Source organism: Bacillus sp. 01N45, assembly GCF_056399205.1.
Genome location: NZ_JBFTQW010000021.1, coordinates 1 through 48,563 on the forward strand (window position 1 = coordinate 1; position 48,563 = coordinate 48,563).

Consider the following 48,563-nt stretch of genomic DNA (forward strand, 5'->3'; position numbering starts at 1 on the left):
AGTTTTGAAGGAATATGCCTTCATAGTTTGGTGATGATGGCAGAGAGGTCACACCCGTTCCCATACCGAACACGGAAGTTAAGCTCTCTAGCGCCGATGGTAGTTGGGACCTTGTCCCTGTGAGAGTAGGACGTCGCCAAGCAACTAAAAACACAAGTCTTTTGACTTGTGTTTTTTTCTGTTTTCAAACAGTACGAAAAAAGAAGTAATGGTAATACAAACACGTTGCCCAAGGGTTAATCATATTATATAAGAGATGGATGTATATTTTTCTGTAAATTGTTAAGGAATAGAAGTATAAAATATGTCCATTTAAATAGGGAGGGAAGGTTATGAAAGCACAAAATGAAGTTTGTATTGTTTGTGAGACAGAAAGAAAAGAAGGGATATATGTTTATAATAATTTAATATGTTATGAATGTGAAAAGGATATGGTGAATACGGAGACAAATGATCCGAAGTATATATATTATTTAAAACAGCTTCGGAAATTAGAAGTATCATATTTTTAAATAGGCATATGCCTATTATTTTTTTTGTTCTGTATAATAGAGGAAGAATGAACTAATAAGGAAGAGATATAAATGAATCAAAATCGCATACCTTTATATGAGGCATTAACAGGGTTTAAAGAAAGAGAGCCGTTATCCTTTCATGTTCCAGGTCATAAAAATGGTTTAAACTTCCCTCAGGAAGCTGTAGGGGAGTTTAAAGATATACTATCTATCGATGTAACTGAGTTGTCAGGGTTAGATGATTTACATAGTCCGTTTGAATGTATAGATGAGGCACAACAGTTATTAGCTGATGTATATGGAGTGAACAAAAGTTATTTTTTAATTAATGGTTCAACGGTAGGGAACCTAGCAATGATTTTGTCTTGTTGTGGAGAACATGATATTGTTCTTGTACAAAGAAATTGTCATAAATCAATTATTAATGGTTTAAAATTAGCGGGCGCAAATCCAATTTTTTTAGATCCATGGATTGATGAAGCTTATAATGTACCAGTGGGAATTCATGATGAAATTATTAAGGAAGCAATTGAAAAATATCCAAATGCTAAAGCACTCATTTTAACGCATCCTAATTATTATGGTATGGGGATGGATCTAGAGGCAAGCATCGCTTATGCACATGCACATAAAATCCCTGTTTTAGTAGATGAAGCACATGGAGCCCATTTTTGTTTAGGGGGAGCATTTCCAAAGTCAGCATTAGCATATGGTGCAGATATTGTAGTTCATTCTGCACATAAAACATTACCCGCGATGACAATGGGGTCCTATTTACATATAAATAGTCGCTTAGTGAAAGAAGAAAAAGTTTCTACCTATTTAAGTATGCTACAATCTAGTAGTCCATCGTATCCAATTATGACTTCTCTTGATATTGCACGCTTTACAATAGCACGTATAAAAGAAAAGGGACATGATGAAATTGTCGAGTTTTTACGGGGATTTAAAGACGAATTGTGTTCTATTCCACAAATAGCTATTTTACAATATCCATTACAAGACGAGTTAAAGGTTACTGTACAGACACGTTGTCAGTTATCAGGATACGAATTACAGTCTGTATTTGAAAAGGTCGGTATATATACAGAAATGGCGGATCCATATAATGTCCTATTTATTTTGCCCTTGCAAGTAAATAAGGGGTATATGAAGGCTATAGAGATGATCCGAGAGGCATTGCAATATTATGAGGTGAAAGACAAGAAGGAATCTATTCGTTATACTTATAAAGGAGAATTTTCTCCTTTACCGTATACATATAAACAACTGGAAGGATATGAAACAAAAGTAGTATCTGTAGAAGAAGCAGTTGGGATGATAGCGGCAGAAATGGTAATTCCGTACCCACCTGGAATTCCATTGATTATGTATGGAGAAAGAATTACTTCAGAACATAAAGAGCAAATTATGTATTTAGAGCAATCAGGCGCTCGTTTTCAAGGTAGCACGAAATATATGAAAGTGTATGATATAGAAAGTAGGTTTTAGAATGAAGGGATTATTTGTAACAATTGAAGGTCCAGAAGGTTCGGGTAAAACAACGTTAATTAAAAGTTTATTGCCGTACTTTGAACAAAAAGAACAAAAGGTAATGGCGACGAGAGAACCAGGTGGCATTGCAATTTCAGAGGATATTAGAACAATTTTACATAAACAAGAATATACGATGATGGAGGCACGTACAGAGGCGCTTCTGTATGCTGCTGCACGTAGACAACATTTGGTGGAAAAGGTTATGCCGGCACTTAACGAGGACTACCTTGTATTATGTGATCGTTTTATAGATAGCTCTTTAGCGTATCAAGGATATGCAAGAGGATTAGGTATGGATAAAGTATTTGAAATAAATCGTTTCGCAACAGAGGACTGTATGCCTAGTTTAACGATTTACCTAGACATTGAACCAGAGATTGGTTTAGCTCGCATTGAAAAAGATGCAGGACGTGAAGTGAATCGATTAGATATGGAAGATATCTCTTTCCATAAACGTGTCCGTGAAGGATATTTACAAGTTGTAGAACGTTTCTCAGATCGTATTGTATTGGTAAATGCTGATCAACCAATGGAAAAACTTATAGAAGAAGTTGTTCAGATTATAGAAGATAAATTGTTATAATAGAAGGAAAGAATGAAATAAGTGAGGTATGCATTATGACGAAGACGTGGGAGCAGCTTTCTGCTATACAACCCATCGGTGTAAAAATGTTGATGAATAGCATTGCAAAAGAGCGTATATCCCACGCTTACTTGTTAGAGGGAGGGAAAGGGACTGGAAAGTTTGCAACGGCAATTCAAATGGCAAAGAGTTTCCTCTGTTCTGGGCGGAATGGGGTAGAGCCTTGTCACATATGTACAAATTGTAAGCGAATTGATTCAGGTAACCACCCTAACTTACATATTGTAAAACCAGACGGATTATCTATTAAGAAGCAGCAAATTCATGATTTACAAGAAGAGTTTTCAAAAACAGGATTAGAAGCAAATAAAAAAGTATATATTATTGAGCACGCAGATCGTATGACAGCAAATGCAGCGAATACACTTTTAAAATTTTTAGAAGAACCAAGTAGTGATACAACAGCTATTTTACTTACTGAACAAAGTCATCAAATTTTAAATACGATTTTATCTCGCTGTCAAGTTGTTACATTTAGACCGTTACCTACGGAATCTTTAATTAGAAGATTACAGGATGAAGGTATTACGGCATCTTTATCGACACTTGCTGCGCAACTCACGAATAGTTTTGATGAAGCTTTAGCTTTATGTAGTGATGAATGGTTTGCACAAGCACGAGCTTTAGTGATAAAATTATGTGAAGCGCTCGAAAAGGATAAAGCCTCTATTTTTTTTGTACAAGAAAAATGGGGGAAACACTTTAGAGAGAAAGAACAATTACAGCAAGGTTTAGATATGTTGCTCCTTATTTATAAGGATTTATTATATGTTCAACTTGGAGAAGAAGATCGTCTTGTTTTTCATGAGCAGAAAGAGATGTTTGAATCTTTCTCCTATGCTCAGAAGCGCATTGTATCAGCTCTCTTTAATATATTAGAGGCAAAAAATAGAATCAACGCTAATGTAAATGCGCAGCTTGTGTTCGAACAGTTAGTGTTGCGGTTGCAGGAGGGATGACCGTTTTGTATGATGTAGTAGGTGTTCGCTTTAAGAAGGCCGGAAAGGTGTATTACTTCGATCCGAATCAGTTCGATATCTCTGAAAATGAGTTTGTAATTGTAGAAACAGTAAGAGGTATTGAGTACGGAAAAGTAGTTATTACCAAAAAGCAAGTTGATGAAAACGACGTTGTATTACCGCTAAAAAAGGTTATTCGTATTGCAAATGAAAATGATCGTACCATTGTTGAAGAGAACAAACATGCTGCGAAAGAAGCATATCAAGTTTGTCAGCAAAAGGTAGTAGAGCATAATCTTGATATGAAACTTGTAGATGTAGAGTATACGTTCGATCGCAATAAGATTATTTTCTACTTTACTGCGGATGGTCGGATTGATTTCCGCGAACTAGTGAAGGACTTAGCGGCAATTTTTAGGACAAGAATTGAACTAAGACAAATTGGTGTTCGTGATGAAGCGAAGATGCTTGGTGGTATTGGTCCATGTGGTCGTATGCTTTGTTGTTCTACTTTTTTAGGAGATTTTGAACCTGTATCCATTAAGATGGCAAAGGATCAAAATTTATCATTAAATCCTGCAAAAATCTCTGGTTTATGTGGTCGCTTAATGTGTTGCTTAAAATATGAGAATGATGAATATGAGGCAGCAAAGGAACAACTTCCTGATTTAGATCAACGTATACAAACCCCGCATGGTACTGGCCGTGTTATCGGATTAAATATTTTAGAAAGATTAATTCAAGTGGAACTAGTAGACAAGGAACGGATAGTAGAATATACGTTAGATGAGTTAGTGAATAAAGGGGTCGTTTCGAGTCAAACCACAGATTAATGAGGTGGGTGCTTGTGGAGAAAAAAGATATTTTTGCATCGGTTTCTAGTATGGAAGAGCAAATTGGACATTTATACAAACAGTTGGGAGAATTAAAACAACATCTTGCAGAGTTGTTGGAAGAGAACCAACATATAAAAATGGAAAATGAAAATTTGCGACACCGCTTTGAAGAAGTGCAGATTAAGGAAAAACAAAAAACTCAAAAACGTAAAGAAGTGAAGCCGAAGACAACTGATATTGGCGAAGGCTACGATAATTTAGCAAGGCTATATCAAGAAGGTTTTCATATTTGTAATCTGCATTATGGAAGTGTACGTAAAGAGGGAGATTGTTTATTCTGCCTGTCATTTTTAAATAAAAAGTGAAATTACCTTTCCAATGATAATTGGAAAGGTAATTTTTTATACATGAGAGTAGAATGAAATATGTTTTTTTATTAGTAGAAGAAGAAATAGGGTAGGTTAAGTGTAAGAAAAGGAGTAACATATGAATTTATATGAAGATGAACGTTTAGATTACTTATTAGCGCAAGATATGAAGATTGTACAAAGCCCATCAGTATTCAATTTCTCGTTAGATGCTGTTTTACTTGCAGACTTTGCTTGGGTGCCGATTCAAAAAGGTAATGTACTTGATCTGTGTACAGGTAACGCAGTTGTCCCCCTTTTATTAAGTACAAGAACAAAGGGAAACATTACAGGTGTAGAAATTCAAGAACGTTTATATGATATGGGAATCAGAAGCGTTCAATACAATAAGTTAGAAGAAAGAATTCACTTAATACATGGGGATTTGAAAGATATGCCGGAGAAACTTGGACGTCATCAATATGATGTAGTTACATGTAATCCCCCTTATTTTCAAACACCTGCAACTTCTGAGAAAAATATGAATGAACATTTAGCGATAGCTCGTCATGAAATTATGTGTACATTAGAGGATGTTGTATCTGCAAGTAGTCAATTAGTAAAGCAAGGTGGGAAAGTAGCATTTGTACATCGTCCAGGTCGTTTGCTAGATATTGTTACATTAATGCGTAAATACAAAATTGAACCAAAGCGTGTACGATTTGTTTATCCTAAGGCAGGGAAAGAAGCGAATACATTGTTAATTGAAGGGATTAAGGATGGAAACGCAGATTTGAAAATATTGCCACCCCTTTTTGTATATGAAGAAAATAATGAATATACAAAGGAGATTCGTTCAATTTTATATGGAGAAGAATAAGCATTGTTTTTATGTAGTAGAGTGCTCTGACGGAAGTTATTATGCAGGATATACAAATCATATAGAGAAGCGGATTCAGACCCATAATAGTGGAAAAGGGGCTAGGTATACGCGTGCTAGACTTCCTGTTGTTTTAAAATACATAGAATTTCATGAAGATAAGCGTACAGCTATGCAAGCAGAGTATTATTTTAAGCAGTTAAATAGAAAACAAAAAGAAGAATATATGCAAAAAGGAGAACGCTATGTGGCAACAAAAAAGCTTTCAACAAAATGAAAAGGGAGTTTTATATTTAGTACCAACTCCTATTGGAAATTTAGAAGATATGACATTTCGTGCAATCCGAATTTTAAAAGAAGCTGATTTAATTGCTGCTGAAGATACGAGACAAACGAAAAAACTTTGTAATTATTTCGAAATTGAAACCCCCGTTATGAGTTACCATGAGCATAATAAGGAAGTAAGTGGTAAGAAAATATTAGGGAAGTTAGACGAAGGAAAGACTATAGCACTTGTTAGTGATGCTGGTATGCCTTGTATTTCCGATCCAGGTTACGATATTGTTGTAGAGGCTGTAGCAGAACAGTATCATGTAATCCCGCTTCCTGGGGCAAATGCAGCCCTTACAGCATTAATTGCATCAGGTCTTGAAACAAAACAATTTTATTTCTATGGATTTTTACAAAGAAATAAAAAAGAAAGAAAAATGGAGTTAGAGAAGCTTCGTTATGTACAAACTACAATGATGTTTTATGAAGCACCCCATCGTTTAGATGATACTTTAATCTCGATGCAAGAAGTGTTGGGAAATAGAGAAATTGTATTATGTCGAGAGTTAACGAAAAAATTTGAGGAATTTATTCGTGGAACAGTTGAGGAAGCAATTGAGTGGACGAAACAAAATGAAGTTCGTGGCGAGTTTTGTATTTTAGTAGCTGGTTCAACGGAAGAACCTACCCCAGAAGAACAATGGTGGGAATCTATTTCTGTATATGATCATATTGAACATTATATAAACGAAAAAGGTATGAATTCAAAAGAGGCAATAAAAACAGTCGCTAAAGATCGAGATTTGTCGAAACGCGATGTATATCAAATCTATCATGTCGATAAAAAATAAGCTTCTCATAATTGAGAAGCTTATTTTGCTGTTTCGATATAATCTTGAAGTTCGTTTAAGATTCGCTCAGCGCCTTCTTTGCTTAAGATAATTTTACCTTCAGCTAGAGATAGGTTACCATCAGATACTTCACCAGTTACTTGGCAAGTCATGTTTGGCTTATATTTTTTTAAGATGATTTTCTCGTCATCAACGTAGATTTCAAGAGCATCCTTTTCTGCAATACCTAAAGTACGGCGTAATTCGATTGGAATTACTACACGACCTAATTCATCAACTTTACGAACGATACCAGTAGATTTCATAATTCTTTTCCTCCTAAAGAAATAGTTTATAAGTTTCGAGTCTATTTTCTAGATTCGTCATTTTTCGACAAAATACCCTATGGACATATGATACCAATCATTTACATTTCCGTCAATTCTTTAATTCTATATTTTTTAAAAAGATTTATAGATTTCTTACTTCTTATATATAATAGAATGAGAGTAATTTCTACTATTATTTAACTTTATTTTCAGAAAAATTTATAGATTGTAAGTAAGGACTGTATATTTTCTTGAAATATGAGCAATAGATGATAAAGATATTAAGTATTAACTCATTTTTATCCCACTATTTGCCAAGCAGTAAGATTCTAAATTTAAAATTTGGGTGGAGCAAAGAAGTTAAGTTGGAGTCGGATTGCTCGTAAAAGCCTGATTGGTGCGGGCTAATAATCCGCAGGAGTGAACACCCCCACACAGATTAAAGTTTCACTTTATATATAAGTTTTTGATATACTATTTATAAATACATATGAGGTTATCCGGGAGGTCCAAAACAATGACAGAGGAAAATAAGTCCTTTTATATTACTACCCCAATTTATTATCCAAGTGGAAAATTACACATTGGACATGCTTATACAACAGTCGCAGGAGATGCGATGGCACGATATAAGCGTATGCAAGGATACAATGTTCATTATTTAACAGGAACTGATGAGCATGGACAGAAGATCCAAAAGAAAGCAGAAGAATTAAATGTTACACCACAAGCATATGTGGATAACATTGTTGCAGGAATTAAAGAACTTTGGGAGAAAATGGATATATCTTATGATGATTTTATTCGTACAACTGAAGATCGTCATAAAGATGTTGTTGAAAAAATCTTCAAGCAACTAGTAGATCAAGGTGATATTTATCTTGATGAATATGAAGGTTGGTATTCTGTACAAGATGAGACATTCTATACAGAGCATCAATTAGTAGATCCAATTATGGAAGGTGAAAAAGTAGTTGGAGGAAAAAGCCCAGATAGTGGTCATGATGTAGAACTTGTTCGTGAAGAATCGTATTTCTTTAGAATGGGTAAATATGTCGACAGACTATTAAAATTCTATGAAGATAATCCACATTTCATTCAGCCTGAGTCTCGTAAGAATGAGATGATTAATAACTTCATTAAACCAGGCCTAGAAGATTTAGCTGTTTCTCGTACTTCATTTGACTGGGGAGTTCGTGTTCCAGGTAACCCGAAACACGTTATTTACGTATGGGTTGACGCATTATCTAACTACATTACAGCATTAGGTTATGGAACAGAAAATGAAGAGATGTATAAGAAATTCTGGCCAGCTGATGTACATTTAGTTGGAAAAGAAATCGTTCGTTTCCATACAATTTATTGGCCAATCATTTTAATGGCATTAGATTTACCTCTTCCGAAAAAAATCTTTGCTCATGGTTGGATTTTAATGAAGGATGGAAAGATGAGTAAGTCAAAAGGAAACGTAGTAGATCCAGTTACTTTAATCGATCGTTACGGATTAGATGCATTACGTTATTACTTACTTCGTGAAGTTCCATTCGGATCTGATGGCGTATTCACACCAGAAGGATTTGTGGAGCGCATTAATTTCGATTTAGCAAATGACTTAGGTAACTTATTAAATCGTACAGTAGCTATGATTGATAAGTACTTCAACGGAGAAATCCCTGCATTTAAAGAAAATGTAACGGAATTCGATGAAACGTTAGTAACGTTTGCAAAAGATACATTGAAAAAAGTAGAAGAGGCAATGGAGAATATGGAATTCTCTGTAGCGCTAAGCTCAATTTGGCAATTGGTTAGCCGTGCAAATAAATATATTGATGAAACACAACCGTGGGTATTAGCGAAAGATGAGAATGATCGTGAAAAATTAGCTTCTGTAATGGCTCACTTAGCAGAGGTGCTTCGTCAAACAGGTATTATGCTTATGCCGTTCCTAACAGTAGCACCAAGTAAGATGTTTGCTCAGCTTGGACTTACTGAAGAGGCACATAAATCTTGGGAAAGCCTATCTACAATTGGCTGTATTCCAGCTGGAACAAAAGTAGAAAAAGGAAACCCGATTTTCCCGCGTTTAGAAATGGAAGTAGAAGTAGGGTACATTAAAGAACAAATGAAAAGCTCTGCTCCTAAAGTAGAAGAGAAAAAAGAAGAAGAACCGAAAGCAGAAGAAATTACAATTGATGATTTCTTTAAAGTAGAATTACGCGTAGCTGAAGTACTATCAGCTGAACCTGTGAAAAAAGCAGATAAGTTGTTAAAAATTCAGCTGGATTTAGGTACAGAAAAGCGTCAAGTTGTTTCAGGAATTGCAAAATTCTATTCGCCGGAAGACCTAAAAGGTAAAAAGGTTATTTGTGTAACAAACTTAAAACCTGTAAAATTACGCGGTGAATTATCACAAGGTATGATTTTAGCGGGTGAAGAGAATGGCGTATTGTCATTAGCATCAATCGATCAAAATCTACCAAATGGTACAAAAATCAAGTAATTAAGACAAGAAAAGAGATGTTTCACGTGTAACATGTGTGAAGCGTCTTTTTTCTTTTTACACTCTCTATTTTTGCATTAAAATTATAGTATTGTTATCGTTAAGTTATTAAAGAGCTTATTTTTTAGAATAAACTTGATTTCAATATAAAAGGAGTTATGTATTATGTTGTTTGATACACATTCACATTTGAATGCAGAGCAATTTGAAGAAGATTTGCAAGAGGTTATTGCACGAATGAAAGAAGCGGGAGTTACCTATACAGTTGTTGTTGGTTTTGATGAAGTAACGATAAAAAAGGCGATTGAATTAGCTGAAACTTATGATTTTATTTACGCTGCGGTTGGATGGCATCCAGTTGATGCAATTGACATGACAGAAGAACATCTAGCTTGGTTAGAAGAACTTGCTTCTCATCCTAAAGTCGTTGCACTTGGAGAGATGGGATTAGATTATCATTGGGATAAATCTCCAAAAGAAATACAGAAGGAAGTATTCCGTAAACAAATTGCATTAGCCAAAAAAGTGAAATTGCCGATTATTATACATAACCGCGATGCAACTCAAGATATTGTTGATATTCTAGAAGAGGAGAATGCAGCTGAAGTGGGAGGCATTATGCATTGCTTTAGCGGCAGCGTAGAAGTAGCAGAGCGATGTGTTGATATGAACTTTTTAATTTCATTAGGCGGACCAGTTACATTTAAAAATGCTAAGAAGCCGAAAGAAGTTGCTGTGGAGATTCCATTAGAGAAATTGTTAATAGAGACAGATTGTCCATATTTAACACCACATCCATTTCGAGGAAAACGAAATGAACCGAGTTATGTAAAACTCGTAGCAGAAGAAATTGCGAATTTAAAAGGAATTTCTTATGAGGAAGTAGCAGAAATAACAACAAAAAATGCAAAAGCTTTATTTGGTGTTGGATAAAAAGGAGTGGGAGAACCCATTCTTTTTTATTTTTGTGAAAAAATAAGGGCGAATGAGGAAGTGTTACAATAAGGAGAGAGAACAAAGTTTTGGACATTCTATTTTTTAAAATGTAAGAATGGGGAAAATAATAATGGAAAAGTCGTCATTTTTTTGTTTTACTAAGTAGAGACGAAACGAGTGTGGAGGCAAGCATGAAAATTAAAGAGATTATCGTTGTAGAAGGTAAAGATGATACAGTTGCGATTAAGCGTGCTGTTGATGCGGATACAATTGAAACGAACGGTTCAGCAATCGGTGATCATGTTATTGAGCAAGTTAAATTAGCGCTGCAAAAACGGGGCGTTATTATTTTCACAGATCCGGATTATCCTGGAGAGCGTATTCGAAAAATTATTTCTGATAAGGTGCCTGGATGTAAACATGCTTTTTTACCGAAGGAAGAAGCACTTGCCAAAAGGAAAAAGGGTGTCGGGATTGAACATGCTTCTAATGAATCAATTCGCCGTGCTTTAGAGAATATACATGAAGAAATGGAAGCTTACACAAGTGAAATTAGTTGGAGCGATTTAGTCGATGCAGGCTTAGTGGGCGGAGAAATGGCAAAGAGTCGCAGAGAAAGAATGGGTAAGCTATTAAAGATTGGTTATACAAACGCAAAACAGTTACATAAACGTTTACAAATGTTTCAAGTTTCAAAAGAATCTTTTGCAGAAGCTTATAAGCAAGTCATACAGGAGGAAAGAAAATGAAGGATATCGCAACGCCAAATCGTACGAAAGACATTGTTGAAAAGTATGGATTTTCATTCAAAAAAAGTTTAGGACAAAATTTTTTAATTGATACGAATGTATTAAATCGTATTGTCGATCACGCTGAAATTGGTTCAGAAAGTGGTGCAATTGAAATTGGACCAGGTATCGGTGCGTTAACAGAACAATTAGCGAAGCGTGCTAAAAAAGTAGTAGCTTTTGAAATTGATCAGAGGTTATTACCGATTTTAGATGAGACGTTAGCTCCATATAGCAACGTTACAGTTATAAATAAAGACGTACTAAAGGCAGATGTACATGAGGTGTTTAGTGAGCAATTTGAGGAAGGGCAAGATGTAATGGTAGTAGCGAACTTACCGTACTATATTACAACGCCAATTTTATTTAAATTGTTGGAAGAGAAATTACCGGTTCGTGGATTTGTTGTTATGATGCAAAAAGAAGTTGGAGATCGTTTAGCTGCTAAACCTGGAACGAAAGAGTATGGTTCTTTATCCATTGCCATTCAGTATTATACAGAGGTGGAAACAGTTATGACTGTACCACGTACAGTGTTTGTGCCACAACCAAATGTTGATTCTGCGATTATTCGTCTCCTAAAGCGCCCGAAACCAGTTGTAGAAGTAACAGATGAGACATTCTTCTTTGAAGTAGTACGAGCAAGTTTTGCACAGCGTCGTAAAACTTTAATGAATAATTTATCAAATAATTTAAATGGTTTCCCGAAAGATAAAGAGCTGTTGGATCGAATTTTAACAGAAGTGGGAATTGATCCAAAACGAAGAGGCGAAACGCTATCTATCGAGGAGTTTGCAACATTAAGTAATGCATTAGTTCTTCATAAATTGTCATAAGAATAGAAAAGGGACAGTTCAACTTGAACTGTCCCTTTTGTCACCTTTCCTCTCCTACATTCATACTTTAAAAACAGGTAAGATGGCCTAACGAGTTTGGAGGTAGGAGAATGGCTTTACATGTTGGAGAATTAGTGGAACGATATTCTCATAATAGGGATATCCTTTTTCGTATTATAGAAATAAAAGGCGAGATAGCTATATTATTTGGAGAGGAAATTAGACTGGTGGCAGATGCGCCACTTGAAGATTTAATTAGTATAGATCAACGAGAGCATAAAAAAAGAGCGAAGCGTGAGAAAGAAACGATGGAGCGTACGTATCGTTTGTTTCAACAAGATTATGTATTAATGAAACAAAGGCATGAACACACTTCAACGGGTGGATATACAAGTGAGGTGAATTATTTTCAAATGCCAGGACGTGTATTGCATATAGATGGGGACCCGTTATATTTGCGCAAGTGCTTAGACTTATATAATAAAATTGGTGTTCCTGTACAAGGTATTCATTGTAAAGAAACAGAGATGCATGAAAAGGTAGTAGATTTAATAGATCATTTTCGTCCAGACATTTTAGTTATTACGGGGCACGATGCATATACAAAATCAAAAGGGGTAAAGGGAGATTTAGCAGCATATAGGCATTCAAGGCATTTTGTACAGGCTGTTCGAGAAGTGAGAAAAAAATATCCATCATTGGATCAACTCGTTATTTTTGCTGGGGCATGCCAATCACACTTTGAAGCATTAATTCGAGCGGGTGCTAACTTTGCTAGTTCACCATCTAGAATTAATATTCACGCACTAGATCCTGTATATGTGGTTGGTAAAATTAGTTTTACGTCATTTATGGAAAGAGTAAATGTATGGGATGTTGTACGTAATACGATTACCGGCGAAAAGGGACTTGGCGGGATTGAGACGAGGGGGATTTTACGAACTGGATTACCCTTTCAACATTATGAAGAATAAGCAAGGTACATATGTATCTTGCTTTTTTGTATGGGAAGGATTTAAATCAGCTTGGATAAAAAGAGACAAGAACGCGCAGACTACATAATGATACTTTTACAATATAGTATTTCTTCTATCTATTTGAACGCATGATGCTCTTATAATGATATTGTCTGTGAGTTGCGGTTAATAATTGGGATAGATATATCGTGTTTTAAGTGTTCAATCTAAATTACAGCGAGGTGTAACGAAGTATATGTCAAAACGTTTAGATGAAATTAAAAGCGAATTAGATCACCATCTTGGACAGAGACTGATGTTAAAGGCGAATAGTGGGAGAAGAAAAACAGTAGAACAATCAGGTGTACTTGCAGAAACGTACCGTTCTGTTTTTGTTGTACAATTGGATCAGCAAGAAGATGCGTTGCAACGTGTATCATATAGCTATGCGGATGTTTTAACAGAGACAGTAGAGCTAACGTTTTATGGTGAACCTCATAATGAAGTGATTTTATAATTCATGTATCGTTACATATATTCCCACAAATGAAAAGCTATATTATTTTGCATACTAATTATACCGTAGCAAAATAAGGAGGGACTCTGCATTGAGTAGACGAAGAGGTGTCATGTCAAATCAATTTAAAGAAGAGCTTGCAAAAGAGCTAGGCTTTTATGATGTTGTTCAGAAAGAAGGATGGGGCGGAATTCGTGCGAAAGATGCTGGTAACATGGTGAAACGTGCTATAGAAATTGCAGAACAGCAATTAATGAAACAAAACCAGTAGTTGTAAGATACTTTCTATGCTACGGTAGCCGAGGAGTGATTCCTCGGCTTTTTGTACTCGAAAAGGTGCCATCATTTTACATAAGTAGTTTCATTCTGAATGCTTTTCGTTATAATTAGGGAAGTGTCATCGTCTTACTATAAATTTATGGTAAAATAAACGATAAAAGATTGAGTACATAGAGTGGGTGAATAGATTGAAGCTACTAGTGAAAGCACCAGCAAAGATTAATCTGTCGTTAGATGTACTGGGAAAAAGACAAGACGGATATCATGAAGTGAAAATGATTATGACAACAATTGATTTAGCGGATCGTTTAGAACTAATGGAATTAGCAGAAGACCGTATTGAAATTTTATCCCATAATCGGTATGTCCCAGACGACCAAAGAAACTTAGCTTATCAAGCAGCGAAATTATTAAAAGAGAAGTTTAATGTGAAAAAAGGCGTATCTATTACTATTGAAAAAACGATTCCAGTAGCAGCTGGATTAGCAGGTGGAAGTAGTGATGCAGCAGCGACATTACGTGGCCTTAATAAATTATGGAATTTAGGGCTTACAATTGATCAGTTAGCAGAGCTTGGCGCAAAAATCGGATCAGATGTATCGTTTTGTGTATATGGTGGGACAGCAATTGCCACTGGAAGAGGAGAGCAAATTGAGCACATAAAAACTCCACCTTCTTGTTGGGTTATTTTAGCAAAACCCCATATTGGTGTATCTACTGCTGATGTGTATGGAAATTTAAAGTTAAATCGAGTTACACATCCAAATGTAGAGAAAATGGTTAACGTCATAAATGCTGGGGACTACAAAGGGATTTGTGATACTGTTGGTAATGTTTTAGAAGATGTAACGTTTGCGATGCATCCTGAAGTTGCACGTATTAAGGCACAGATGAAGCGATTTGGGGCGGATGCCGTATTAATGAGTGGAAGTGGCCCAACCGTATTTGGTCTTGTGCACCATGATTCGCGAATGCATCGTATATATAACGGATTAAAAGGATTTTGTGAACAAGTATACGCAGTACGTTTATTAGGAGAGCGAGAAACGCTTGAATAAAGACGTATAATACGTTATGATTTGTTTAGAATATTCGTGATTTGAGGTGAGAGTATGAAAATTAGACGAAGTACAAGATTAGTCGATATGACGTATTACTTGTTACAAAACCCTCGTCAGCTAGTTTCTCTCACTTTTTTTGCTGAAAGGTATCAATCAGCTAAGTCTTCCATTAGTGAAGATTTAGTTATTATTAAGCAAACGTTTGAACAACAAGGGGTCGGCACATTGCAAACGGTACCAGGAGCAGCAGGAGGAGTGAAATATATACCATATATAAGTGAGGAAGAGGCAGATCTAATTATTGGTGAGCTTTGTAGCTTATTTGAAAATCCAGATCGTATTTTGCCTGGTGGTTACTTATATATGACAGATCTTTTAAGTAATCCTCGCCATATTAATGGCGCAGGTCGTTTGTTTGCTTCTGTTTTTGCTAGGCAACCAATTGATGCGGTTATGACGGTGGCAACGAAGGGGATTCCACTTGCTTATGCGGTGGCAAATTACTTAGATGTACCGGTAGTAATCGCAAGGAAAGATAATAAGGTAACAGAAGGCCCAACTGTTAGTATTAACTATGTATCAGGTTCTTCTAAGCGAATTCAAACAATGACGTTAGCAAAGCGTAGCCTTCCAGAGGGATCAAATGTTTTAATTATTGATGACTTCATGAAAGCTGGCGGGACAATTCAAGGTATGATGAGTATGTTAGAAGAGTTTAAGGCTAATGTTGTTGGTATTGGTGTATTAGTAGAATCCACGGATATTGAAGAACGACTAATTAATAATTTTGTATCATTAATTCGTCTATCAGAAGTTGATGTGAAAGAAAAAGCGATTCAAGTGGAAAAGGGAAATTATTCACTGGCACCATTTGATGAAGGGCTTGTAGAGGCTGAGTAAAAAGGTAAAGCAGATCGCTTTATCTTTTTTTTATTCTATTTATAAATTATAAAATAGATGGACAAACTGCTTTTCGTGCACTATTTTTAAAGAGTAAAAATAAATAATAAAAGGGTGGAAAAATATGAAAGTTGTTCAAACAAGCAATGCACCACAAGCAATTGGACCATATTCACAAGGGATTATTGTAAATAATATGTTTTACAGTTCAGGACAAATTCCGTTAACTGCAAGTGGAGAGCTTGTAGCAGGAGACGTGACAGTACAAACAGAGCAAGTATTTCAAAATTTACAAGCGGTATTAGAAGAAGCAGGTGCTTCATTTGATACAGTAGTAAAAACAACAGTATTCTTAAAAGATATGGATGATTTTAATGCTGTTAATGAAGTATATGGCTCTTATTTCTCTACTCATAAGCCAGCTCGTTCTTGTGTACAAGTAGCAAAATTACCGAAAGATGTTTCAATTGAAATCGAAGTAATTGCCCTAGTTAAGTAATCTTTTGTAAGCGATAACCTCCACTAATCTCTATATTCAATTACATTAAAAATTTTTATCTTAAAAATTTTTAAAAAATTAAAGGGAAAATAGAAATTTTGTGGAATTTATACAAATATATCGCTTATTTAGAAAAGGGTGGTGAACACAAGATGGAAGTGACTGACGTAAGATTACGCCGCGTAAACACAGAAGGCCGCATGAGAGCAATTGCCTCTATTACTCTAGACCATGAATTTGTTGTTCATGATATTCGTGTAATTGATGGTAATAATGGATTATTTGTAGCAATGCCAAGTAAACGTACTCCAGATGGAGAATTCCGTGACATTGCACATCCAATTAATTCTAATACACGCTCTAAAATTCAAGATGCGGTTTTAACAGAGTATCATCGTTTAGGCGAGTTAGAAGAGGTTGAGTTTGAAGAAGCGGGTGCTTCGTAAAATTCGAATGAAAAGGGCTTTTTAAAGAAATCCCTATAATTTTGCAACAAACTCCTGTAAGCATTTACAGGAGTTTGTTTTTTTTTTGTGTGGTTTTATCTATTTTGTACGGAAAATTCTGAATTTATTAAAGTGAAGAGGAAAACTTCTAATTTTTTCAAAATCATTTTAAATAGTATAGCTTATTTCTTAAAAAAGATACTAAAGAGTAAAACATCGTATAAGAATTATGGTAAAATTTAATAGTTAAAATGTGTTTCTTGAAATATATGATGATTTAGGATAATATCGTTAATGGATAAATAGGTTGCGATGGAGGGTCTATATGTCAAACAGATTTGCAGTGATTCTAGCTGCAGGCAAAGGCACACGTATGAAGTCTAAGCTATACAAAGTGCTTCATCCTGTATGTGGAAAACCTATGGTACAACATGTTGTCGATCAAGTAACGCAATTAGGATTGCAGAAACTTGTAACAGTCGTAGGACATGGTGCTGAAATGGTACAAGAACAGCTAGGAAACGTAAGTGAGTTTGCATTACAAGCAGAACAACTTGGTACAGCACATGCTGTAGATCAAGCTGCAAGTGTACTTGCAAATGAAGAAGGAACAACTTTAGTTATTTGTGGTGATACGCCGCTAATAACTGCTGAAACGATGGAAGCATTGCTTCAGCAACATAAAGAAGCAGGGGCAATGGCAACGGTGCTAACAGCTTACATAGAAGAACCTGCTGGATATGGTCGTATCGTTCGTAATGAGAATGGTCATGTTGAAAAGATTGTTGAGCATAAGGATGCAAATGAGAAAGAATTAGCTATTAAAGAAATCAATACAGGTACGTATTGTTTTGATAATAAAGCTTTATTCGCCTCACTTTCTAAAGTTTCAAATGATAACGTACAAGGTGAATATTACCTGCCAGATGTTATTGAGATTTTAAAAAATGAAGGTCATATCGTATCGGCTTATCAAACAGAGCACTTCGATGAAACGTTAGGTGTTAACGACAGAGTCGCTCTATCGCAAGCGGAAATTATTATGAAAAACCGTATCAACCGTAAAAACATGGTAAATGGTGTTACAATTATTGATCCAAGTAACACGTATATTTCTGCTGATGCAATTATCGGTAGTGATACAGTTCTTCATCCAGGAACAATTATTGAGGGGAATACTGTAATTGGTTCTGATTGTGAAATTGGACCGCACACAGTAATTCGCGATAGTGAAATTGGAGATCGTACGACAATTCGACAATCTACTGTACATGATAGTAAACTTGGTACAGAAGTATCGGTTGGTCCATTTGCACATATTCGCCCAGATTCAGTTATTGGAGATGAAGTACGCGTTGGAAACTTCGTGGAAATCAAAAAAACTGTTTTTGGTAATAGAAGTAAAGCTTCACACTTAAGTTATATCGGGGATGCACAAGTTGGAGAAGACGTGAATCTTGGTTGTGGTTCAATTACGGTGAACTATGACGGTAAGAATAAATTCAAAACTGTGATTGGTAACGGGGTATTTATTGGATGTAATTCAAACCTTGTCGCTCCTGTAACAGTTGAAGATGGTGCTTATGTGGCAGCAGGCTCTACAATTACAGAGAATGTTCCATCAAAAGCATTATCTATAGCACGTGCACGTCAAGTTAACAAAGAAGACTATGTTGATCAATTGCTGAATAAGAAAAAATCATAATGTGGAGGGTTAATCTAGATGTCGACTCAATATCTAAATTCTAATTTGAAAGTATTCTCTTTAAACTCTAATAAGGAACTTGCTGAGCAAATTGCAAAGCACATTGGAGTAGGACTAGGAAAATGTTCTGTTGATCGTTTTAGTGATGGAGAAGTTCAAATTAACATTGAAGAAAGTATCCGTGGTTGCGATGTATTCATTATTCAATCTACAAGCTTCCCAGTAAACGAACATATCATGGAATTACTTATTATGATCGATGCATTAAAACGTGCATCTGCAAAAACAATTAATATTGTTATTCCTTACTATGGTTATGCGCGTCAAGACCGTAAAGCGCGTTCTCGTGAACCAATTACATCGAAACTTGTAGCAAACTTGCTTGAAACAGCAGGTGCAACTCGTGTAATCACTCTAGATTTACATGCTCCACAAATTCAAGGGTTCTTTGATATCCCAATCGACCACTTAATGGGTGTACCGATTCTTTCAGATTACTTTGAAACAAAAGGTCTTAAAGATATCGTAATCGTGTCACCAGACCACGGTGGGGTAACTCGTGCTAGAAAAATGGCAGATCGCCTAAAAGCACCAATCGCTATTATTGATAAGCGTCGTCCTCGTCCGAACGTATCAGAGGTAATGAACATTATCGGTAATATTGAAGGTAAAACAGCAATTTTAATTGATGACATCATTGATACAGCTGGTACAATTACATTAGCAGCAAACGCTCTTGTTGAGAACGGTGCTTCTGAAGTATATGCTTGCTGTACACACCCAGTATTATCTGGTCCAGCAATTGAGCGTATCCAAAACTCAAATATTAAAGAGTTAGTTGTAACGAACTCTATCGTATTACCAGAAGAGAAGAAAATCGACAAAGTACATGAACTTTCAGTTGCTCCACTAATCGGAGAAGCAATCATTCGTGTATACGAAGAAGAATCTGTAAGTGTATTATTCAATTAATTGGATAGAATGAGACGTAACCAAGATTGGTTACGTCTTTTCGTATCGAAAAAAGAAAGTAGTGGTACAAGAATGAAATTGATAGTAGGACTTGGGAACCCAGGTAGAGAATATGAATTAACAAGGCATAATATTGGATTTATGGCGATTGATGAACTTGCAAAGCGTTGGAATATTTCTTTGAATGAACAAAAATTTAAAGGAGTATTTGGTGCAGGATTTGTTAATGGAGAAAAAGTAATCTTATTAAAGCCACTTACATATATGAATTTATCTGGGGAAAGTATTCGACCACTCATGGATTACTATAAAATTGATGTTGAGGACTTCGTTGTTCTGTACGATGATTTAGACATCCCTGTAGGTAAATTACGCCTTCGTATGAAAGGTAGTGCTGGTGGACATAATGGTGTGAAATCAACAATTTCACATTTAGGAACACAAGAGTTTCAACGTATCCGCATGGGAATTGATCGTCCGAAAAATGGCATGAAGGTAGTAGATTACGTATTAGGACGTTTTACATCGGAAGAAATTCCTGATGTGAGTCATTCTATTGAAAAAGCAGCGGATGCATGTGAAGAATGGTTAAATAAACCTTTTCTTCAAATCATGAATACCTTCAATAGTTAAGGGTATGATTGGGAATATTTTGTCTTGTTTTTACCCATACTAGTAGTAATTGGATTTTTAGGAGGCTAGTATGGAAGGGTATTATTATTGCAGACATTGCGGGAGTAATGTAGGCTCCGTTACTGCAGAAAAAGTGTATAGCGACGTTTTATTTCAACTAACAGAGCAAGAAGTAGTAGAGATGATTCATTTTCATGAGAATGGAAATATATATATAAAAACGATTTGTGAATCGTGTCAAGAAACGCTCGCATCTTATCCTGAGTATTATGAATATGAAAAATTTCTGCAATAAAATGTTGTCGCTTTGGCATGTCCAAAGCATTTTTCTGTTTTCTTTTTCCAAAATATTTGCATAAAATATAGTGGCTTGCTCTTTATGTTGAGAGGGGTTTTGAAAATGATAGGTTTATTAGAGCAATTTTATAAAAATGAAGAGATCCAATCGGTTATTAATGGACTAGAAGATGGTTTAAAAGAACAACTTGTATCAGGTATGGCAACCTCTTCTCGTTCGTTATTAATGGCGGCCTTATATAAAAAAACAAAAAAATCACAACTTATTGTGACGCATAATTTATATCAAGCACAAAAAGTGCATGAAGATTTAGTGGCGTTACTTGGTGAAAAAGATGTGTGGTTATACCCAGTAAATGAATTGATAGCATCAGAAATTGGTGTTGCAAGCCCAGAATTGAAGGCGCAACGTATTGAAGTATTGAATCGTTTAGCGGCAGGAGAGAACGGGATTATTGTAGCGCCAGTTGCAGGACTACGCAGATTTTTACCAATGAAAGAGTTGTGGAAGCAAAGGCAAATCGAAATCAATCTAGGGCAAGAGATTGATTTAGATACATTCTTGCATACTTTACATCATATTGGTTATGAGCGTAAGTCGATGGTAGAAGCTCCTGGGGAATTCAGTTTGCGCGGGGGAATATTAGATATTTACCCATTAACTGAAGAGTTACCATTTCGTATTGAATTTTTCGATACAGAAGTTGATTCTATTCGATTATTTGATGTGGATGAACAGCGCTCTCAAGATAAAAAAGAAAGTGTTAGATTTGGTCCAGCAACAGAGTTTTTATTTTCACAGGAAGAATTGAAGTCGGGAATTGAGCATCTTGAGGAAGGCTTGACTAAGACGATGCAAAAACTTTCCGATGATAAATTGAAGACTACAGTGCTTGAAACGGTAAGTCATGAAATTGAGATGTTAAAAAACGGGCAAAGTATAGAACAGATGTTTAAATATTTATCTATTTTCTATAAAGAACCTGCTAGTCTGATAGATTATTTACCTGAAGATGGTATTGTGGTTTTGGATGAGATTTCTCGTATTCAAGAAACGGCATCACATCTTGAAACGGAAGAGGCGGAATGGTATATATCACTTCTTGGTGAGGGAACAATTATTCAAGATTTATCTTTCTCACACTCGTTTGAGGAATTTCTTCATCATAAAAAAAGAAGTTTTGTATATTTAACGTTATTCTTACGTCATATAGCACATACACATCCGCAAAATATTGTGAATGTGACATGTAAAACAATGCAAGATTTCCATGGGCAGATGCAGTTGTTGAAAACTGAAATTGATAGATGGAACGAAGGGCATTTTACGACTGTTGTGCTCGGCACAGATGATGAACGTGTAAAAAAACTACAACATATTTTAAGTGATTATGATATTGAGGCAGATATCGTAGAGGGCACAGATATATTATTGCCTGGAAGGTTGCAAATTGCTGTAGGTGATTTACATGCAGGATTTGAAATGCCGATGCAAAAGCTTGTTGTTATTACTGAAAAAGAGCTTTTTCATAAAAAAGTTAAAAAATCACAACGTAAGCAGAAGTTATCTAATGCTGAACGTATTAAAAGTTATTCGGAATTAAAAGTTGGAGATTATGTAGTTCATGTAAATCATGGTATAGGTAAATTCTTAGGTATCGAGACACTAGAGATTAATGGTGTTCATAAAGATTACTTGAATATTAAATATCAAGGTAATGATAAGTTATACGTTCCAATTGAACAAATTGACCAAGTGCAGAAATATGTAGGATCTGAAGGTAAGGATCCTAAAGTTTATAAATTGGGCGGAAATGATTGGAAAAAGGTCAAAACGAAAGTTGAAAAATCTGTACAAGACATTGCGGATGACCTAATTAAACTATATGCTGAGCGCGAAGCTTCAAAAGGTTATGCATATACACCAGATACGGCAGAACAACAAGAATTTGAATCTTCTTTCCCATATCAAGAGACAGAGGATCAATTACGTTCTATTGACGAGATTAAGAAAGATATGGAACGTGGACGTCCGATGGATAGGCTTCTTTGTGGTGATGTAGGATATGGAAAGACGGAAGTAGCTATCCGTGCGGCATTTAAGGCAATTATGGATGAAAAACAAGTTGCAATTTTAGTGCCGACAACGATCCTTGCACAACAACACTATGAAACAATTCGAGAGCGTTTTCAAGATTATCCAATCAATATAGGATTATTAAGTAGATTCCGTACGAGAAAACAGCAAAATGAAACAATTAAAGGCTTAAAAGATGGTACGGTAGATATCGTAATCGGAACGCATCGTATTTTATCTAAAGACGTTACTTATAAAGATTTAGGTCTTCTTATTATTGATGAAGAACAAAGGTTTGGTGTAACGCATAAAGAAAAAATTAAACAATTAAAAGCAAATGTTGACGTGTTAACATTAACGGCAACTCCGATTCCGCGTACACTCCATATGTCTATGCTTGGTGTGCGTGACTTATCTGTTATTGAGACACCACCAGAAAATCGTTTCCCAGTCCAAACGTATGTAGTAGAGTATAATCCAGCGTTAATGCGAGAAGCGATAGAACGAGAGCTTGCAAGAGGTGGGCAAATTTACTTCCTATATAATCGTGTGGAGGATATCGAAAGAAAAGCAGATGAAATTTCGATGTTAGTTCCAGACGCGCGTGTAACGTATGCACATGGGAAAATGAACGAGGGTGAATTAGAGTCTGTTATGCTATCGTTTTTAGAAGGGCAGCATGATGTTCTTGTAAGTACAACAATTATTGAGACGGGTGTAGATATTCCGAATGTAAATACGTTAATTGTATTTGATGCAGATCGTATGGGATTATCGCAGCTGTATCAGCTTCGTGGTCGTGTTGGACGTTCTAATCGTGTTGCATATGCATACTTTGCATACAAACGAGATAAAGTGTTATCAGAAGTTGCAGAGAAGCGTCTGCAAGCCATTAAAGAGTTCACAGAGCTTGGGTCAGGTTTCAAAATTGCGATGAGAGACTTATCCATTCGTGGTGCAGGTAACTTGTTAGGAGCCGAACAGCATGGATTTATTGATTCTGTCGGATTTGATCTATATTCTCAAATGTTAAAAGATGYAATTGAACAGCGTAGAGGAACAGATGGGGTTGAAAATACAGTTAATGTTGAAATTGATTTAGAAGTAGATGCATATTTACCAGATGCTTATATTTCAGATAGTAAACAAAAGATTATGATGTATAAACAGTTTAGAGGTGTTTCTGCAATTGAGGATATTGAAGAGTTGCAGGAAGAGATGATAGATAGATTTGGTGATTACCCGCAAGAAGTTGGTTACTTATTGCAAATTGCAAATATTAAAGTATTGGCAATGAAAGAACAAATTGAGTTAATTAAGCAAAATAAATTTGAAGTGACAATTCTGTTCTCAGAACAAGCAAGTCAAAATATTGATGGCGGAAAATTATTCATGCTTGGAAATAGTTTTGGACGTATGATTGGTCTAGGAATGGAAGGATCGCAATTGAAAATCGTTATGAAAACAAATGGTTTAGAGACATCGAAGTGGTTAACAATTGCTGAAAATTTATTAAAAGGCCTACCAGATGTAAAAAAAGAAGTCATAAATGCCTAATATAAGATAAAAAAATACAATTCGGCGTGCATAGAAGAACTAATGTGTAAAATACTATGTCTAACAGTTGGTGATTTTTACATGAACAGGTAAATTCACCACTTTGATCATCAGTAGAAAGTGAGGCAGCATTAGAATGAAAGCAACTGGAATCGTACGTCGAATTGATGATTTAGGTAGGGTAGTAATCCCGAAGGAAATTCGTAGAACTTTACGTATTCGAGAAGGAGACCCACTAGAAATATTTGTTGATCGCGATGGAGAAGTGATTTTGAAAAAATATTCTCCAATTAGTGAACTAGGTAATTTTGCAAAGGAATATACGGAAGCTTTATACGATAGCTTAGGACATAATGTGCTTGTATGCGATCGTGATTCTGTTATCGCAGTAGCAGGCGTATCTAAAAAAGAATACTTAAATAAAAGTGTTGGCGATTTAATTGAGAAGACAATGGAAGAGCGTAAGTCTGTAATTATGACAGATGAAAGCGAAATTTCAATTATTGATGGAGTAACGGAAAAAGTGAGTTCCTATACAATTGGCCCGATTGTTGCGAATGGGGATCCAATTGGAGCTGTTGTTATCTTCTCTAAAGAGGATATTATAAGTGAAGTAGAGCATAAGTCAGTAAATACAGCTGCAAGCTTTTTAGCGAAACAAATGGAGCAGTAAGGCTATATCGAATTTTAGAAGTAGCAATCTTTCCTAATTATGATATTTCTTTTTGAGAAATCAAATATTTGGAGATATATGTATATTGAATGAAGGTAGCGCTTTGCTACCTTTTTTCGTTGAACATTTCTAGCGTTGCACGAACGTATTATTACTCGTGTAGGCAAGGAAGCTTGTCCTTTTCTTTATGATATAATACGAGGGGTGAGAATAGAAAAAGGAGTTTTCTTGTATGGAATCGAAGAAGTATCAAGCCTTTTGGCGTGGGGCTATTATATTAACAATCGCAAGTTTTGTTACAAAGGTATTAAGCGCTTTTTACCGTATTCCATATCAAAATATAGCGGGTGATATTGGTTTTTATATTTACCAACAAATTTATCCGTTTTATGGATTTTGTTTAATTTTAGCTACTTATGGGTTCCCCATTATAATTTCAAAAATGGTTGCGGAACGATTAGAGCGAGGGAAACAACAAGAAGCAGAAGAAATTATCTGTGTATCTTTTTGGTTTTTATTAGGAATTGGTTTCGTAGGCTTTTTTACATTGTTTTTTGGTGCCGAAACAATTGCAGCAGCCATGGGTGATATACACTTAGATAAGTTATTACGTGTTATTTCATTTTCATTCATATTGATGCCGTTTTTATCTGTAGCAAGAGGATATTTTCAGGGGTTCAATAATATGATGCCAACAGCTGTTTCGCAAGTGATAGAACAAACAATTCGTGTTTCTATTATTGTATTTTTATCTCTATTCCTAATTGCTCGCGGATTTGATTTATATACAGTCGGTGCAGGTGCTATGTTAGGTTCAATCGCAGGCGGACTAATTGGGATTATCGTACTTGTACTTTATATGCGTCATGACTTTCGTTCTATATTTTTCAAGAGTGTAAAGAGAATTAAGGGAAAAAAGAGGATCATTAAAATTCTGTTTTGGCAGGGATTGGCGATTTGTGTTAGTAACTTAGTACTTATTTTTATACAAATGGCTGATTCCATTTCCTTCTATTCCTTACTTATTGGGGCAGGAGAGCAAGCTGAAAGTGCAAAGGTATTAAAAGGTGTTTACGACAGAAGTATCCCGCTTATGCAATTAGGTACTGTCGTGACAACTTCTTTCTCATTGTCACTTATTCCAATTATTACAGCGGCGAAGGAAAGAGGAGATCTTTCCTTTATTCGAGAAAAGGTAAAGTTAGCAATGAAAATAACATTTGTTATTGGATTTGCAGCTGCCATTGGATTAACTTGTATTATTCAGCCTACGAATATTATGTTGTTTGAAAATAGTGATGGGTCAGATGTTTTATCCATTTTATCTTTATCTATTTTATTTAGTTCATTGTCGATTACAACTGCTTCTATTTTGCAAGGGTTAGGACAAACATTAAAACCAGCAATATTCGTTATATTTGGGGGTTGTTTAAAGTTAGCTTTAAATTATACATTAATGCCGTATTTTGGTGTGAAGGGAGCTGCAATTGCAACACTAGTTGCGTTAATTGTAATTTCTGTGCTAAATAGTGCATTACTTATGCAAGCTGTATCCGAACCGCTTATCGATAAGCGTAATATGTTAGGTGTAGTTATTAGTGGTATCGGTATGGGGTTTGTATTAATAATATTTATACGTTTGATGCAAATGTCTGGATTAGTAATTGATACAAGGCATAGAGGAATTGCAACACTTGAGGCATTGTTAGGTGTAGCTATCGGTGGATTAACATATGTGTTTTTAATTTTAAAATTACGTGTATTTACAAAAGCGGAAATAGGAACCGTTATGAAAAAAGAGAAAAAAGAAGGTTCATTGAAGAAGAGTGGATAGAGGTGGCAGGTTGTGAGTGGAATCATTACTATTTTAGGATTAGGTGCTGGTGAGTTAGATCAGTTAACGATGGGTGTATATCGAAAAATAAAAGAAGCAGATCACATGTTTGTTAGAACGAAGGAACATCCCGTTATAGAAGAGTTGGAGAAAGAAGGTATACAATATACAGCCTTTGACAGTGTATATGAAGCGCATGATACATTTGAAATTGTATATGAAACAATCGCCAATACATTGTTAGAACAAGCTGAAGGCACAGAAATCATCTATGCCGTGCCAGGGCATCCGCTTGTAGCGGAAAGAACGGTTCAGCTACTGTTGGAAAAAGGTGAAGTAGCGAATGTTGAAGTGCGCATTGAAGGTGGACAAAGTTTCCTTGATCCTATGTTTGCGAGTCTAAAGATTGATCCGATTGAAGGATTCCAATTAATTGACGCCACATCATTTGAAAGAGGACAATTAGAATTACGTCAACATTTAATCTTTTGCCAAGTATATGACGCATTCGTTGCATCTGATGTGAAATTAACATTAATGGAGATGCTATCAGATGATTATGAAGTGTATATCGTAACAGCTGCAGGGACTTCATTTGAACAAGTTAAAAAGGTGCCGTTGTACATGTTAGATCATGAAACAGAGTTGAATAATTTAACGAGTGTATATGTACCACCAGTTAAAGAACGTGCGTCCTTGTATCAACAGTTTGATGTGCTTAGAGAAATTATTGCAGACCTTCGTGGACCGAATGGTTGTCCGTGGGATAAAAAGCAAACACATCAATCTTTAAAGAAGTATTTAATTGAGGAAGCTTATGAAGTGTTGGAAGCAATTGATGAAGAGGATGATGATCACTTAGTAGAAGAACTGGGTGATATATTATTACAAGTTATGTTGCATGCTCAAATCGGGGAGGATGAAGGTTGGTTCTCTATAGATGATATTATTCGAACTTTATCTGAGAAAATGGTTCGCCGCCACCCGCATGTATTTGGGAATACGGATGTAAATAATGCCGATGAAGTAATTGCCAATTGGGAAGAAATTAAAAAACAAGAAAAAGGATTCGTGAAAGAATCTGTTTTAAATGGGGTTCCAAAAAGTTTGCCACAGTTACTACGCGCCTATGAAATCCAGAAAAAAGCTGGCAAAGTTGGTTTCGATTGGGTTGATGTACAACCGATGATAGAGAAAGCCTTAGAAGAATGGCAAGAGTTCCAACAAGAAGTTACAAATATGGATGAGGCGAAAATGTTAGGTGAATTTGGCGATTTACTATTTGCGTTTGTGAATATAGCTCGTCATTATAAAATAGATCCCGAAGAGGCGTTACGTTCAACGAATGAGAAATTCGTCGGTCGTTTCTTATACATGGAAGCAAAGGTAGCTGAAATGAATAAAGAGATGCAAGATTTATCATTAGAGCAGTTAGACGTTTTATGGGAAGAGGCAAAACAAACAGAGCGTTAATAGGGGGATTTGATATGCGTCTAGATAAGTTTTTGAAAGTATCACGTTTAATTAAAAGAAGAACATTAGCGAAAGAAGTAGCTGATCAAGGAAGAATATCAATTAATGGTCAAGTGGCAAAAGCGAGTTCAGATGTAAAAGTAGCTGATGAATTAACAATTCGTTTTGGTCAAAAAATAGTAACTGTAAAAATAAACGAATTGAAAGAAACGAATAAAAAAGAAGATGCAGCAAATATGTATAGTTTAGTTCGCGAAGAAAAAGTAAAGGCTGAAGAAGGCTTGTTCTAAAATCAATTATCCCTTCATACATTACTATTAGCTAGTATAAATCTATGGGGGGATTTACGTGGATAATGGTTACTCACCTATGTCTTCTAATCAACAAAATGTTTCGGTAGAGCATGATATTATTATGCGTGGCAGGCGTGTAATTGATATTACCGGTGTAAAGCAGGTAGAGAGTTTTGATAGCGAGGAGTTTTTACTTGAGACCGTAATGGGTTTTTTAACAATTCGTGGTCAAAATTTGCAAATGAAAAATTTAGATGTAGAAAAAGGTGTTGTATCGATTAAAGGGAAAGTTCATGAGATGCTGTATATTGATGAGAATCAAGGGGAGAAAACTAAAGGATTCTTTAGTAAGTTGTTTAAATGAGCCTAACAATTCAGTTGTATACGATGCTCTCAATGATCGGAATGGGTGCTTGGATTGGAGCGTCTTTAGATACATACCAACGATTTTTAAAGCGGCAAGAACGTAAACGTTGGCTTGTATTTATTCATGATATACTATTTTGGATTGTCCAAGCATTATTCGTTTTTTATGTACTGCTTCTTGTAAATGAAGCTGAACTACGTATATATGTATTTTTGGCATTATTATGTGGTTTTGCGGCATATCAAAGCTTATTGAAAGCAATATACATGAGACTGTTAAATTTTCTCATCTATATTTTTATGCAAACAACACACTTTTTTGTTCAAATTATAAAGCTACTCATGATAAAACCTGTTATTATTATAGCGCAGCTATTTATTGCATTTATATTATTCTTATTTCGTATACTGCTTTCAATTGGACATGTGTTATGGAAAATGGTGATTTGGATATTACTTTTCATATGGAAAGTTTTTTTCTGGCCTGTTCGATTTATTGCTTCGCTCATATGGAAACTTCTCCCTAATCGTGTTAAACTTTTTATAATGAAACATGTAGGGTTCCTGCAATATATAGCAAAATTGAAGGGACACATCTTCCAATTATGGGGGCGTATAAAAAAGAAGTTAGGGGGACCTCGGAAATGAGGGAACTGAGACAAAGAACAATCGAAAAACAGAGTCCAAATCCTGTTAAAGAGCATATAATACAAACGGATGAGAACAGGAAGCGACTTTATCGCCGTTTAGCGGTTTTTCTTGTCTTTGCTTTTACAATTATTGCGAGTATTAGTGTAACGTTTTATCAACAAAACAGTTCCATTAGAGCAAAAGAAGCAAAAGTTAAGGACATGAAAAAAGAACTGGATTCATTAACGAATAAAGAAAAGAGTCTAAAAGACGAAGTTCAAAAGTTGAATGATGAAGAGTACGTATTAAAGATTGCTAGAAGGGATTATTTCTTCTCTGGAAAAGGGGAGATAATTTTTCCTGTTTCTAAGTAGAGTATGTCTTATTGACACTATATTTTAGGATTATATATAATAAAGTAAAATTTGACTTTTTAACCACTAAGGAGGAGCATTTTTTTTATGTCAATCGAGGTAGGCAGCAAGTTACAGGGTAAAGTAACAGGTATTACAAATTTTGGGGCTTTTGTGGAGCTGCCAGAAGGCTTAACGGGTCTTGTTCATATTAGTGAAGTTGCTGATAATTATGTGAAAGATATTAACGATCACTTAAAAGTGGGCGACCAAGTAGAAGTAAAAGTTATTAACGTTGAAAAAGATGGTAAGATCGGTCTATCTATTAAAAAAGCGAAAGAGCGTGAAAAAACAGAAGGAGATCGTCCACGTGGTGAATACCAACGCGGTGGCGGTGGCGATCAACAACGTTCTGGACGTCCACAACGTAATCGTTCTTTCAACAGAGATAACCGTGGCGGCGGTAACGAACGAGCTCCAAAAGAAACATTCGAGCAAAAGATGGCACGTTTCTTAAAGGACAGTGAAGATCGTTTAACTTCTTTAAAGCGTAACACAGAATCTAAACGTGGTGGCCGTGGCGCACGTCGCGGATAATAAGAACGTTTAATTCTTAGCATATAGAGAGGTACCCAGGGCGATTGCTCGGGGTGCTTTTTTATATGTGAAAATATATTTTTAAAAAAGTTTTCAAGATGTGTTGACTTTAAAATATATCTGAGGTAAGATACTAATTGTCCGTTAAATAAGACGACATGGCGGTGTAGCTCAGCTGGCTAGAGCGTACGGTTCATACCCGTGAGGTCGGGGGTTCGATCCCCTCCGCCGCTATATTTAATTTAACGGCCCGTTGGTCAAGTGGTTAAGACACCGCCCTTTCACGGCGGTAACACGGGTTCGAATCCCGTACGGGTCATCCTAAAAAGATCATGCAAATTTGCATGATCTTTTTTTTGTTAAATAAATTAAGACATACAACACTTCTACAAAATCACCCTATATTTTCTGAATGTTCAATTAAAATAGTGAGAATAAATTACATACCGTGTATATATGTAGAGTTATTTCGAATAAAAAGTCGAACGATTATAAAAGTGAAAACTGTTGTTTTGACAAAAATCCCAATAATCATCTTTTATAATGACAGTAATTAAACTATGCAGGTGGTGTTAAAAATATGCCTAAAGCAGGAAGGAATACTATGAATACAAGTGCATTGGCAATGAATGAGAGTCAGCTTGGAGCAGTAAAGTGGACGAGTAAGTTGCGAATGAAGTTTGAACAGGTTTTCTTTAGATGGGGATTTATTATTGTTGTTATTGGTTTTCTTTTGGGACGAGCATATATATTAACAAATATTTTACCGTTTGCACTGCCGTTTTTTGCTGCTGTTTATGTTATGAAGCGGGATAAAATGCCGCTCGCGTTCTTGGCTCTTATGGGGGGCGCACTTTCAGTTTCGATAGATAATTTATTCTTTACCTTTGCATCTATTTTTACTTTCTTCATTTATAATATCTTCTTTAGTCGGTTTACACGTAAAACTGTTGGACTTGTTCCATTCCAAGTATTTATCTCCGCATTAACCGCACATTTAGTTGTCGTATATTTCGCGCAACAAACTGTCACCATGTACGATTTACTCGTTAGTACGATTGAGGCAGGGCTTAGCTTCGTATTAACTATGATATTTTTACAAAGTGTTCCGCTTTTAGTAGAACGAAAAGGTAAACAACAAGCGCTAGAGACAGAAGAAATTGTTTGTTTAATTATATTACTAGCATCTGTTTTAACAGGGACAACAGATTGGTTTGTATATGACGCTTCTATTCAACATATTTTTACTAGGTATTTAGTGCTCGTGTTTGCATTTATTGCGGGGGCGGCTACAGGATCTACAGTGGGGGTCGTCACTGGATTAATATTAAGTTTAGCCAATGTCTCCAGTTTGTCTCAACTTAGTCTACTTGCTTTTTCTGGGTTGCTTGGTGGTTTGTTAAAAGAAGGGAAGCGTTTAGGTGTTAGTTTAGGTTTATTAATTGGGACGAGCTTGATTACGCTATATGTAGACAAGCAAACAAACATTGTGACAACTTTAATTGAATCTGGTGTGGCGATTATGTTCTTCTTATTAACACCGAAACTTGTTATGGATCGTATTGCTAAATTCATGCCAGGCACACAGGAACATTCGCAAGATCAACAACAGTATTTAAGAAGGATGCGTGATGTTACAGCGAATAAAATTAATCAATTTGCCAATGTATTTGCTGCTTTATCTAATAGCTTTTCTGTATATGGATATGTGGAGGAGGAAGATAAAGAGACAGAAGCGGATTTGTTCTTAAGTACAATTACTGCAAAAACATGCCAAACATGCTTTAAAAAGGACCAATGCTGGGTAGTTAATTTCGACAAAACGTACGATTATATGAAACAAATAATGAGTGAAACGGAAGAGGGGACGTTGCAGCATAATCGGAAGTTAGTTCGTGAATGGGACAAGCATTGTGTGAGAGGGAAGAAAGTGACGGATTTAGTAGCGGGTGAATTAGATCACTTCTATGAAGGACAAAAATTACGAAAACAAATGAAAGAAAACCGTAGAATAGTAGCGGAGCAACTATTAGGTGTATCAAAAGTTATGGAGGATTTTGCTAAGGAGATCCAAAGAGAACGAGAAAATCATCAAGTGCAGGAAGAACAGATTATGCAAGCGTTTCGTGATTTTGGCGTAGAAGTAGAGCATGTTGATATATATTGTTTAGATAGAGGAAGTATTGATATTGAAATGTTGATTCCAGTTGCATCTAATGAACATGGAGAATGTGAAAAGTTAGTTGCGCCGATGCTTTCTGACATTCTAAAGGAAAATATTGTTGTTAAACATGAAGAAAAATCTTCTTATCCGAACGGCCACAGCTTAATATCATTTGGTTCGGCAAAAACGTATTCTCTTGATACTGGGTTGGCCACAGCTGCAAAAGGCGGTGGGTTTGTTTCTGGTGACTCTTATGCGATGATGGATTTAAGTGTTGGTAAATATGCGCTTGCAATTAGTGATGGTATGGGAAATGGGCAAAGAGCTCATATGGAGAGTAAAGAAACGGTAAAATTATTACAAAAAATACTTCAATCAGGCATTGATGAGGAAATAGCGATTAAATCTATCAATTCTATTCTTTCTTTAAGAACAACAGAAGAGATGTTTACGACGTTAGATTTAGCTATGGTGGATTTGCGGGATGCGAGTGCGAAATTTTTAAAGATTGGATCGACGCCGAGTTTTGTTAAACGCGCGAATAATATTTTGAAAATTGAGGCAAGTAATTTGCCGATGGGCATTATTGAGGATGTTGAAGTTGATGTAGTAGGTGAACAATTAAAAACGGGCGATATCCTTATTATGATGAGCGATGGGATTTTCGAGGGAGCGCAACATGTAGAAAATCATGAACTATGGATGAAACGAAAAATTAAAGAATTACAAACCGAAGATCCGCAAGAAATTGCTGATATCATTATGGAAGAGGTGATTCGCTCTTGTGATGGTTATATAAATGATGATATGACTATCGTTGTGGCGAAAGTGAAGAAAAATATGCCGAAGTGGGCTACGATTCCAATTGTAGGAATGCAGGCACAATAAATTTTAAGTGTGATGTTTCTTTATCACTGTTTCTTTCTAAAAACCTAGGTGGATGCCTAGGTTTTTTTACTTTAAAAGATAATGTTATTACTTTTGTGAATATGTACGGATGATGTAAGATAAAAATGTAATTTTTGTATATCTTTTTTTTGCACAATGTTTGTAAAAGTTGTACCATTATAAACAAGGTAACTAACGTTGCTGTTCTTGTTTAATGAAAGGTGATTACGAAGTTGAAAGATACATTTGTTGAAAAGGTAGATGACTTTGTAAAGCAGCATGATGTATTAAAGGAACGTTCAACAATTGTTGTAGGGGTTTCTGGTGGTCCTGACTCTTTGGCTCTTCTATATTATTTGTTAGAAAAAAGAGCAGCAAAACAGTTCGAAATTGTAGTGGCACATGTGGACCATATGTTTAGAGGTGATGAATCTCATGAGGACCTACAGTTTGTGCAGGACCTTTGTAAAGGGCTGGGAGTTATTTGCGAAACGATAAGGATTAATGTGTCGCAATATCAACAGCAACACGGAATGAATGCACAGGTTGCTGCTAGAGAATGCAGATATGCATTTTTGGAAAGAATAATGAAGAAATATGATGCGAGATATGTAGCTCTTGGACATCATGGTGATGATCAAGTAGAGACGATTTTAATGCGCCTTGTACGAGGGAGTACTCCGAAAGGATATGCAGGAATTGCAGTGAAGCGTCCTTTTCATAATGGATATTTAATTAGGCCGTTACTTGGAGTAACGAAGGAAGAGATTGTTGATTACTGTAATAAGCTAAAAATAATTCCCCGTATAGATCCAAGTAATAAAAAGGAAGTATATACAAGGAATCGATTACGCAAATATGTTCTTCCTCATTTGAAAGAAGAAAATTCACAAGTGCATGAGAAATTCCAAAAATTTAGCATGCAGATGCAAGAGGATGAGGCGTATTTGCAGGAATTAGCTTTTGAGAAAATGAATAAAGTAATTACAAAAAAAAGTGATAAACAAATTAGCTTATCAATTCCTGCCTTTGAATCCATGTCTATGCCTTTACAAAGAAGAGGGATTCAACTAATATTAAACTATCTTTATGAATATAAGATTCCATCTTCTCTTTCCTCTATACATATTGACAAAGTGATCGAGTTTTTTAAGCGGACACAACCTTCGGGTTCACTTGATTTCCCAGGTGATTTAAAAATTGTTCGCGCATACGAGGAGTGCAGCTTTGGATTTAAACAAGAAATTGTTTCTCCTTTTTTACAAGATTTATCAGTGCCCGGGACAATTACGCTATCGAACGGGGATAAGCTTGTAACAGAGGTGAGCGAAGACATACCAAGTAACATGAATGAAACAGTATTTGTTGCTAAGTATAATGATATATCATATCCACTTCGTATTCGTTCTAGAGAAAATGGAGATCGCATGTCAATACAAGGTATGAATGGCACAAAAAAGATAAAAACTATTTTTATTGAAGCAAAAGTACCAAGAGAAAAAAGAGAAGAATGGCCGGTCGTTTGTGATGCAAGTGGGAATATTATTTGGGTACCCTTGTTGAAGCGATCTGCATTTGCTATCTCGAAAGAGGCGGCAAAGAAGGATAAATATATGATTATTCACTACAAAAGCAAGGAGTCTTCCGGGAGGATAATGAAATGATGAATCAAGATATCGAAAAAGTATTAATTTCTGAAGAACAAATACAAGAAAAGGTGCGCGAATTAGGTGCGGTTATTGCAGAGGATTATAAAAACACAATACCTCTTGCGATTGGTGTATTAAAGGGCGCAATGCCATTCATGGCAGATTTATTAAAGAGAACAGATACATATCTTGAAATGGATTTTATGGCTGTATCTAGTTACGGTCACTCTACTGTTTCAACAGGCGAAGTGAAAATTTTAAAAGACCTTGATACTTCTGTAGAGGGTCGCGATATTTTAATCGTTGAAGATATTATTGATAGCGGTCTTACGCTAAGTTACTTAGTAGACCTATTCAAATATCGTAAAGCGAAGTCTGTAAAAATTGTTACGTTATTAGATAAGCCGACAGGCCGTAAGGTAGATTTGAAAGCGGATTATGTTGGGTTTACTGTTCCACATGAATTTGTTGTAGGGTATGGATTAGATTATAAAGAGCAGTACCGTAATCTTCCTTATGTAGGAGTATTAAAACCAAGTGTTTACTCAAATTAATTAAATACAGGCGTCACAATTGTATAGGAAAGTTTTTCTATGTTACGATTTACTATAGTGTTTATGCCGTGAGAGGAGGTTAGGAATGAATCGTATCTTCCGTAATACCATCTTTTATTTACTGATATTCCTAGTAGTAATTGGAATCGTGAGCTATTTTAATGGTTCGACACAAAAAACGACATCAGTTAGCTACGATAAATTCATTACTAAACTAGAAAAAGGTGAAGTGCGTAATGTGCAACTTCAACCGAAAAATGGTGTATTTGAGGTAAAAGGACAATTTAACAACTCTAGCCAAGGAGAACAATTTGTTACTTATGCACCAAATACTGAGGAATTACAAAAGAAAATTAATGACAAAGCGCAAGGTGCTGAAGTTAAGTATCAACCAGCAGAAGAAACAAGTGCTTGGGTAACGTTCTTTACTTCTATCATTCCGTTCGTCATTATCTTCATTTTATTCTTCTTCTTATTAAACCAGGCTCAGGGCGGCGGTAGCCGTGTTATGAACTTCGGGAAAAGTAAGGCGAAGTTATATAATGACGAAAAGAAAAAAGTTCGTTTCAGAGATGTTGCTGGAGCGGATGAAGAGAAACAAGAGCTTGTTGAGGTAGTTGAATTCTTGAAAGATCCTCGTAAGTTCGCTGAAGTTGGTGCCCGTATTCCGAAGGGTGTTCTATTAGTAGGACCTCCAGGTACAGGTAAAACTTTACTAGCACGTGCCGTTGCAGGTGAGGCAGGCGTTCCATTCTTCTCTATCAGTGGTTCTGATTTCGTAGAGATGTTCGTCGGTGTCGGTGCATCACGTGTACGTGATTTATTCGAAAATGCAAAGAAAAATGCTCCTTGTATCATTTTCATTGATGAAATTGATGCGGTAGGACGTCAACGTGGCGCAGGTCTTGGTGGTGGCCATGATGAGCGTGAGCAAACGTTGAACCAATTACTTGTTGAAATGGATGGATTCGGTGCAAACGAAGGTATTATTATCATCGCTGCAACAAACCGTCCTGATATTCTTGATCCAGCGTTATTACGTCCAGGTCGTTTTGACCGTCAAATTACAGTAGATCGTCCAGATGTAAATGGCCGTGAAGCTGTGCTGAAAGTACATGCTCGTAATAAACCGCTTGATGATCATATCAACTTAAGAGCAATTGCAACTCGTACACCAGGGTTCTCTGGTGCGGATCTTGAAAACTTATTAAACGAAGCTGCTTTAGTGGCTGCGCGTCAAGATAAGAAGAAAATTGATATGAGTGACATTGATGAAGCAACGGATCGTGTTATTGCAGGTCCAGCTAAGAAAAGTCGTGTTATCTCTGAAAAAGAACGTAATATCGTTGCATTCCATGAAGCTGGCCATACTGTAATTGGTGTTGTCCTTGATGAAGCAGATATCGTTCATAAAGTAACAATTGTCCCTCGTGGTCAAGCTGGTGGATATGCAGTAATGCTTCCGAAAGAAGATCGTTACTTCATGACAAAACCAGAGTTACTTGATAAAATCACTGGTTTACTTGGTGGTCGAGTAGCTGAAGAGATTGTGTTTGGTGAAGCAAGTACAGGTGCTCACAACGACTTCCAACGTGCGACTGGTATTGCAAGACGTATGGTTACGGAATTCGGTATGAGTGATAAGCTTGGACCGATGCAATTCGGTAGCTCACAAGGTGGTCAAGTGTTCTTAGGAAGAGACTTCCATTCAGAACAAAACTACAGTGATGCAATTGCACATGAAATCGATGTGGAAATGCAAACTATTATAAAAGAATGTTATGCTCGCGCGAAACAAATTCTTACTGAAAAACGTGATAAGCTAGATATTATTGCGAAAACGTTACTTGAAGTAGAAACGTTAGATGCAGAGCAAATCAATCATTTATATGATTACGGCAGATTGCCAGAGCGTCCAACATCTTCAGATGATGTGAAAGTAAACATCAATATGAAGAAGGACGATGAAGAATCAGAAGATAAGTAAGAGATGAAGGAGTGACGATAGTCACTCCTTTTTTTATTTGTGGAACGAAATGAAGTAGAAAAAAATTTAAGTAAATCTGGTATTAAAAATTGAAATAGAGCTTAATCTTTTTGTAAAATGATGAGGATAGAAAAGCTGATTATATAAGTATGTGTGATATGATGTTTTTATAAGTTTTATACATACTGCACAAATATAGATTAAATAAGATAAGTGGTGAGAATATGATTTTTGTATTGGATGTAGGGAACACAAATGCTGTACTAGGCGTGTTTGAAGAGGGGGAACTTCGTCAACATTGGCGCATGGAAACAGATCGTCATAAGACAGAAGATGAATATGGAATGCTTGTAAAGCAGTTGCTTGAGCATGAAGGTCTTTCGTTTGAAGATGTGAAAGGTATTATCGTGTCTTCAGTCGTACCACCAATTATGTTTGCATTAGAGCGCATGTGTGAAAAGTATTTTAAAATTAAACCGCTTGTAGTAGGTCCTGGAATAAAAACGGGGCTAAATATTAAATATGAAAATCCACGTGAAGTAGGCGCGGACCGAATTGTAAATGCGGTAGCAGGAATCCACTTGTATGGAAGTCCGCTTATTATTGTCGATTTCGGTACGGCTACTACATATTGTTATATTAACGAAGAAAAGCATTATATGGGTGGAGTTATTACGCCGGGAATTATGATTTCAGCAGAGGCTTTATATAGTAGAGCGGCAAAACTTCCTCGTATTGAAATTACAAAACCAAGCAGTGTTGTTGGAAAGAATACGGTAAGTGCAATGCAATCTGGTATTCTTTATGGTTATGTTGGACAAGTGGAAGGTATTGTTAAGCGTATGAAAGAGGAAGCTAAACAAGAACCGAAAGTTATTGCAACAGGTGGATTGGCGAAATTAATTTCAGAAGAATCGAATGTAATTGACGTTGTAGATCCATTTTTAACATTAAAAGGTTTGTATATGTTATACGAGCGTAATGCAAATTTACAGCATGAGAAAGGTGAATAAATGAGTATGAAAGATTATTTAGTAAAAGCGTTAGCATTTGATGGAGAAGTGCGTGCATATAGTGTGCGTACTACAAACACAGTAAGTGAGGCGCAAAGACGTCATGATACATGGAGAACAGCTTCGGCGGCACTTGGTCGTTCTTTAACTGCAGGTACAATGATGGGCGCGATGTTAAAAGGTGACCAAAAGTTAACGATTAAGGTAGAAGGTAATGGTCCGATTGGTCCTATCTTAGTAGATGCTCATGCAAATGGGGATGTACGTGGTTATGTAACGAATCCACATGTTGATTTTGAAGGAACGGAACAAGGGAAATTACGTGTATATCAAGCGGTAGGTACTGAGGGATTTGTAACAGTAATTAAAGATATTGGTATGCGTGAGCCGTTTATTGGTCAATCTCCAATTGTTTCAGGAGAATTAGGGGAAGACTTCACGTATTATTTTGCAGTTTCTGAGCAAACACCTTCTTCTGTAGGAGTTGGCGTTCTTGTAAATGGAGATGACAGCGTATTAGCGGCAGGTGGATTTATCCTTCAAATTATGCCAGGTGCACAGGAAGAAACAATTTCATTCATTGAAGATCGTTTGCAGAAGATTCCTCCTGTATCAACGTTAATTGAACAAGGGCTTTCTCCAGAAGAGTTACTGTATGCAGTTCTTGGAGAAGATAAAGTGAAAGTGTTAGAAACGATGGATGTTCAATTTAATTGCACATGCTCACGCGAACGTATTGAGAGTGTGTTAATTAGTTTAGGTAAAACAGAGTTAGAGCAAATTCGCGAAGAAGAAGAAGAGACAGAAGTTCATTGTCATTTCTGTAATGAGCGATACAAGTTCTCTAAAGAAGATATTACAAATTTAATTGAGAGTTTGTAATAAGGGAAGTGAGGGAATCCACCCTCTAAATAGATTGACAAACAGGGAATTTTCTGACAAAATCTAAATATAGATAAAACCAATAAAAATACTCGGTGTTAGGAGTGACAGGAATGCGAGTGGCACAATCAGTTTCAGAATTAATCGGGAAAACGCCGATCGTTAAGTTGAACCGCATCGTAGAATCAAACAGCGCAGATATATACTTAAAATTAGAATTTATGAATCCAGGGAGCAGTGTTAAAGATCGTATTGCATTAGCTATGATTGAAGATGCTGAAAAAAAAGGATTATTAAAAGAAGGCGATACAATCATTGAGCCAACAAGTGGTAACACAGGAATTGGTTTAGCGATGGTAGCGGCCGCTAAAGGATATAAGGCAATTTTAGTAATGCCAGAAACAATGAGTATTGAGCGTCGTAATTTATTACGTGCTTACGGTGCGGAATTAGTATTGACTCCAGGGCCTGAAGGAATGGGTGGAGCGATTCGTCAAGCGACTGAATTAGCAAAAGAGCATGGCTACTTTATACCACAACAGTTCAAAAACCAATCGAATCCAGAAATTCATCGTTTAACAACAGGGCCGGAAATTGTTGAACAAATGGGTGACCAATTAGATGCGTTTATTGCAGGTATTGGTACAGGTGGAACGATTACTGGTGCTGGTGAAGTGTTGAAGGAAGCGTATAAAGATATTAAAATTTATGCAGTAGAACCTGCGGATTCACCAGTACTATCTGGTGGGAAACCGGGTCCACATAAAATCCAAGGAATCGGTGCGGGATTCATCCCAGAGACATTGGATGTAGAGGTATATGATGAAATTATTCAAGTAAAAGCAGAGCAAGCATTTGAATATGCAAGAAGAGTGGCTAAAGAGGAAGGTATTTTAGTGGGTATCTCTTCTGGAGCGGTTATTTATGCAGCAACAGAAATTGCGAAAAAGTTAGGTAAAGGGAAAAAGGTACTTGTTATTATCCCGAGTAACGGTGAACGTTATTTAAGTACACCGCTTTATCAATTTGAGTCTTAATTATATGTGATTGAAAAAGCATCCTTGAAAAGGATGCTTTTTCTTTTTGGATTGGAAATAGGAAAAGAGTGAATGACTAGAAAACTTCATGTAAAATAAGAGGTAGTATAATTAATTTATTTTCACTAGCCTTCGAGTATAACCACTTTATATATATAACGAATGTAGTTTGAGGTGGTTAATCTAAGAGGGTGGGATAAAAGAAGACGGGGTGTTGATATGCAACGAAGAAAATCTTTAGCGCTTTCTATTCCATATCAGTTAGATTTCTTTAAGCAGTATAAATTTCTTTCTAAGGATAAACCGCAACATATTTTGTTAGAGAGTGGACGTGGCGGTCGTTATAACATTGTGGGGTTGAACCCAGTAGCGGTAATCCGAGGGAAGGGTGAAACGTTACATATAAGCGAAAGTGGTAAGGAAACAATAAAACAAGGAAACCCATTAGATTTAATGCAGGAATATATGGAGCGATGGAAAACGGACTATAATCCGGAATACCCTCCATTTCAAGGTGGTGCAATTGGTTACTTTAGTTATGATTGCATCCGTTATATTGAAAAACTCCCTTCCCATGCGGAGGATGACATTAATATACCTGATATATTCTTTTTATTATTTGATGATGTGTTTGTTTATGATCAAAAAGAAAAAGTATTATGGATTATTACACATTATGTAGATAAGCATGAAGAGGCAAAAGAGCGATTAAATGAATGGAAGATTCTTTGGGCGACAGAAGCGCCAGAAGTGAATATACCTTTTGCATGCCCTGAAGAGAAAAGAGAAACAGTTGCTTTTACAGAAGAAAGTTTTATGAAGGCAGTTGAATGTATTCAAGAATATATTGGGGCTGGTGATGTGTTCCAAGTAAACTTGTCGACAAGGCAAGAAAGAACGTTACAAACACACCCACTAGAAATCTATACAAGTCTTCGTGAGATTAATCCATCTCCATATATGGGTTACTTGGAGCTCGGGGATTTTCAAATTGTTAGTGGATCGCCAGAGTTGCTAATTAAGAAAGAGGGAACCGAAGTAAGTACAAGACCGATTGCTGGAACGAGATCTAGAGGGGCGAATGAGCAAGAGGATGAAGAATTAGCAAAAGAGTTAATTGAGAACGAAAAAGAAAGAGCAGAGCACGTCATGCTTGTGGATTTAGAGCGAAATGATTTAGGGCGTGTTTGTAAATATGGCACTGTAGAAGTAGATGAATTTATGGTAATTGAGAAATACTCACATGTTATGCATATTGTTTCTAATGTGCGTGGTGAGGTGGAAGAAGATAAAGATGCTTTTGATTTAGTGAAGGCTGTATTCCCTGGGGGAACAATTACTGGTGCCCCGAAAATACGTACGATGGAAATTATTGAAGAATTAGAACCTGTTCGCCGAGGGATTTACACAGGTTCAATCGGGTGGATCGGTTATTCTGGAGATACAGAATTGAATATTGTAATTAGAACACTGCTTGCTAAAGATGGAAAAGCGCATGTACAAGCAGGAGCGGGAATTGTAATTGATTCGAATCCGGAAAATGAATATAAAGAGTCGTTAAAAAAGGCGATTGCTTTATGGCGTGCAAAAGAACGTAGCGAAGAAACGGTTAGGTGAGAGAAATGATATTAATGATTGATAATTATGATTCTTTTACATTTAATTTAGTGCAGTTTCTTGGAGAACTTGGACAAGAGCTTGTTGTTAAACGTAACGATGAAGTGACTATTTCAGATATTGAGAATATGAAACCAGACTTTTTAATGATTTCGCCAGGTCCGTGTAGTCCTAATGAAGCAGGTATTAGTATGGAGGTTATTCAATACTTTGCTGGAAAGATTCCGATTTTTGGGGTTTGTCTTGGACATCAATCCATTGCACAAGTGTTTGGCGGAGAGGTTATACGTGCGGAGCGCTTAATGCATGGGAAAACGTCGCTTATGCATCATGACGGAAAGACGATTTTTTCGGATATCCCTAATCCGTTTACTGCGACACGTTATCATTCCCTTATCGTTAAGAAAGAGACGTTACCTGATTGCTTAGAGGTAACATCTTGGACAGAAGAAGGGGAAATTATGGCGCTCCGTCATACAACATTACCGATTGAAGGTGTACAGTTCCATCCAGAATCAATTATGACTTCCCATGGGAAAGAGTTGTTGCAGAATTTCATTCGTAAATACAGCCCAAGTGTGACATCGTGTTAATTTACGTAAATGGTGAGTATGTAGAAGCAAGTGAAGCGAGAATTTCTCCTTATGATCATGGTTATTTATATGGTCTTGGAGTTTTTGAGACATTTCGTATTTATAATGGTCATCCTTTCTTATTGGATGATCATTATGACCGTTTAATAGATGCGCTGGATACATTGCAAATTAAATGGACAATGACGAAAGATGAAGTACTGCTTATTTTGAAGAATTTACTCGTTAAGAATGAATTAGAGCATGCATATGTACGTTTTAATGTATCAGCGGGTATAGATGAAATTGGATTGCAAACGGAAATGTATGAAGAGCCGTCTGTTATTGTTTTTATAAAACCTTTAGCAGCCCCCGAAGGTGTAGTGGAAAAAGAAGGGGTTGTTTTAAAACAAGTGCGAAATACACCAGAGGGTGCGTCTCGCTTAAAGTCTCATCATTATTTAAATAACATTTTAGGAAAACGTGAAATTGGAAATGTTGTGAACAAGGAAGGTATTTTCCTTACTGAAACAGGTTATGTTGCAGAGGGTATTGTTTCGAATCTCTTTTTCGTGAAAGGTGATATTTTGTATACACCTTCGCTAAAAACAGGGATTTTAAATGGTATCACTCGTGCGTTTATTATAAAGGTTGCTGAAGAGCTGGGCATCGAAGTAAAGGAAGGTTTCTTTACAAAAGATGAATTACTTTCAGCTGATGAAGTCTTCGTAACAAACTCGATTCAAGAAATTGTCCCGCTTTATCATATAGAGGGACGAGATTTCCCGGGTAAAGTAGGTATGGTTACAAAAAGATTTATGAGTCTTTATGAAATGCAGAGAGAGAAATTGTGGAGCAGAAATGAATTGCGAAGAGGAGATGTGTAGTTTGAAGTGGGATTATGATTTGCGCTGCGGCGAATATACATTGAACTTAAATGAAAAAACTTTAATTATGGGGATTTTAAATGTAACACCAGATTCGTTTTCTGATGGTGGGAGTTACAACGAGGTAGAGGCTGCGGTGCGCCATGCGAAAGAAATGCGAGATGAAGGTGCTCATATTATTGATATCGGCGGTGAATCTACTCGCCCGGGTTTTGCTAAAGTATCGGTGGAAGAAGAAATAAAGCGAGTTGTTCCGATGATTCAGGCGGTTGCAAAAGAAGTGGAATTGCCTATTTCTATCGACACGTATAAAGCTGAAGTTGCAAAACAAGCAATCGAAGCTGGCGCTCATATTATTAATGACGTTTGGGGAGCGAAGGCGGAACCGAAAATCGCTGAAGTTGCAGCTCATTATGATGTACCTATTATCTTGATGCATAATCGCGATAACATGAATTACCGCAATTTAATGGCTGATATGATTGCTGATTTATATGAAAGCATCAAAATTGCTAAAGATGCTGGCGTGCCAGATGAGAATATCATTTTAGACCCAGGCATCGGTTTTGCTAAAACACCTGAACAAAATTTAGAAGCGATGCGTAATTTAGAACAGTTAAACGTACTGGGTTATCCAGTTCTCTTAGGTACTTCAAGAAAGTCCTTTATTGGACATGTGTTAGATTTACCGGTAGAGGAACGTCTTGAGGGAACAGGAGCTACCGTTTGTCTCGGCATTGAAAAGGGTTGTGAGTTTGTTCGTGTTCATGATGTGAAGGAAATGGCACGTATGGCTAAGATGATGGATGCGATGATTGGTAAGGGGGTAAAGTAATTGGATAAAATTTATGTTCATGATATGGAGTTTTACGGTTATCATGGTGTATTCCCAGAGGAAAATAAATTGGGTCAGAGATTTAAAGTGGACTTAACGGTGGAGTTGGATTTGAAACAGGCAGGAGAAAGTGATGACTTAGAGCATTCTGTCAATTATGGAGAGCTTTTCGAGTTATGTAGAAAAGTTGTTGAAGATAGAACGTATAAGCTTGTAGAGAGTATCGCTGAAAATATTGCTGCAGATATATTAAAACAATATGAGAGTATTTTCCGTTGTACAATTAAAGTAATTAAACCAGATCCGCCGATACCTGGGCATTATCGTGCTGTAGCAGTGGAAATTACGAGAGAACGTCCATGAATAATATAGCTTACATTGCATTAGGTTCAAATATCGGAGAACGTTATACGTATTTAACTGAAGCGATTCAGTTTTTAAACAAAAACCCGTATATCCAAGTTAACGATATTTCATCTGTATATGAAACAGAGCCAGTTGGCTATACTGACCAAAGTTGCTTTTTAAATTTAGTTATAAAAATTTCTACCAATTTATCACCGCAAGAATTATTGAAAATCACACAAAGAGTAGAGAATAATTTAGGAAGAAAAAGGGAAATTAGATGGGGTCCGAGGACCATCGACCTTGACATTTTACTATATAATCAAGAAAATATTGAAGCAGAGAATCTTATTGTTCCGCATCCGCGGATGTTCGAAAGAGCTTTTGTTATCGTTCCGTTGTTAGAGATTAATCAAGATATAAAACAAAACATTTCACGTTCACAAGTAGAAGAAATGAAAAGGCGAGAGGGAGTAACGGTATGGAAGCAGAAAAATGGGGAAGACGCATTCGTGCTTTTCGAAAGCTAAAAGGTTATACACAAGAAGGTTTTGCGAAAGAGTTAGGGGTATCTGTATCTGTTTTAGGTGAAGTTGAGAGAGGGAATCGATCGCCTTCCCAAGATTTTGTAGTGGAAGTTGCTAAGGCATTAAAGGTTTCAGTGGAGGAATTAATGCCGAAGTGACTATGAAGGAAGGAGTAAGTCGAGTGTTAAAGATTGCAAATATTGAGATGAAAAACCCGGTTGTATTAGCACCGATGGCGGGAGTGTGTAACTCTGCATTCCGTTTGACAGTAAAAGAATTTGGTGCAGGTTTAGTTTGTGCTGAAATGGTAAGTGATAAAGCGATATTACTTAATAACAAAAGAACATTAGATATGTTATATATTGATGAAAGAGAAAAGCCATTAAGTTTACAAATTTTTGGTGGAGAGAAAGAAACTCTTGTAGATGCTGCGAAATACGTAGATAAATATACGACAGCAGACATTATTGATATTAATATGGGTTGCCCAGTACCGAAAATCATTAAGTGTGACGCGGGAGCAAAGTGGCTTTTAGACCCAAATAAAATATATGAAATGGTAGCGGCGGTTGTAGATGCTGTTGAAAAGCCGGTTACAGTTAAGATGCGTATTGGTTGGGATGCAGATCATATTTTTGCAATTGAGAATGCAAAAGCTGTTGAGCGTGCTGGCGGACAAGCAGTAGCGGTTCATGGACGTACACGAGTACAAATGTATGAAGGGAAAGCGGATTGGGATATTATTAAACAAGTAAAGCAAGCTGTAAATATCCCGGTTATCGGAAATGGTGATGTCGAAACGCCACAAGATGCAAAGCGTATGCTTGATGAAATTGGTGTAGACGGTGTTATGATTGGTCGCGCTGCCCTTGGGGACCCGTGGATGATTTATCGTACGGTAAAGTATTTGGAAACAGGTGAATTAATGCCGGAACCGACAGTGCGTGAGAAAATTGACGTATGTATGTTGCATCTAGATCGTCTTATCGATTTAAAGAACGAAAATGTCGCTGTAAGAGAGATGAGAAAGCATGCAGCTTGGTATTTAAAGGGTGTTCGTGGTAATGCAACTGTACGTAATGGTATCAATGCTTGTAATACGCGTGAGGACCTTGCGAATGTATTAGGTGCATTTGTAGAAGAAGTAGAAGCGAAACAACAAACAATTCACGTTGGTTAATAATAGATAGGGAAGATTGACATTCTTCTATACACTTCCTATAATTACGTGAAAGAAAGAAGAACTGCCAGCTAGTTGCTGGCAGTTTTTCTAGTTGAGTAGAAAATGCTATACTGTATATATTGTAAAAATTAATAGAGCTGGAGTGATATCAATACCATGGATAACATGAACCACGAAGAATTAAACGACCAATTGCTTGTTCGTCGTGAAAAGTTACATAACTTACGTGAGCAAGGAATCGATCCGTTTGGTAAACGATTTGAACGTACAAATGCAACAAATGACTTATTAAGCTTATATGGAGAGTTCTCTAAAGAAGAATTAGAAGAGAAAGAAATCTCTGTTTCTATCGCTGGTCGTATTATGACAAAACGCGGTAAAGGAAAAGCTGGATTTGCACATATTCAAGATTTACATGGACAAGTTCAAATTTATGTTCGTAAAGATGCTGTTGGAGATGAAGAGTACGAATTATTTAAAACAGCAGATTTAGGTGATTTAGTAGGTATTGAAGGTAAAGTGTTCAAAACGAACGTTGGAGAACTTTCGGTGAAGGCAACGGGCTTTACACTATTAACGAAATCTCTTCGTCCATTACCGGATAAATATCATGGATTAAAAGATGTTGAACAACGCTACCGTCAACGTTACTTAGACTTAATCACAAGTATGGAAAGCCGTGAAACATTCGTTACTCGCAGTAAAATCATTCGTGAAATGAGAAGATACTTAGATGACAATGGTTATCTTGAAGTGGAAACACCTATGATGCATGCAATTGCAGGTGGAGCTTCTGCGCGTCCTTTCATTACGCACCATAATGCGTTAGATATGGAATTATACATGCGTATCGCAATTGAACTTCATTTAAAACGCCTTATTGTGGGTGGATTAGAAAAAGTTTATGAAATCGGTCGTGTATTCCGTAATGAGGGTGTATCAACTCGTCATAATCCAGAGTTTACAATGATTGAATTATATGAAGCGTATGCTGATTATAAAGATATTATGAAACTAACAGAAAATATGGTTGCGCATATTGCGAAGCAAGTACTAGGTACAACAACAATCCAATATGGTGATTATGAAATTAATCTAGAACCAGAATGGACACGTCTTCATATGGTAGATGCAATCAAGGAACATTCTGGAGCAGATTTCTGGAATCCAATGAGTGTAGAAGAAGCGCGTGAACTTGCAAAAGAACATAATGTAGGTATTAAGGATACGATGGAAGTTGGTCATATTATAAACGAATTCTTCGAACAAAAAGTAGAAGATAAATTAATTCAACCAACATTTATTTACGGTCATCCAGTAGAAATTTCGCCACTTGCGAAAAAGAATGACGAAGATCCACGATTCACAGATCGTTTCGAATTATTTATCGTTGCACGTGAACATGCAAATGCATTCACTGAGCTAAATGATCCGATTGATCAAAAAGAACGCTTTGAAGCGCAATTAAAAGAGCGCGAACAAGGTAATGATGAAGCTCACATGATGGATGATGATTATATTGAAGCTCTTGAGTACGGTATGCCTCCTACAGGTGGGCTAGGGATTGGTATTGATCGTCTTGTTATGTTGTTAACGAATGCACCATCTATTCGTGATGTATTATTATTCCCTGCTATGCGTCATAAACAAGACTAAGCTTTGGAGATTTCTCCAAAGCTTTTTTTATTTGAGTATGAGCTACGTAGGGATAGTAGCTCTTGATGGTGCGAGAAATTATATTTATATAGAAGAAATGTGCTGTTTTTATACTTTTTTACTAAGTTAAAAATTTTATTAGAAAAACTATTGCATTTTAATAATCAAACTGGTATATTTATATTCGTTGCCACGAAAGGTAACAAGCAAAACAAACGAAAAACAACTTATTGAAAAAAGTTGTTGACGAAAATATAACGAAATGTTATATTAATAAAGTCGCTTCTGAGCGGCAGATTAGTTCTTTGAAAACTGAACGAAACAAACAACGTGAAACGTCAATTTTTATTTTTAGATGCTAGACAAACTAACTTTATTGGAGAGTTTGATCCTGGCTCAGGATGAACGCTGGCGGCGTGCCTAATACATGCAAGTCGAGCGAAT

At 36.3% G+C, this 48,563-nt stretch carries 50 protein-coding genes, 2 tRNA genes and 2 rRNA genes; 53 read left to right on the plus strand and 1 reads right to left on the minus strand.

Annotated features, from left to right (window positions below; genetic code table 11):
* Positions 1-26: 26 nt before the first annotated feature.
* From rrf to rsmI, 10 genes are all read left to right on the plus strand, one after another.
* A 5S ribosomal RNA gene (gene rrf, locus AC1DMU_RS27960) occupies positions 27-142 on the plus strand.
* Between the two features lie 190 nt (positions 143-332).
* Positions 333-512, plus strand: a complete 180-nt coding sequence (locus tag AC1DMU_RS27965) for a sigma factor G inhibitor Gin (RefSeq protein ID WP_000647291.1) — start codon at positions 333-335, stop codon at positions 510-512.
* 72 nt (positions 513-584) lie between these two features.
* Positions 585-2,006: an aminotransferase class I/II-fold pyridoxal phosphate-dependent enzyme gene (locus tag AC1DMU_RS27970; protein WP_088061450.1), complete on the plus strand. Its 1,422-nt coding sequence runs from the start codon at positions 585-587 to the stop codon at positions 2,004-2,006.
* Position 2,007: 1 nt separating this feature from the next.
* Positions 2,008-2,634, plus strand: coding sequence for a dTMP kinase (gene tmk / locus AC1DMU_RS27975; protein ID WP_000677225.1), 627 nt, complete (start codon positions 2,008-2,010; stop codon positions 2,632-2,634).
* Between the two features lie 35 nt (positions 2,635-2,669).
* Positions 2,670-3,653, plus strand: a complete 984-nt coding sequence (gene holB / locus AC1DMU_RS27980; RefSeq protein WP_088061451.1) for a DNA polymerase III subunit delta' — start codon at positions 2,670-2,672, stop codon at positions 3,651-3,653.
* Positions 3,654-3,658: 5 nt separating this feature from the next.
* The gene (locus AC1DMU_RS27985) at positions 3,659-4,486 is read left to right on the plus strand and encodes a PSP1 domain-containing protein (RefSeq protein ID WP_000272429.1); all 828 of its coding nucleotides are present in this window, start codon (positions 3,659-3,661) and stop codon (positions 4,484-4,486) included.
* A gap of 14 nt (positions 4,487-4,500) precedes the next feature.
* Positions 4,501-4,854, plus strand: coding sequence for a DNA replication initiation control protein YabA (gene yabA, locus AC1DMU_RS27990; protein ID WP_000412057.1), 354 nt, complete (start codon positions 4,501-4,503; stop codon positions 4,852-4,854).
* A gap of 121 nt (positions 4,855-4,975) precedes the next feature.
* Positions 4,976-5,716 carry a tRNA1(Val) (adenine(37)-N6)-methyltransferase gene (locus AC1DMU_RS27995; protein ID WP_060486369.1) on the plus strand — a complete coding sequence of 247 codons (741 nt, stop codon included), beginning with the start codon at positions 4,976-4,978 and terminating at the stop codon, positions 5,714-5,716.
* The gene (locus AC1DMU_RS28000) at positions 5,703-5,993 is read left to right on the plus strand and encodes a GIY-YIG nuclease family protein (RefSeq protein ID WP_000414343.1); all 291 of its coding nucleotides are present in this window, start codon (positions 5,703-5,705) and stop codon (positions 5,991-5,993) included. The genes AC1DMU_RS27995 and AC1DMU_RS28000 overlap by 14 nt, the downstream gene beginning before the upstream one ends.
* Positions 5,962-6,837 (plus strand): 16S rRNA (cytidine(1402)-2'-O)-methyltransferase, encoded by an 876-nt coding sequence (gene rsmI / locus AC1DMU_RS28005; RefSeq protein ID WP_088061453.1) that lies wholly within the window; start codon positions 5,962-5,964, stop codon positions 6,835-6,837. Before AC1DMU_RS28000 ends, rsmI begins: the two co-directional genes overlap by 32 nt.
* Before the next feature lie 20 nt (positions 6,838-6,857).
* Here rsmI and AC1DMU_RS28010 read toward each other — a convergent pair whose 3' ends face one another.
* A complete protein-coding gene (locus AC1DMU_RS28010) occupies positions 6,858-7,142 on the minus strand; it encodes an AbrB/MazE/SpoVT family DNA-binding domain-containing protein (protein ID WP_000843039.1) in 285 nt (94 codons plus the stop codon).
* 520 nt (positions 7,143-7,662) lie between these two features.
* On the opposite strand from AC1DMU_RS28010, the gene metG reads away from it, so the two are divergent.
* From metG to AC1DMU_RS28225, 43 genes are all read left to right on the plus strand, one after another.
* Entirely contained in the window at positions 7,663-9,645 is a 1,983-nt protein-coding gene (metG, locus tag AC1DMU_RS28015; RefSeq protein WP_048542191.1) for a methionine--tRNA ligase, read from the plus strand.
* Between the two features lie 165 nt (positions 9,646-9,810).
* Positions 9,811-10,578, plus strand: coding sequence for a TatD family hydrolase (locus AC1DMU_RS28020; protein WP_088061455.1), 768 nt, complete (start codon positions 9,811-9,813; stop codon positions 10,576-10,578).
* Positions 10,579-10,772: 194 nt separating this feature from the next.
* Positions 10,773-11,330, plus strand: coding sequence for a ribonuclease M5 (gene rnmV, locus AC1DMU_RS28025; RefSeq protein ID WP_000692830.1), 558 nt, complete (start codon positions 10,773-10,775; stop codon positions 11,328-11,330).
* A complete protein-coding gene (rsmA, locus tag AC1DMU_RS28030; protein WP_000651555.1) occupies positions 11,327-12,205 on the plus strand; it encodes a 16S rRNA (adenine(1518)-N(6)/adenine(1519)-N(6))-dimethyltransferase RsmA in 879 nt (292 codons plus the stop codon). The genes rnmV and rsmA overlap by 4 nt, the downstream gene beginning before the upstream one ends.
* A gap of 110 nt (positions 12,206-12,315) precedes the next feature.
* Entirely contained in the window at positions 12,316-13,179 is an 864-nt protein-coding gene (yabG, locus tag AC1DMU_RS28035) for a sporulation peptidase YabG (protein ID WP_001173738.1), read from the plus strand.
* A 238-nt stretch (positions 13,180-13,417) separates the two neighbouring features.
* Positions 13,418-13,678 carry a biofilm formation stimulator Veg gene (gene veg / locus AC1DMU_RS28040; RefSeq protein ID WP_000044349.1) on the plus strand — a complete coding sequence of 87 codons (261 nt, stop codon included), beginning with the start codon at positions 13,418-13,420 and terminating at the stop codon, positions 13,676-13,678.
* Positions 13,679-13,769: 91 nt separating this feature from the next.
* Positions 13,770-13,949 carry an acid-soluble spore protein SspF gene (sspF, locus tag AC1DMU_RS28045; RefSeq protein WP_001985066.1) on the plus strand — a complete coding sequence of 60 codons (180 nt, stop codon included), beginning with the start codon at positions 13,770-13,772 and terminating at the stop codon, positions 13,947-13,949.
* 196 nt (positions 13,950-14,145) lie between these two features.
* The gene (gene ispE / locus AC1DMU_RS28050; protein ID WP_137013689.1) at positions 14,146-15,015 is read left to right on the plus strand and encodes a 4-(cytidine 5'-diphospho)-2-C-methyl-D-erythritol kinase; all 870 of its coding nucleotides are present in this window, start codon (positions 14,146-14,148) and stop codon (positions 15,013-15,015) included.
* Positions 15,016-15,069: 54 nt separating this feature from the next.
* Positions 15,070-15,918 (plus strand): pur operon repressor, encoded by an 849-nt coding sequence (gene purR, locus AC1DMU_RS28055; RefSeq protein WP_000702481.1) that lies wholly within the window; start codon positions 15,070-15,072, stop codon positions 15,916-15,918.
* Positions 15,919-16,042: 124 nt separating this feature from the next.
* Positions 16,043-16,417, plus strand: a complete 375-nt coding sequence (locus tag AC1DMU_RS28060; protein WP_000869826.1) for a RidA family protein — start codon at positions 16,043-16,045, stop codon at positions 16,415-16,417.
* 152 nt (positions 16,418-16,569) lie between these two features.
* Positions 16,570-16,863, plus strand: a complete 294-nt coding sequence (gene spoVG / locus AC1DMU_RS28065; RefSeq protein ID WP_000454042.1) for a septation regulator SpoVG — start codon at positions 16,570-16,572, stop codon at positions 16,861-16,863.
* A 325-nt stretch (positions 16,864-17,188) separates the two neighbouring features.
* The gene (gene glmU / locus AC1DMU_RS28070; protein ID WP_088061459.1) at positions 17,189-18,568 is read left to right on the plus strand and encodes a bifunctional UDP-N-acetylglucosamine diphosphorylase/glucosamine-1-phosphate N-acetyltransferase GlmU; all 1,380 of its coding nucleotides are present in this window, start codon (positions 17,189-17,191) and stop codon (positions 18,566-18,568) included.
* 18 nt (positions 18,569-18,586) lie between these two features.
* A complete protein-coding gene (locus AC1DMU_RS28075) occupies positions 18,587-19,540 on the plus strand; it encodes a ribose-phosphate diphosphokinase (protein ID WP_000107420.1) in 954 nt (317 codons plus the stop codon).
* Between the two features lie 72 nt (positions 19,541-19,612).
* Positions 19,613-20,173, plus strand: coding sequence for an aminoacyl-tRNA hydrolase (gene pth, locus AC1DMU_RS28080; RefSeq protein ID WP_080377450.1), 561 nt, complete (start codon positions 19,613-19,615; stop codon positions 20,171-20,173).
* Positions 20,174-20,243: 70 nt separating this feature from the next.
* Positions 20,244-20,468 (plus strand): anti-sigma-F factor Fin family protein, encoded by a 225-nt coding sequence (locus AC1DMU_RS28085; RefSeq protein WP_000399441.1) that lies wholly within the window; start codon positions 20,244-20,246, stop codon positions 20,466-20,468.
* Between the two features lie 105 nt (positions 20,469-20,573).
* Positions 20,574-24,104 carry a transcription-repair coupling factor gene (mfd, locus tag AC1DMU_RS28090; protein WP_476941665.1) on the plus strand — a complete coding sequence of 1,177 codons (3,531 nt, stop codon included), beginning with the start codon at positions 20,574-20,576 and terminating at the stop codon, positions 24,102-24,104.
* 136 nt (positions 24,105-24,240) lie between these two features.
* Positions 24,241-24,777 (plus strand): stage V sporulation protein T, encoded by a 537-nt coding sequence (gene spoVT / locus AC1DMU_RS28095; RefSeq protein ID WP_088061461.1) that lies wholly within the window; start codon positions 24,241-24,243, stop codon positions 24,775-24,777.
* Positions 24,778-25,009: 232 nt separating this feature from the next.
* A complete protein-coding gene (locus AC1DMU_RS28100) occupies positions 25,010-26,611 on the plus strand; it encodes a putative polysaccharide biosynthesis protein (protein WP_088061463.1) in 1,602 nt (533 codons plus the stop codon).
* A gap of 12 nt (positions 26,612-26,623) precedes the next feature.
* The gene (gene yabN / locus AC1DMU_RS28105) at positions 26,624-28,084 is read left to right on the plus strand and encodes a bifunctional methyltransferase/pyrophosphohydrolase YabN (protein WP_000014264.1); all 1,461 of its coding nucleotides are present in this window, start codon (positions 26,624-26,626) and stop codon (positions 28,082-28,084) included.
* 14 nt (positions 28,085-28,098) lie between these two features.
* Positions 28,099-28,374, plus strand: coding sequence for an RNA-binding S4 domain-containing protein (locus AC1DMU_RS28110; RefSeq protein ID WP_476941666.1), 276 nt, complete (start codon positions 28,099-28,101; stop codon positions 28,372-28,374).
* Positions 28,375-28,432: 58 nt separating this feature from the next.
* Positions 28,433-28,741: a sporulation protein YabP gene (gene yabP / locus AC1DMU_RS28115; RefSeq protein ID WP_000368630.1), complete on the plus strand. Its 309-nt coding sequence runs from the start codon at positions 28,433-28,435 to the stop codon at positions 28,739-28,741.
* Positions 28,738-29,391 (plus strand): spore cortex biosynthesis protein YabQ, encoded by a 654-nt coding sequence (gene yabQ, locus AC1DMU_RS28120; protein WP_000059764.1) that lies wholly within the window; start codon positions 28,738-28,740, stop codon positions 29,389-29,391. Before yabP ends, yabQ begins: the two co-directional genes overlap by 4 nt.
* A complete protein-coding gene (gene divIC / locus AC1DMU_RS28125) occupies positions 29,388-29,747 on the plus strand; it encodes a cell division protein DivIC (protein WP_001208737.1) in 360 nt (119 codons plus the stop codon). Before yabQ ends, divIC begins: the two co-directional genes overlap by 4 nt.
* 87 nt (positions 29,748-29,834) lie before the next feature.
* A complete protein-coding gene (locus AC1DMU_RS28130; protein WP_000021454.1) occupies positions 29,835-30,323 on the plus strand; it encodes a S1 domain-containing RNA-binding protein in 489 nt (162 codons plus the stop codon).
* Between the two features lie 160 nt (positions 30,324-30,483).
* Positions 30,484-30,557 (plus strand) — tRNA-Met (locus AC1DMU_RS28135).
* Positions 30,558-30,570: 13 nt separating this feature from the next.
* A tRNA-Glu gene (locus AC1DMU_RS28140) sits at positions 30,571-30,642 on the plus strand.
* Positions 30,643-30,903: 261 nt separating this feature from the next.
* Positions 30,904-33,375, plus strand: coding sequence for a stage II sporulation protein E (spoIIE, locus tag AC1DMU_RS28145; protein WP_001123543.1), 2,472 nt, complete (start codon positions 30,904-30,906; stop codon positions 33,373-33,375).
* Between the two features lie 233 nt (positions 33,376-33,608).
* Positions 33,609-35,039, plus strand: coding sequence for a tRNA lysidine(34) synthetase TilS (gene tilS, locus AC1DMU_RS28150; RefSeq protein ID WP_000655443.1), 1,431 nt, complete (start codon positions 33,609-33,611; stop codon positions 35,037-35,039).
* Entirely contained in the window at positions 35,036-35,578 is a 543-nt protein-coding gene (hpt, locus tag AC1DMU_RS28155; protein WP_000981845.1) for a hypoxanthine phosphoribosyltransferase, read from the plus strand. Before tilS ends, hpt begins: the two co-directional genes overlap by 4 nt.
* Before the next feature lie 85 nt (positions 35,579-35,663).
* Entirely contained in the window at positions 35,664-37,565 is a 1,902-nt protein-coding gene (ftsH, locus tag AC1DMU_RS28160; RefSeq protein ID WP_001079657.1) for an ATP-dependent zinc metalloprotease FtsH, read from the plus strand.
* Positions 37,566-37,789: 224 nt separating this feature from the next.
* Positions 37,790-38,578 (plus strand): type III pantothenate kinase, encoded by a 789-nt coding sequence (locus AC1DMU_RS28165; protein ID WP_000578367.1) that lies wholly within the window; start codon positions 37,790-37,792, stop codon positions 38,576-38,578.
* Positions 38,579-38,584: 6 nt separating this feature from the next.
* Complete coding sequence (hslO, locus tag AC1DMU_RS28170; protein ID WP_075313525.1) at positions 38,585-39,460, plus strand: redox-regulated molecular chaperone HslO; 876 nt, start codon at positions 38,585-38,587, stop codon at positions 39,458-39,460.
* Between the two features lie 113 nt (positions 39,461-39,573).
* The gene (gene cysK, locus AC1DMU_RS28175; protein WP_087983740.1) at positions 39,574-40,497 is read left to right on the plus strand and encodes a cysteine synthase A; all 924 of its coding nucleotides are present in this window, start codon (positions 39,574-39,576) and stop codon (positions 40,495-40,497) included.
* Between the two features lie 219 nt (positions 40,498-40,716).
* Positions 40,717-42,114: an aminodeoxychorismate synthase component I gene (pabB, locus tag AC1DMU_RS28180; RefSeq protein ID WP_088061465.1), complete on the plus strand. Its 1,398-nt coding sequence runs from the start codon at positions 40,717-40,719 to the stop codon at positions 42,112-42,114.
* 5 nt (positions 42,115-42,119) lie between these two features.
* Positions 42,120-42,707 (plus strand): aminodeoxychorismate/anthranilate synthase component II, encoded by a 588-nt coding sequence (gene pabA, locus AC1DMU_RS28185; RefSeq protein ID WP_000602298.1) that lies wholly within the window; start codon positions 42,120-42,122, stop codon positions 42,705-42,707.
* On the plus strand, positions 42,701-43,573 hold the full coding sequence (pabC, locus tag AC1DMU_RS28190; RefSeq protein WP_048567316.1) for an aminodeoxychorismate lyase: 873 nt from the start codon (positions 42,701-42,703) through the stop codon (positions 43,571-43,573). The genes pabA and pabC overlap by 7 nt, the downstream gene beginning before the upstream one ends.
* Complete coding sequence (gene folP / locus AC1DMU_RS28195) at positions 43,548-44,408, plus strand: dihydropteroate synthase (protein WP_142291659.1); 861 nt, start codon at positions 43,548-43,550, stop codon at positions 44,406-44,408. The genes pabC and folP overlap by 26 nt, the downstream gene beginning before the upstream one ends.
* Positions 44,409-44,771 (plus strand): dihydroneopterin aldolase, encoded by a 363-nt coding sequence (folB, locus tag AC1DMU_RS28200; RefSeq protein ID WP_000358076.1) that lies wholly within the window; start codon positions 44,409-44,411, stop codon positions 44,769-44,771.
* Positions 44,768-45,283 (plus strand): 2-amino-4-hydroxy-6-hydroxymethyldihydropteridine diphosphokinase, encoded by a 516-nt coding sequence (gene folK / locus AC1DMU_RS28205; protein WP_088061469.1) that lies wholly within the window; start codon positions 44,768-44,770, stop codon positions 45,281-45,283. Before folB ends, folK begins: the two co-directional genes overlap by 4 nt.
* Positions 45,235-45,438 (plus strand): helix-turn-helix domain-containing protein, encoded by a 204-nt coding sequence (locus AC1DMU_RS28210; RefSeq protein ID WP_000387029.1) that lies wholly within the window; start codon positions 45,235-45,237, stop codon positions 45,436-45,438. Before folK ends, AC1DMU_RS28210 begins: the two co-directional genes overlap by 49 nt.
* A gap of 23 nt (positions 45,439-45,461) precedes the next feature.
* Positions 45,462-46,460 carry a tRNA dihydrouridine synthase DusB gene (dusB, locus tag AC1DMU_RS28215; protein WP_000912237.1) on the plus strand — a complete coding sequence of 333 codons (999 nt, stop codon included), beginning with the start codon at positions 45,462-45,464 and terminating at the stop codon, positions 46,458-46,460.
* Positions 46,461-46,619: 159 nt separating this feature from the next.
* Complete coding sequence (gene lysS / locus AC1DMU_RS28220) at positions 46,620-48,119, plus strand: lysine--tRNA ligase (protein WP_000369672.1); 1,500 nt, start codon at positions 46,620-46,622, stop codon at positions 48,117-48,119.
* A 373-nt stretch (positions 48,120-48,492) separates the two neighbouring features.
* Positions 48,493-48,563, plus strand: a 16S ribosomal RNA gene (locus tag AC1DMU_RS28225); the annotation flags it as partial.

Bases quoted from the DNA above. Each gene is read 5' to 3' on its own strand.
- rsmA (WP_000651555.1), top strand. From the start codon at position 11,327: ATGAAGGATATCGCAACGCCAAATCGTACGAAAGACATTGTTGAAAAG.
- rsmI (WP_088061453.1), top strand. From the start codon at position 5,962: ATGTGGCAACAAAAAAGCTTTCAACAAAATGAAAAGGGAGTTTTATAT.
- hslO (WP_075313525.1), top strand. From the start codon at position 38,585: ATGAAAGATTATTTAGTAAAAGCGTTAGCATTTGATGGAGAAGTGCGT.
- AC1DMU_RS28000 (WP_000414343.1), top strand. From the start codon at position 5,703: ATGGAGAAGAATAAGCATTGTTTTTATGTAGTAGAGTGCTCTGACGGA.
- AC1DMU_RS27995 (WP_060486369.1), top strand. From the start codon at position 4,976: ATGAATTTATATGAAGATGAACGTTTAGATTACTTATTAGCGCAAGAT.
- ftsH (WP_001079657.1), top strand. From the start codon at position 35,664: ATGAATCGTATCTTCCGTAATACCATCTTTTATTTACTGATATTCCTA.
- AC1DMU_RS28110 (WP_476941666.1), top strand. From the start codon at position 28,099: ATGCGTCTAGATAAGTTTTTGAAAGTATCACGTTTAATTAAAAGAAGA.
- AC1DMU_RS28085 (WP_000399441.1), top strand. From the start codon at position 20,244: ATGGAAGGGTATTATTATTGCAGACATTGCGGGAGTAATGTAGGCTCC.
- purR (WP_000702481.1), top strand. From the start codon at position 15,070: ATGAAAATTAGACGAAGTACAAGATTAGTCGATATGACGTATTACTTG.
- AC1DMU_RS27970 (WP_088061450.1), top strand. From the start codon at position 585: ATGAATCAAAATCGCATACCTTTATATGAGGCATTAACAGGGTTTAAA.
- pabA (WP_000602298.1), top strand. From the start codon at position 42,120: ATGATATTAATGATTGATAATTATGATTCTTTTACATTTAATTTAGTG.
- pabB (WP_088061465.1), top strand. From the start codon at position 40,717: ATGCAACGAAGAAAATCTTTAGCGCTTTCTATTCCATATCAGTTAGAT.
- AC1DMU_RS28165 (WP_000578367.1), top strand. From the start codon at position 37,790: ATGATTTTTGTATTGGATGTAGGGAACACAAATGCTGTACTAGGCGTG.
- folP (WP_142291659.1), top strand. From the start codon at position 43,548: ATGAATTGCGAAGAGGAGATGTGTAGTTTGAAGTGGGATTATGATTTG.
- yabG (WP_001173738.1), top strand. From the start codon at position 12,316: ATGGCTTTACATGTTGGAGAATTAGTGGAACGATATTCTCATAATAGG.
- glmU (WP_088061459.1), top strand. From the start codon at position 17,189: ATGTCAAACAGATTTGCAGTGATTCTAGCTGCAGGCAAAGGCACACGT.
- cysK (WP_087983740.1), top strand. From the start codon at position 39,574: ATGCGAGTGGCACAATCAGTTTCAGAATTAATCGGGAAAACGCCGATC.
- AC1DMU_RS27965 (WP_000647291.1), top strand. From the start codon at position 333: ATGAAAGCACAAAATGAAGTTTGTATTGTTTGTGAGACAGAAAGAAAA.
- pth (WP_080377450.1), top strand. From the start codon at position 19,613: ATGAAATTGATAGTAGGACTTGGGAACCCAGGTAGAGAATATGAATTA.
- hpt (WP_000981845.1), top strand. From the start codon at position 35,036: ATGATGAATCAAGATATCGAAAAAGTATTAATTTCTGAAGAACAAATA.
- AC1DMU_RS28060 (WP_000869826.1), top strand. From the start codon at position 16,043: ATGAAAGTTGTTCAAACAAGCAATGCACCACAAGCAATTGGACCATAT.
- tmk (WP_000677225.1), top strand. From the start codon at position 2,008: ATGAAGGGATTATTTGTAACAATTGAAGGTCCAGAAGGTTCGGGTAAA.
- AC1DMU_RS28130 (WP_000021454.1), top strand. From the start codon at position 29,835: ATGTCAATCGAGGTAGGCAGCAAGTTACAGGGTAAAGTAACAGGTATT.
- AC1DMU_RS28075 (WP_000107420.1), top strand. From the start codon at position 18,587: ATGTCGACTCAATATCTAAATTCTAATTTGAAAGTATTCTCTTTAAAC.
- AC1DMU_RS28100 (WP_088061463.1), top strand. From the start codon at position 25,010: ATGGAATCGAAGAAGTATCAAGCCTTTTGGCGTGGGGCTATTATATTA.
- veg (WP_000044349.1), top strand. From the start codon at position 13,418: ATGTCAAAACGTTTAGATGAAATTAAAAGCGAATTAGATCACCATCTT.
- yabQ (WP_000059764.1), top strand. From the start codon at position 28,738: ATGAGCCTAACAATTCAGTTGTATACGATGCTCTCAATGATCGGAATG.
- AC1DMU_RS28020 (WP_088061455.1), top strand. From the start codon at position 9,811: ATGTTGTTTGATACACATTCACATTTGAATGCAGAGCAATTTGAAGAA.
- spoVG (WP_000454042.1), top strand. From the start codon at position 16,570: ATGGAAGTGACTGACGTAAGATTACGCCGCGTAAACACAGAAGGCCGC.
- spoVT (WP_088061461.1), top strand. From the start codon at position 24,241: ATGAAAGCAACTGGAATCGTACGTCGAATTGATGATTTAGGTAGGGTA.
- AC1DMU_RS28010 (WP_000843039.1), bottom strand. From the start codon at position 7,142: ATGAAATCTACTGGTATCGTTCGTAAAGTTGATGAATTAGGTCGTGTA.
- spoIIE (WP_001123543.1), top strand. From the start codon at position 30,904: ATGCCTAAAGCAGGAAGGAATACTATGAATACAAGTGCATTGGCAATG.
- lysS (WP_000369672.1), top strand. From the start codon at position 46,620: ATGGATAACATGAACCACGAAGAATTAAACGACCAATTGCTTGTTCGT.
- rnmV (WP_000692830.1), top strand. From the start codon at position 10,773: ATGAAAATTAAAGAGATTATCGTTGTAGAAGGTAAAGATGATACAGTT.
- divIC (WP_001208737.1), top strand. From the start codon at position 29,388: ATGAGGGAACTGAGACAAAGAACAATCGAAAAACAGAGTCCAAATCCT.
- holB (WP_088061451.1), top strand. From the start codon at position 2,670: ATGACGAAGACGTGGGAGCAGCTTTCTGCTATACAACCCATCGGTGTA.
- metG (WP_048542191.1), top strand. From the start codon at position 7,663: ATGACAGAGGAAAATAAGTCCTTTTATATTACTACCCCAATTTATTAT.
- folK (WP_088061469.1), top strand. From the start codon at position 44,768: ATGAATAATATAGCTTACATTGCATTAGGTTCAAATATCGGAGAACGT.
- AC1DMU_RS28210 (WP_000387029.1), top strand. From the start codon at position 45,235: ATGGAAGCAGAAAAATGGGGAAGACGCATTCGTGCTTTTCGAAAGCTA.